Source organism: Klebsiella sp. 2-CIP_Kleb. (assembly GCF_050378715.1).
GTDB classification, from domain to species: domain Bacteria; phylum Pseudomonadota; class Gammaproteobacteria; order Enterobacterales; family Enterobacteriaceae; genus Klebsiella; species Klebsiella quasipneumoniae.
On record NZ_JBNRLG010000009.1, the window covers coordinates 56,874 to 98,441 of the forward strand.

General features: G+C 57.5%; 38 protein-coding genes and 1 riboswitch (1 of these 39 cut by a window edge). Of the genes, 17 read left to right on the forward strand and 21 right to left on the reverse strand.

The window, feature by feature from the left end; genetic code table 11:
- Positions 1-417, reverse strand: partial view of an envelope stress sensor histidine kinase CpxA gene (gene cpxA / locus ACQUTP_RS23150; RefSeq protein ID WP_004203670.1) — the 5' portion only. It extends 957 nt beyond the left edge of the window; 417 of the gene's 1,374 nt are visible here — the first part of the coding sequence; its start codon is at positions 415-417; the stop codon falls past the left edge of the window.
- Positions 414-1,112 (reverse strand): envelope stress response regulator transcription factor CpxR, encoded by a 699-nt coding sequence (gene cpxR / locus ACQUTP_RS23155; protein WP_004203671.1) that lies wholly within the window; start codon positions 1,110-1,112, stop codon positions 414-416. The genes cpxA and cpxR overlap by 4 nt, the downstream gene beginning before the upstream one ends.
- A 149-nt stretch (positions 1,113-1,261) precedes the next feature.
- Here cpxR and cpxP point away from each other — a divergent pair, with 149 nt between their 5' ends.
- The 3 genes from cpxP to pfkA all read left to right on the forward strand — a co-directional run bounded on the left by cpxP (position 1,262) and on the right by pfkA (position 3,986).
- On the forward strand, positions 1,262-1,765 hold the full coding sequence (gene cpxP / locus ACQUTP_RS23160; RefSeq protein WP_004203672.1) for a cell-envelope stress modulator CpxP: 504 nt from the start codon (positions 1,262-1,264) through the stop codon (positions 1,763-1,765).
- A gap of 159 nt (positions 1,766-1,924) precedes the next feature.
- Positions 1,925-2,827, forward strand: a complete 903-nt coding sequence (fieF, locus tag ACQUTP_RS23165; protein WP_002882907.1) for a CDF family cation-efflux transporter FieF — start codon at positions 1,925-1,927, stop codon at positions 2,825-2,827.
- Positions 2,828-3,023: 196 nt separating this feature from the next.
- Positions 3,024-3,986: a 6-phosphofructokinase gene (pfkA, locus tag ACQUTP_RS23170; protein WP_002882911.1), complete on the forward strand. Its 963-nt coding sequence runs from the start codon at positions 3,024-3,026 to the stop codon at positions 3,984-3,986.
- A gap of 61 nt (positions 3,987-4,047) precedes the next feature.
- Here the strand turns inward: pfkA and rraA are convergent, their stop codons facing one another.
- The 7 genes from rraA to priA all read right to left on the reverse strand — a co-directional run bounded on the left by rraA (position 4,048) and on the right by priA (position 12,015).
- Positions 4,048-4,533 (reverse strand): ribonuclease E activity regulator RraA, encoded by a 486-nt coding sequence (gene rraA, locus ACQUTP_RS23175; RefSeq protein ID WP_002882913.1) that lies wholly within the window; start codon positions 4,531-4,533, stop codon positions 4,048-4,050.
- Positions 4,534-4,625: 92 nt separating this feature from the next.
- A complete protein-coding gene (menA, locus tag ACQUTP_RS23180; RefSeq protein WP_064183868.1) occupies positions 4,626-5,546 on the reverse strand; it encodes a 1,4-dihydroxy-2-naphthoate polyprenyltransferase in 921 nt (306 codons plus the stop codon).
- 69 nt (positions 5,547-5,615) lie between these two features.
- Entirely contained in the window at positions 5,616-6,950 is a 1,335-nt protein-coding gene (gene hslU, locus ACQUTP_RS23185; protein WP_004203674.1) for an HslU--HslV peptidase ATPase subunit, read from the reverse strand.
- Between the two features lie 9 nt (positions 6,951-6,959).
- On the reverse strand, positions 6,960-7,490 hold the full coding sequence (gene hslV, locus ACQUTP_RS23190) for an ATP-dependent protease subunit HslV (RefSeq protein ID WP_002882918.1): 531 nt from the start codon (positions 7,488-7,490) through the stop codon (positions 6,960-6,962).
- Between the two features lie 91 nt (positions 7,491-7,581).
- On the reverse strand, positions 7,582-8,547 hold the full coding sequence (gene ftsN, locus ACQUTP_RS23195) for a cell division protein FtsN (RefSeq protein WP_004203675.1): 966 nt from the start codon (positions 8,545-8,547) through the stop codon (positions 7,582-7,584).
- A 93-nt stretch (positions 8,548-8,640) separates the two neighbouring features.
- Positions 8,641-9,669, reverse strand: coding sequence for a DNA-binding transcriptional regulator CytR (gene cytR, locus ACQUTP_RS23200; protein WP_004203676.1), 1,029 nt, complete (start codon positions 9,667-9,669; stop codon positions 8,641-8,643).
- A gap of 150 nt (positions 9,670-9,819) precedes the next feature.
- Entirely contained in the window at positions 9,820-12,015 is a 2,196-nt protein-coding gene (priA, locus tag ACQUTP_RS23205) for a primosomal protein N' (protein ID WP_032455464.1), read from the reverse strand.
- A gap of 252 nt (positions 12,016-12,267) precedes the next feature.
- On the opposite strand from priA, the gene rpmE reads away from it, so the two are divergent.
- Complete coding sequence (rpmE, locus tag ACQUTP_RS23210; protein ID WP_002882922.1) at positions 12,268-12,480, forward strand: 50S ribosomal protein L31; 213 nt, start codon at positions 12,268-12,270, stop codon at positions 12,478-12,480.
- Between the two features lie 101 nt (positions 12,481-12,581).
- Here the strand turns inward: rpmE and metJ are convergent, their stop codons facing one another.
- The gene (gene metJ, locus ACQUTP_RS23215; protein WP_002882924.1) at positions 12,582-12,899 is read right to left on the reverse strand and encodes a met regulon transcriptional regulator MetJ; all 318 of its coding nucleotides are present in this window, start codon (positions 12,897-12,899) and stop codon (positions 12,582-12,584) included.
- Between the two features lie 267 nt (positions 12,900-13,166).
- Between metJ and metB the strand changes: the two genes are divergently transcribed.
- Complete coding sequence (gene metB, locus ACQUTP_RS23220) at positions 13,167-14,327, forward strand: cystathionine gamma-synthase (protein ID WP_131077089.1); 1,161 nt, start codon at positions 13,167-13,169, stop codon at positions 14,325-14,327.
- Positions 14,328-14,329: 2 nt separating this feature from the next.
- The gene (locus tag ACQUTP_RS23225) at positions 14,330-16,762 is read left to right on the forward strand and encodes a bifunctional aspartate kinase/homoserine dehydrogenase II (protein ID WP_285755408.1); all 2,433 of its coding nucleotides are present in this window, start codon (positions 14,330-14,332) and stop codon (positions 16,760-16,762) included.
- Between the two features lie 38 nt (positions 16,763-16,800).
- Here the strand turns inward: ACQUTP_RS23225 and ACQUTP_RS23230 are convergent, their stop codons facing one another.
- On the reverse strand, positions 16,801-17,172 hold the full coding sequence (locus ACQUTP_RS23230; RefSeq protein ID WP_004203680.1) for a carboxymuconolactone decarboxylase family protein: 372 nt from the start codon (positions 17,170-17,172) through the stop codon (positions 16,801-16,803).
- Positions 17,173-17,263: 91 nt separating this feature from the next.
- On the opposite strand from ACQUTP_RS23230, the gene ACQUTP_RS23235 reads away from it, so the two are divergent.
- Positions 17,264-18,172 carry a LysR family transcriptional regulator gene (locus ACQUTP_RS23235; RefSeq protein WP_023319430.1) on the forward strand — a complete coding sequence of 303 codons (909 nt, stop codon included), beginning with the start codon at positions 17,264-17,266 and terminating at the stop codon, positions 18,170-18,172.
- A gap of 2 nt (positions 18,173-18,174) precedes the next feature.
- Here ACQUTP_RS23235 and ACQUTP_RS23240 read toward each other — a convergent pair whose 3' ends face one another.
- From ACQUTP_RS23240 to ACQUTP_RS23250, 3 genes are all read right to left on the reverse strand, one after another.
- Complete coding sequence (locus ACQUTP_RS23240; protein WP_023319431.1) at positions 18,175-19,191, reverse strand: substrate-binding domain-containing protein; 1,017 nt, start codon at positions 19,189-19,191, stop codon at positions 18,175-18,177.
- A 91-nt stretch (positions 19,192-19,282) separates the two neighbouring features.
- A complete protein-coding gene (locus ACQUTP_RS23245; RefSeq protein ID WP_023319432.1) occupies positions 19,283-20,782 on the reverse strand; it encodes a PTS transporter subunit EIIC in 1,500 nt (499 codons plus the stop codon).
- 108 nt (positions 20,783-20,890) lie between these two features.
- Complete coding sequence (locus tag ACQUTP_RS23250; RefSeq protein WP_017899816.1) at positions 20,891-21,064, reverse strand: hypothetical protein; 174 nt, start codon at positions 21,062-21,064, stop codon at positions 20,891-20,893.
- A gap of 74 nt (positions 21,065-21,138) precedes the next feature.
- Here ACQUTP_RS23250 and metF point away from each other — a divergent pair, with 74 nt between their 5' ends.
- Positions 21,139-22,026: a methylenetetrahydrofolate reductase gene (metF, locus tag ACQUTP_RS23255; protein WP_004203682.1), complete on the forward strand. Its 888-nt coding sequence runs from the start codon at positions 21,139-21,141 to the stop codon at positions 22,024-22,026.
- Between the two features lie 93 nt (positions 22,027-22,119).
- Here the strand turns inward: metF and gldA are convergent, their stop codons facing one another.
- The 3 genes from gldA to ACQUTP_RS23270 all read right to left on the reverse strand — a co-directional run bounded on the left by gldA (position 22,120) and on the right by ACQUTP_RS23270 (position 25,087).
- Positions 22,120-23,223, reverse strand: a complete 1,104-nt coding sequence (gene gldA / locus ACQUTP_RS23260) for a bifunctional L-1,2-propanediol dehydrogenase/glycerol dehydrogenase (RefSeq protein WP_428902458.1) — start codon at positions 23,221-23,223, stop codon at positions 22,120-22,122.
- 54 nt (positions 23,224-23,277) lie between these two features.
- Positions 23,278-23,940, reverse strand: coding sequence for a fructose-6-phosphate aldolase (gene fsa / locus ACQUTP_RS23265; protein ID WP_048293958.1), 663 nt, complete (start codon positions 23,938-23,940; stop codon positions 23,278-23,280).
- Positions 23,941-24,145: 205 nt separating this feature from the next.
- Entirely contained in the window at positions 24,146-25,087 is a 942-nt protein-coding gene (locus ACQUTP_RS23270) for an AraC family transcriptional regulator (protein ID WP_227667577.1), read from the reverse strand.
- 69 nt (positions 25,088-25,156) lie between these two features.
- Between ACQUTP_RS23270 and zinT the strand changes: the two genes are divergently transcribed.
- On the forward strand, positions 25,157-25,807 hold the full coding sequence (zinT, locus tag ACQUTP_RS23275) for a metal-binding protein ZinT (RefSeq protein ID WP_004203686.1): 651 nt from the start codon (positions 25,157-25,159) through the stop codon (positions 25,805-25,807).
- Between the two features lie 46 nt (positions 25,808-25,853).
- On the opposite strand, the gene ppc is transcribed toward zinT, so the two are convergent.
- Positions 25,854-28,505 carry a phosphoenolpyruvate carboxylase gene (gene ppc / locus ACQUTP_RS23280; RefSeq protein ID WP_017899812.1) on the reverse strand — a complete coding sequence of 884 codons (2,652 nt, stop codon included), beginning with the start codon at positions 28,503-28,505 and terminating at the stop codon, positions 25,854-25,856.
- Between the two features lie 258 nt (positions 28,506-28,763).
- Positions 28,764-29,915 carry an acetylornithine deacetylase gene (gene argE / locus ACQUTP_RS23285; protein ID WP_004203688.1) on the reverse strand — a complete coding sequence of 384 codons (1,152 nt, stop codon included), beginning with the start codon at positions 29,913-29,915 and terminating at the stop codon, positions 28,764-28,766.
- Positions 29,916-30,028: 113 nt separating this feature from the next.
- Between argE and argC the strand changes: the two genes are divergently transcribed.
- The 4 genes from argC to oxyR all read left to right on the forward strand — a co-directional run bounded on the left by argC (position 30,029) and on the right by oxyR (position 34,468).
- Positions 30,029-31,033 carry an N-acetyl-gamma-glutamyl-phosphate reductase gene (argC, locus tag ACQUTP_RS23290; protein ID WP_048293960.1) on the forward strand — a complete coding sequence of 335 codons (1,005 nt, stop codon included), beginning with the start codon at positions 30,029-30,031 and terminating at the stop codon, positions 31,031-31,033.
- A gap of 6 nt (positions 31,034-31,039) precedes the next feature.
- On the forward strand, positions 31,040-31,816 hold the full coding sequence (gene argB / locus ACQUTP_RS23295) for an acetylglutamate kinase (protein ID WP_087833757.1): 777 nt from the start codon (positions 31,040-31,042) through the stop codon (positions 31,814-31,816).
- 100 nt (positions 31,817-31,916) lie between these two features.
- Complete coding sequence (gene argH / locus ACQUTP_RS23300; protein ID WP_285755404.1) at positions 31,917-33,290, forward strand: argininosuccinate lyase; 1,374 nt, start codon at positions 31,917-31,919, stop codon at positions 33,288-33,290.
- Between the two features lie 260 nt (positions 33,291-33,550).
- On the forward strand, positions 33,551-34,468 hold the full coding sequence (oxyR, locus tag ACQUTP_RS23305) for a DNA-binding transcriptional regulator OxyR (protein ID WP_002883015.1): 918 nt from the start codon (positions 33,551-33,553) through the stop codon (positions 34,466-34,468).
- Here oxyR and sthA read toward each other — a convergent pair.
- Positions 34,451-35,851 (reverse strand): Si-specific NAD(P)(+) transhydrogenase, encoded by a 1,401-nt coding sequence (sthA, locus tag ACQUTP_RS23310; protein WP_285755402.1) that lies wholly within the window; start codon positions 35,849-35,851, stop codon positions 34,451-34,453. The genes oxyR and sthA overlap by 18 nt on opposite strands.
- A 196-nt stretch (positions 35,852-36,047) precedes the next feature.
- On the opposite strand from sthA, the gene fabR reads away from it, so the two are divergent.
- The gene (fabR, locus tag ACQUTP_RS23315; RefSeq protein ID WP_004151856.1) at positions 36,048-36,683 is read left to right on the forward strand and encodes an HTH-type transcriptional repressor FabR; all 636 of its coding nucleotides are present in this window, start codon (positions 36,048-36,050) and stop codon (positions 36,681-36,683) included.
- A 15-nt stretch (positions 36,684-36,698) separates the two neighbouring features.
- On the forward strand, positions 36,699-37,058 hold the full coding sequence (locus ACQUTP_RS23320) for a YijD family membrane protein (RefSeq protein ID WP_004203691.1): 360 nt from the start codon (positions 36,699-36,701) through the stop codon (positions 37,056-37,058).
- A 50-nt stretch (positions 37,059-37,108) separates the two neighbouring features.
- On the opposite strand, the gene trmA is transcribed toward ACQUTP_RS23320, so the two are convergent.
- On the reverse strand, positions 37,109-38,209 hold the full coding sequence (gene trmA / locus ACQUTP_RS23325; RefSeq protein WP_004203692.1) for a tRNA (uridine(54)-C5)-methyltransferase TrmA: 1,101 nt from the start codon (positions 38,207-38,209) through the stop codon (positions 37,109-37,111).
- Between the two features lie 114 nt (positions 38,210-38,323).
- Positions 38,324-38,510, forward strand: a riboswitch (cobalamin riboswitch).
- Between the two features lie 65 nt (positions 38,511-38,575).
- On the opposite strand from trmA, the gene btuB reads away from it, so the two are divergent.
- Both btuB and murI read left to right on the forward strand, forming a co-directional pair.
- A complete protein-coding gene (gene btuB, locus ACQUTP_RS23330; protein WP_285755400.1) occupies positions 38,576-40,414 on the forward strand; it encodes a TonB-dependent vitamin B12 receptor BtuB in 1,839 nt (612 codons plus the stop codon).
- Positions 40,359-41,210 carry a glutamate racemase gene (gene murI, locus ACQUTP_RS23335; RefSeq protein ID WP_023291541.1) on the forward strand — a complete coding sequence of 284 codons (852 nt, stop codon included), beginning with the start codon at positions 40,359-40,361 and terminating at the stop codon, positions 41,208-41,210. Before btuB ends, murI begins: the two co-directional genes overlap by 56 nt.
- The last annotated feature ends 358 nt before the right edge of the window (positions 41,211-41,568 follow it).

The window sequence follows — 41,568 nt, forward strand, 5'->3', positions numbered from 1 at the left end:
ATCCTCCCCATCCCTGACGGAGAACGGGCCCACCATTTCCAGGCGGCCATAGCGTTTTTTCTGCGGATGATCGGCGTTATCGGCCTGGCCGATAAAGTTGCGAATGATCTGCATCTCGTTGCGTTCTGCGCCGATCACGCGGCCTTCGCTGGTCACCAGCAGCAGGCGTTGCCCAGGAGGCGCCCATTTATCGATGGCGCGAAACAGACGACGCCACCACATCAGGTCGTTTGGCGGATCGTTGGCCAGCTCGGCCTCGACGTGCTGCTCGATCATGATGCCTTGACGCTGCTCGCTTTCCAGCAGCTCGGTCATCTGCCGGGAGTCCAGTTTGGGCAACATCAGCACCAGCATCAACACCAGCGCCAGCGTGAGCCAGAAGATGGCGAAGATGCGTGCAGTCAAACTTCCAATCATGAAGCGGAAACCATCAGATACCCGCGGCCACGCAGCGTTTTAAACCACGGATGGCCATCTTTGCGCTCCGGCAGCTTACGCCGCAGGTTGGAAATATGCATATCGATAGCGCGGTCGAACGGCGTCAGGCGCTTGCCTAACACTTCCTGGCTTAAATGTTCGCGTGACACCACCTGGCCGAGATGCTGCGCTAACAGATAGAGCAGGGTGAACTCGGTGCCGGTGAGCTCCAGCGTCTGGCCATCGAAATTGGCTTCCTGACGGCCCGGATTGAGGCTTAAGGCATCCACTTCCAGGGTCGGCGAACCGGCTTCGGTCGTCTGCTGCTGTTCGCTCCAGTGGGAACGGCGCAGAATCGCGCGTATACGCGCCACCAGTTCACGATCGTTGAACGGCTTAGGCAAATAGTCATCTGCGCCCAGCTCGAGGCCGAGAACGCGATCCAGCTCGCTCCCGCGCGCTGTTAGCATGATAACCGGTGTCTGGTGTGTCTGACGCAGCTCTTTCAGCGTATCGATACCGTTTTTCTTCGGCATCATTACGTCGAGCAGCAATAAATCAATGCTGTCGTCCAGAAGGGCCAGCGCCTGTTCCCCATCATGGGCCACCAGCACGTTAAAACCTTCCATATCGAGCAGCTCTTTTAACAGGGAGGTGAGCTCCCGGTCATCATCAACTAACAGGATTTTATTCATTGTTTAAATACCTCCGAGGCAGAAATTACGTCATCAAGGCCCGCTAATCCATGACTTTACGTTGTTTTACACCCCCTGACGCATGTTTGCAGCCTGAATCGTAGACTGTCTCTCGTTGAATCGCGACACAAACGTTTTGGGAGTATGTGATGCGCAATGTTATCGCTGCCGTCATGGCCTCAACGCTGGCGCTAAGTGCAATTAGCCAGGCCGCTGAAGTCGTTACCAGCGTTAACTGGCTCCCCGGAGACGAAGGGGGACAGCGCGGTAGCCAGAGCCATATGTTTGACGGCATAAGTTTAACCGAGCAGCAACGTCAGCAGTTACGGGATCTTATGCAACGGGCGCGCCACGACAGGCTCCCCGTTAATGTTAGCGAAATGGAGACAATGCATCGCCTTGTCACCGCAGAAAATTTTGATGAAAACGCTGTGCGCGCTCAGGCAGAAAAGATGGCGCAGGAACAGGTTGCTCGCCAGGTCGAGATGGCTAAGGTCCGCAACCAGATGTACCACCTGCTTACGCCAGAGCAGCAAGCGGTTTTAAATGCTAAGCACCAGCAACGTATGGATCAGTTGCGTGAGGTTGCAAGGATGCAGAAAGGCTCAGCGATGATGCTTTCGAGTAGTAGCAACACCCTGCAACCCCAGTAACAAACCCTGTTTTCCTTGCCATAGACACCATCCCTGTCTTCCCCCCTCATGATGAGGGGGTTTTTTTTGCCCTTTTTTCGGCAAATCAACTTCTTCGCCTGTCCCGTGAGCGTCACAAGTTCAGGTTATACTAAGCGCAGTGCAGGAGAAGGAGCCTATATGAATCAATCTTATGGCCGGTTGGTCAGCCGCGCCGCTATCGCTGCGACAGCGATGGCCTCTGCGTTACTTTTGATCAAAATTTTTGCGTGGTGGTATACCGGTTCAGTCAGTATTCTGGCTGCGCTGGTGGATTCGCTGGTGGATATTGCCGCCTCGCTGACCAACCTGCTGGTGGTTCGCTATTCGCTGCAACCAGCTGATGAAGAACACACCTTTGGCCACGGCAAAGCGGAGTCGCTGGCGGCGCTGGCGCAAAGCATGTTTATCTCCGGCTCGGCGCTGTTCCTGTTTCTCACCGGTATTCAGCACCTGGTGCGTCCGGAGCCGCTGCAGGCCGCCGGCGTCGGGGTCGTTGTGACGCTGATCGCTCTCGTCAGCACGCTGGCGCTGGTGACTTTCCAGCGCTGGGTGGTGCGAAAAACCCAGAGCCAGGCGGTGCGGGCGGATATGCTTCATTATCAGTCTGATGTTATGATGAACGGCGCCATTCTGGTGGCGCTGGGCCTATCCTGGTACGGCTGGCATCGCGCCGATGCGTTGTTTGCCTTAGGAATTGGCATCTATATTTTATATAGCGCGCTGCGGATGGGCTATGAGGCGGTTCAGTCGTTACTCGACCGCGCTTTGCCTGACGAGGAGCGTCAGGACATTATCACCATCGTGACCGCATGGCCCGGCATCCGCGGGGCGCACGATCTACGAACGCGGCAGTCAGGGCCGACCCGCTTTATTCAGATTCATTTGGAAATGGAAGATAACCTCCCGCTGGTGCAAGCCCACGTGATTGCAGACCAGGTGGAGCAGGCGATTCTGCGCCGTTTCCCGGGATCCGATGTCATTATCCATCAGGATCCCAGTTCTGTGGTGCCAGCGGCGCAGCAGGGCTTTTTTGAGCGTTAGGTTATAGTCTGTAAACTCGATGTAAAAATGTGGGTCAGCTCGGCATTTTTTGTATAAATTACCGCCGTTTGGTCTGACCTGAATCAATTCAGCTTGAGGCGTTTGATATACTATTGTCATTAGCGTCGTGCACTCCTGGTGAGGGAGCGCTTCAGGCAACAGAATTATTTTTTGCTTCCTAAGTTCAGAGGTAGTCATGATTAAGAAAATCGGTGTGTTGACAAGTGGCGGTGATGCGCCGGGCATGAACGCAGCAATTCGTGGCGTTGTGCGCGCGGCATTAACGGAAGGTCTGGAAGTTTTTGGAATCTATGACGGTTACCTCGGCTTGTACGAAGACCGTATGGTTCAGCTCGACCGTTACAGCGTTTCCGACATGATCAACCGCGGCGGCACCTTCCTGGGCTCCGCTCGCTTCCCGGAATTCCGCGAAGAACACATCCGCGCTGTGGCTATCGAAAACATGAAGAAGCGCGGCCTGGACGCGCTGGTGGTTATCGGTGGTGACGGGTCCTATATGGGGGCGATGCGCCTGACCGAGATGGGCTTCCCTTGCATCGGCCTGCCGGGCACCATCGACAACGATATCAAAGGCACTGACTACACCATCGGCTTCTTCACCGCTCTGAGCACCGTGGTGGAAGCGATTGACCGTCTGCGCGACACCTCCTCTTCGCACCAGCGTATCTCCGTGGTGGAAGTGATGGGCCGTTACTGCGGCGACCTGACTCTGGCGGCGGCGATTGCTGGCGGCTGTGAGTTCATCATGGTGCCGGAAGTGGAATATACCCGCGACGATCTGGTGGCTGAAATCAAAGCCGGCATCGCGAAAGGGAAAAAACACGCTATCGTGGCGATCACCGAGCACATGTGCGACGTTGACGAGCTGGCCAGCTACATCGAGAAAGAGACCGGCCGTGAAACCCGCGCCACCGTCCTCGGCCACATTCAGCGCGGTGGTTCCCCGGTTCCTTACGACCGTATCCTGGCTTCCCGCATGGGCGCCTATGCGATTGAGCTGCTGCTCCAGGGCCATGGCGGCCGTTGCGTCGGCATCCAGAACGAGAAGCTGGTGCACCACGACATCATCGATGCCATCGAGAACATGAAGCGTCCGTTCAAGAACGACTGGCTGGATTGCGCGAAGAAACTGTACTAAGTTACGCGCCGGATAAACAAAAGGCCTTCTCATGGAGAAGGCCTTTTTTATGGCGCAAGGCTTATTCGATATCCAGCGGGTCTTCCGACAGGATCATCCCGGTGTTATCGGCATACAGATGGTCGCCGCTGAAGAAGGTCACGCCGCCGAAATTGACGCGCACGTCGCTTTCGCCGATGCCTTCGCCAGCTGCGCCGACCGGAATGGCCGCCAGCGCCTGGATGCCGATATCCAGTTCCTCAAGGTCGTCAACCTGGCGCACCGCGCCATAGACCACCAACCCTTCCCATTCATTCTGTACGGCCAGACGCGCCAGGTCAGCGTCAATTAACGCGCGTCGTACTGAGCCGCCGCCGTCGATCAGGAGAATATGACCACGGCCATTCTGCTCGAGCAGATCGTAGAGCAACCCGTTATCCTCGAAACATTTTACCGTAATGATCTGTCCACCAAACGACGACCGTCCTCCAAAGTTAGAGAACAGCGGTTCCACGACGTTGACATCTTCCTGGTAGATGTCACAAAGCTCGGAAGTATCGTATTTCATAGGCTTAACGTTCAGTTGCTGCGAGAGTTTTTAGTATATCCCGCGAATCGCATTGTTGGCAAAATCATCAATTGTTAATTGATATTTGTCAGTTAAGCCGCCAGCTTACTGGCAATAATCCCGATAACAAACAGCAGGTTGGTCAGTAAAGCCCCTTTGACCGTCTTTTCGAGCATCGGCCGCATCGCCAGCGGATCGGATTCGCGCAGGACGTAACGCGCCTGTTTGACCAGCAGCGGCGTGGCGAGAATAAACAGCCAGCCCCAGGCTGAATGCAGCGCCAGCAGGTTAAACAGCGCCAGACACAGCAGGGCGCCGAGCAGCAGGCAGGCATGATAGCGGCGGGCATTCACCGGCCCCAGGCGCACGGCGAGGGTGTTCTTCCCGTTCTGCCGGTCGCTGTCGATATCACGCAGGTTATTGATGTTCAGCACGGCGGTCGCCAGCAGACCGCAGGCCGTTGCCGGCAGAAAGATGGCCGCTTCCACATTATGCGCTTGCAGATACCAGCTGCCGAGGACGCTCAGCCAGCCGAAGAAAACGAGTACCGAAATATCACCAAGGCCGATATAACCATACGGGCGGGTGCCCACCGTGTAGGTGATGGCGGCCACGATCGACAAGCCACCCAGCGCGAGGAAGCCGATGAAATCGCCGACGCTCTGCCAGGCGACGCACAGCAGCGCCAGACCAAACAGACAGATCAGCGCGACGGTGACAATCAGGGCGCGCTTCATCTGCTGGGGGGTAATCAGCCCTTTCTGCATCCCGCGCAGCGGCCCGATGCGGTCCGGTTTATCGCTCCCCTTGACCGCGTCGCCGTAGTCATTGGCGAGGTTGGAAAGAATTTGCAGCAAGCCAGCGGTGACCAGCGCCAGCAGGGCGACCCAGGGATCAAAATGCCCCTGCTCCCAGGCAAGGACGGTGCCAACAATAATCGCGGCAAATGCCAGCGGTAACGTTTTAGGACGCAGGCTTTCCAGCCACGCCTGAGAACGGCTGATATCAGTCATAGTTATTCTAGCCAATAAAAATGGGGGCGATAGCCCCCATCAACAGTGATGAAAATGCATTGCACCGGATTATAGGATAAAACGGCTCAGATCTTCATCTGCCACCAGAACATCCAGGTGCTTACTCACATATTCGGCATCGATAGTGACGGTCTGGCCGTTCATCTCGCTGGCATCATAGGAGATATCTTCCACCAGGCGCTCCAGCACGGTGTGCAGACGGCGCGCGCCGATGTTCTCGGTGGTTTCGTTTACCTGCCATGCGGCCTGAGCGATACGCTTGATACCGTCTTCGGTAAATTCGATATTCACCCCTTCGGTCGCCATCAGCGCCTTGTACTGCACGGTGATGGAGGCGTTCGGTTCAGTCAGGATGCGCTCAAAGTCGTGGGTGGTCAGCGCCTTCAACTCAACGCGGATCGGCAGACGCCCCTGCAGTTCCGGGATCAGATCGGACGGGCTGGCCACCTGGAACGCGCCCGAGGCGATGAACAGGATGTGGTCGGTCTTGACCATCCCGTGCTTAGTGGAGACGGTGCAGCCTTCCACCAGCGGCAGCAGGTCGCGCTGTACGCCTTCACGGGAGACGTCCGGGCCGGAGGTGTTGCCGCCGCGCTTACAGATTTTGTCGATTTCGTCGATAAAGACGATACCGTGCTGCTCTACAGCGTCGATGGCCTCCTGCTTCAGCTCTTCCGGATTGACCAGTTTGGCCGCTTCTTCTTCAATCAGCAGCTTCATTGCGTCTTTGATTTTCAGCTTACGCGGTTTCTGCTTCTGGCCGCCGAGGTTCTGGAACATGGACTGCAGCTGGCTGGTCATCTCTTCCATGCCCGGAGGGGACATGATTTCAACGCCCATCGGCGCCGCGGCGAGATCGATTTCAATCTCTTTATCGTCCAGCTGGCCTTCACGCAGTTTCTTACGGAACGCCTGGCGCGCCGCAGACGGTTCCTGCGACGGCTCAGTCTGGCCCCAGTTGTTCTTCGCCGGTGGGATCAGCACGTCAAGTACGCGCTCTTCAGCCAGCTCTTCCGCGCGGTAACGGTTCTTTTCAATGGACTGCATACGAACCATTTTGATCGCCGCATCGGTCAGATCGCGGATGATAGAATCCACTTCTTTACCGACATAGCCCACTTCGGTGAACTTCGTCGCTTCAACTTTAATAAACGGCGCGTTGGCCAGTTTCGCCAGACGACGAGCGATTTCGGTTTTACCGACGCCGGTTGGGCCGATCATCAGAATGTTTTTCGGCGTGACTTCATGACGCAGCTCTTCGTTAAGCTGCATCCGGCGCCAGCGGTTACGCAGGGCGATAGCAACAGAACGCTTGGCGGCGTCCTGGCCGATAATGTGTTTGTCCAGTTCGCTGACAATTTCGCGTGGGGTCATTTCAGACATGGGAGATCCTTACGCTTTAGAAGGTAATTCTTCGATGGTGTGGAAATGGTTGGTATAGATGCAGATATCACCTGCAATATCCAACGCTTTCTCGGCGATATCGCGCGCGCCCATATCGGTGTTTTCCAGCAGCGCGCGGGCCGCGGCCTGGGCGTAAGGACCGCCGGAGCCGATAGCAATCAAATCGTTTTCCGGCTGTACCACGTCACCGTTACCGGTGATGATAAGCGACGCGTTTTCGTCCGCGACGGCCAGCAGCGCTTCCAGCTTGCGCAACATCCGATCGGTTCGCCAGTCTTTAGCCAGCTCAACGGCGGCCTTCACCAGATGGCCCTGGTGCATTTCCAGTTTACGTTCAAACAGTTCGAACAGCGTGAAGGCGTCGGCGGTGCCGCCAGCGAAACCGGCAATCACTTTGTCGTTGTACAGACGACGCACTTTTTTCACGTTGCCCTTCATTACGGTGTTGCCCAGCGTGGCCTGGCCATCACCGGCAATAACAACATGGCCGTTACGGCGAACACTTACAATTGTAGTCACGAGCAGACCCCTTGGTTGCAAAAGCGGAACAGGGGCCCCGCGCTGTCCGCGGGGCCGAATGCAATTATAGATGGGGGGGTTTTTGAGGGTTTCAACCCCTGGCGGCGAGACGAATGCAGTTCGCGTGTCCAGCCATCTTCAGGCGGGTGATCATCTCGTTGGCGCTTTCTTTGCCTTTCAGCGGGCCAATGACCACGCGGTTCCAGCCGTTGTTGGTGGTGATGTGCGAAGCAAACCCTTCGAAAGCCAGCTGAGCGCGGACGGTTTCGGCCTGCTCGGCGCCTTTAAAGGAGCCGCACTGGATCATCCAGCTACGATCGTCTTTCTTCTCGGCGGTGGTTTTCGGCGCTTCTTCCACCCGAGTTACCGGCGCCGCGGCCTGGGTACGCGGCTGCGTGGTATTGGTATGCGCTGGCGTCTGCAGCAGATCCTGGTACGGCTGCTGGTTTGACGCGGTCTGCTTCGGCTGTTGCTGCTGGACCGGCTTCGGCTGCTGAACGCGCGGCGGCTGCTGCACGGTCTGCGGCTGAGTTTGCGCCCACTGTTGCTGTTGCGCCTGCTGCTGTTGCTGCGCTAAACGCTGGCGCTGTAGCGTCTGCTGGCGCTGGGCCGGCGTTTGTTCGTTCCACGGCACTTCGGTCAGCTGAGTCGGCTGTTGACGCATATCGGCCTGCATCTGGGCCAGCAGCTGGCGCTGTTCGTCAGTCAGCTGCTCCGGTTTCATCACTTCGCCGCCGGCGGTCGGTTCGGTCGGCGCGCGAACGCCCGGCTGTCGGCTTTCCAGCTCTTTAATATAGCGCCAACGCTCTTCCGGTTTTGGCGGCAAGCCGTTGCCGGCGGCCTGGCGATTTTGCATCGCTTCCGCTTCTTCTTTCTTATGGTGCGTAATGAAATAGAGTCCACCGATAAAGGCCACCAGCACAGCCGCCGCGATCGCCACCATAGCCGGTGAAATTGCCGGAAGGCTGCTTTGCTTATTCCTTGAGCTTCGGGTAGTGCTCTTTTTGCGCCGCGAAGAAGCCGGTTGGCTGCGGCGTACATAATCTCGTTGTGCCACTATCGTTTCGCTGTCTTATATTCGTTCGTCAGCCCGCCATGTTACTTAAGCGGCGGGCCTTTGACCAGAAGAGCAGGCCCGAAAGCCTGATGGTTATCGTCTGATTTTTTGCGTACTGCCGCGAACTATCAGTTCGCAATCGAGCAGGCGCGAGCCGCTGTTCACGTTATGACCCTGCATTTGCTCAAGTAATAGCAGCATTCCTTCACGGCCGATATCAAAACGCGGCTGTGACACGGTGGTCAATGGCGGATCGCAAAATTCAGACAACGCGATGTTATCGAAGCCGACAATCGACAGGTCGTCCGGCACTTTCAGACCGCGGCGTTTCGCCAGCGATAAGGCGCCCAGCGCCATCACATCGCTATGGCAAAAGACCGCCGTGGGCGGTACCGGCTGCGACAGCAGCTGCTCCAGCGCATTGGCGCCAGCTTCGAAGGTAAAGTTGCCGCGAGCGATATAGTGCGGATCAACGGTGATACCGCTGCGGCGCAGCGCCTGCACGTAACCCTGCAGGCGATAATGGCACAGCGGCATATCTTCCGGGCCGGCGATGCAGCCGATACGCTGGTGTCCCAGCTCGTGAAGGTAGTTTACCGCGTTAAAGGCCGCCGTCAGGTTATCGATGTGGACGGTGGGCAGCTCCAGCTCCGGCGCGAACTCGTTCGACATGACCATCGGTGGCAAATTGCGCTGCTCTTCCACGCTGGCGTCAAACGGCAGGCGCGAGCTGAGCAGCACCATGCCGTCAATCTGCTTGGTGATGATAAGGTCGATAAAGGTTTTTTCTTTCTGATTCTGGTGGGCGCAATCGCCGATTAACACCAGATATCCATGCTCGGCGGCAGTGACTTCAATACCGCGGATCACTTCGCTAAAAAAGGGATCGCAGATATCCGGAACGATCACGAGGATCGTCCGCGATTCGTTGCGCTTCATATTGCGTCCGAGCGACTGCGGTAAATAGCCGACTTCCAGCGCCGCCTGCTCGACCCGGTTACGGGTGGCTTGCGACACCTTATCAGGGTTCATCAACGCTCGGGACACGGTTGCCGTGGAAACGTTTGCCTTTAAGGCGACGTCTTTCATGGTGGCGGCAACCACTTGTTTTTTGGGCTTCACCTGGTTTCTCCTCGCTGAATGGCGCTGGCATTTCCCTTGCGCGCTAACTGCTGCATCTTTTTTATCAGATAGTCGCGGCAGTGAGTTACAGAATTTTCATGAAAAACGTGATGCTTGTTGAATTTTTCGATCCGGCTCGCAAGAGAAGGCTTACCCTTCAATAGGATCGACATCCAGCACCCACTTCACTTTTTTCGCCTCCGGCAGCGTATTGATCAGCGCCAGCGTACCGCTGACGATATGCTGCAGGCGCACCCGCGAAGGATGCTGCAGCAATATCTGCCACCGCCAGCGGCCGCCGCGCTTCGGCGCCAGCGCCGGAACCGGACCGAGCACCCATAGCTTGTCGTCGGCCAGCGGACTGGCCTGCAGCAGATTGCGCAGCTGCTGTAAAAACAGCGGCGCCTGCTGGTTGTTATGGTCTTCCGCACGAATCAGCACATGGCTGGTCCACGGCGGTAGCTGCATTGTCTGCCGCTCTGCCAGCGCCTGTTCGGCGAAAGCGTCGTAGCCTTTATACAGCAGGGTCTGCAGCAGAGGGTGTTCCGGATGGTGGGTTTGCAGGATCACTTCGCCCTGTTTTCCTGCCCGCCCCGCTCGCCCGGAGACCTGGGTATAGAGCTGAGCGAAACGCTCGGCGGAGCGGAAATCCGCGGAAAACAGCGCCCCGTCGACGTCCAGCAGGGAGACGAGGGTGACGTCCGGGAAGTGGTGGCCTTTGGCCAGCATCTGGGTGCCAATTAAAATACGCGCCCCACCGCGATGGACGGCGGCGAGATGCTCTTCCAGCGCCCCTTTGCGGCTGGTGGTATCGCGGTCGATACGCGAAATAGGCACGTCAGGAAACAGCGGCGCCAGGGCCTGCTCCAGCTGTTCGGTGCCGATACCCACCGGCACCAGGTGCGTGGAGCCGCAGGAGGGGCACTGGCGCGGGATAGGGCGCTGACTGTCGCAATGGTGGCAGCGCAGATGGTGCTGCGCCTGGTGCAACGTATAGTAGCTGTCGCAGCGCGGACATTCCGCTATCCAGCCGCAGTCGTGGCACAGCAGCGCTGGCGCAAAGCCGCGGCGGTTAAGAAACAGGATCACCTGGTTATCCGCCTGCAGATGCTGACGCATACGGCCAATCAGCGCGGGAGACAGACCCGCCTGCAGCGGTTGCCCTTTGAGATCGAGCACGTGCTGCTGGGCAGGGCGCGCATTGCCCGCGCGTTTGCTTAAGGTTAACTGGCGGTATTTGCCCTGGCGGACGTTATGCAGGGTCTCCAGCGCCGGCGTCGCCGAGCCGAGAATTATCGGGATCTGTTCGCTGTGGGCGCGCCATACCGCCAGGTCGCGGGCATGGTAGCGCCAGCCCTCCTGCTGCTTGTAGGAGCTGTCATGCTCTTCGTCGATGACGATGACGCCGAGGTCTTTAAACGGGGTAAACAGCGAGGAGCGGGTGCCGATCACAATGGCCGCTTCGCCGTTTTTCGCCTTCAGCCAGGCCGAGAGACGTTCGCTGTCATTGAGCCCGGAGTGCAGGACTTCCACCGGCGCGTTAAAGCGCTGGCGAAAACGGGCGATGGTTTGCGGCGTCAGGCCGATCTCTGGCACCATCACCAGCGCCTGGCGCCCCTGCGCCAGCACATTCTCCAGCACGCTCAAATACACTTCCGTTTTCCCGGAGCCGGTAATACCCGCCAGCAGCCAGGCGGAGAAGCGATCGGCGGCGCTGTGGATCGCGCCGACGGCGGTGGCCTGCTCGGTATTAAGACGCAGGCGTTCGCCAGCCACCGAATACGCGCTGCGCCAGTCGGTGAGGGTGGGCGCTTCGCAGGCCAGCTCCGCCAGCCCTTTGCCGCGCAGCGCCTGCAGCGCCGCTTCATTAAATTCCAGTTCGCCGACCTGATGACGCCAGATTTTGCCCTGGCGCAGCGCCGCCAGCGCCTGCTGCTGCTTCGGCGAGCGTTTCAGACCGTTAAGATCGACGGCCTGCCCCTGCTCGGTGGCGAACCAGTACCACAGCGGCGTAGCGCTGGCGGGTTTACCCTGGCGCAGCAGAATGGGCAACGCATGGAACAGCACATCGCCGATCGGGTGATGGTAGTACTCAGCCGCCCACATCAGCAACCGCCAGACGGTACCGGAGAAGACCGGTTCGTCGTCCAGCGCTTCCGCGACCGGTTTTAGCTCGTCCAGCGGCAGCTCGCTGCGCTCGCTGACCGCCGCGACAATGCCGATCCGCTCCTGTTTGCCGAACGGCACCCGCACCCGACAGCCCGCTTTGACCGCCATGCCGTCAGGCAGCAGATAGTCAAAGGTGCGCGGTAGCGGAACGGGTAGGGCAACGTGGGCGACGGGCATGTCATCTTCCTGACTTGAAATCTGGCGGGATAGTATACACATTACGATAAGGCGGCGCGGATCAGTTTGCATATGCTGGTCAAATTCTGTATGATTCGCCGCCTTTGATGCGCTTTATATCGCATTGAAGATTGACCATTACCGTGTGCTTCACGCTGTCAGCAGCGTAGAGGGCGACGGGAAATTACTAATATCGCGTGGTGTCTGGCGTTAGGGCTGGAAGAGCGACGCGGCCTTAACTGAGGTTCTCCCATGAAAAAAGGTATTCACCCAAATTACGACGAAATTACTGCTACCTGTTCTTGCGGTAATGTCATGAAAATCCGCTCCACTGTAGGTCATGACCTGAACCTCGACGTGTGCGGCAAATGCCACCCGTTCTTCACCGGCAAACAGCGTGATGTTGCTACCGGTGGCCGTGTTGACCGCTTCAACAAGCGCTTCAGCATCCCGGGCAGCAAGTAAGTTGCCAGAAGAAGCCGCCTCAGGGCGGCTTTTTTGTGTCTCTCGCCTGCCTGGGCGAGAAAGAAAAAGGGCGGAAGAGTGCTTCCGCCCTTTTTATTGTCTCAGTATTCCCACGTATCCGGGTCGATACCCAGTTCACGCATAATCGCTTTCGCTGCTTCCGGGATCTCATCGCTGCGCTCTTTACGCAGGTCTTCATCGTTAGGCAACGGTTGTCCGGTAAAGGCATGCAGGAACGCTTCGCACAGCAGCTCGCTGTTGGTCGCGTGACGCAGGTTATTCACCTGACGACGCGTACGTTCATCGGTGAGGATTTTTAACACCTTCAGAGGAATGGAAACCGTAATTTTCTTTACTTGCTCACTCTTCTTACCGTGCTCAGCGTATGGGCTGATATATTCGCCGCTCCATTCAGCCATGAGATACCTTAATCCTCTGTTTATTAGTGAAGGGCCAGAATATTCCGCCCGGGCTATAATTGCGCGTAGTTTACCGTAAGCGCAGGCTTTCTGACATGAGATAAGCCGCCGCCGACGTGCGCTAATGCATATAATTTTAACGGCTATTTGCACTTTGCTCAATCTATACGCAAAGAAGTTTAGATGTCCAGATGTATTGACGTCTATTGTGACAATGATTACTCTGGAGCCTGACTTTTCACCGATTCAGCCCAGGAACTTCCCAACATGACGCGTAAACAGGCCACCATCGCAGTGCGTAGCGGTTTAAATGACGACGAGCAGTACGGTTGCGTTGTCCCGCCGATCCACCTCTCCAGTACCTATAACTTCACCGACTTTAATGAACCTCGCGCTCACGACTACTCCCGCCGCGGCAACCCGACGCGTGATGTGGTGCAGCGTGCCTTAGCGGAGCTGGAGGGCGGCGCTGGCGCGGTGCTGACCAATACCGGTATGTCGGCGATCCTGCTGGTGACGACGGTGTTCCTTAAGCCTGGCGATCTGCTGGTGGCGCCGCACGACTGCTACGGCGGCAGTTACCGTCTGTTCGATAGCCTGGCGAAGCGCGGCTGCTATCGCGTTCAGTTCGTCGATCAAAACGATGAGCAGGCGCTGCGGGCGGCGCTGGCGGAAAAACCGAAGCTGGTGCTGGTCGAAAGCCCAAGTAATCCATTGCTGCGGGTAGTGGATATTGCGAAAATCTGTGGTCTGGCGCGCGAAGCAGGGGCGATCAGCGTGGTCGATAACACCTTCCTGAGTCCGGCGCTGCAAAACCCGCTGGCGCTGGGCGCCGATCTGGTGTTGCACTCCTGTACTAAATACCTTAATGGTCACTCTGATGTAGTGGCCGGGGTGGTGATTGCCAGCGATCCGGCGACTGTCACTGAACTGGCATGGTGGGCGAATAATATTGGCGTCACCGGCAGCGCCTTCGACAGCTATCTGCTGTTGCGCGGGCTGCGGACGCTTTCTCCACGCATGGAAGTGGCGCAGCGTAATGCCCTGGCGATTGTCGAGTATCTGAAAACCCAGCCACTGGTGAAAAAGCTGTATCATCCGTCGCTGCCGGAAAACCAGGGGCATGAAATTGCGGCGCGTCAGCAAAAAGGTTTTGGCGCAATGTTAAGCTTCGAGCTGGACGGTGACGAGCAGACGCTGCGCCGTTTCCTGAGCGGGCTGTCGCTGTTTACACTGGCGGAATCGCTGGGGGGCGTTGAAAGCCTGATTTCCCATGCGGCAACGATGACGCATGCCGGCATGGCGCCTGAAGCGCGTGTCGCCGCCGGAATTTCAGAAACGCTCCTGCGTATTTCGACCGGTATTGAAGATGGTGAAGATTTAATTGCCGACCTGGAAAATGGCTTCCGGGCAGCAAACGAGGAATAAAGATGAGTGTGATTGCGCAGGCAGGGGCGAAGGGTCGTCAGCTGCACAAATTTGGTGGGAGTAGTTTAGCGGATGCGAAATGTTACCTGCGCGTCGCGGGGATCATGAAGGAGTATTCGCAGGCGGGGGACATGATGGTCGTCTCCGCCGCTGGCAGCACCACCAACCAGCTGATCAGCTGGCTTAAGCTTAGCCAGAGCGATCGCCTTGCTGCGCATCAGGTTCAGCAGTCGCTTCGCCGCTATCACACCGAACTGATTGGTGGTCTGGTGGAGCCTGCGGCGGCGGATACGCTGATAGCCGCCTTTATCCACGACCTTGAGCGTCTGGCTGGTCTGCTGGACGGCGGGGTTTCCGAAGCGGTCTATGCGGAAGTGGTCGGCCATGGGGAAGTGTGGTCCGCGCGCCTGATGGCGGTGGTTCTCAACCAGCTGGGAATGGAAGCCGCCTGGCTTGACGCGCGCGCGTTCCTGCGCGCGGAACGTGCCGCGCAGCCGCAGGTGGATGAAGGATTATCCTATCCACTGCTGCAGCAGCTGATGGCGCAGCATCCTAACAAACGTCTGGTGGTGACCGGCTTTATCTCCCGCAACCAGGCCGGTGAAACCGTCCTGCTGGGCCGTAACGGGTCTGACTACTCCGCCACCCAGATCGGTGCGCTGGCGGGCGCTTCCCGCGTCACTATCTGGAGCGACGTCGCCGGGGTGTACAGCGCGGATCCGCGCAAGGTGAAAGACGCCTGTCTGCTGCCGCTGCTGCGTCTGGACGAAGCCAGCGAGTTGGCGCGTCTGGCCGCGCCGGTGCTCCATGCCCGCACGCTACAGCCGGTTTCCGCCAGCGATATCGATCTGCAGTTACGCTGCAGCTATACGCCGGAACAGGGTTCCACGCGCATTGAGCGCGTACTGGCCTCCGGTACTGGCGCCCGGATTGTCACCAGCCATGACGACGTCTGCCTGGTGGAGTTCCAGGTGCCGGCCGGTCACGATTTCAAACTGGCGCATAAAGAGCTGGACGCCCTGCTCAAACGCGCCCAGCTGCGCCCGTTAGCCGTTGGCGTCCATGCCGACCGCAAGCTGCTGCAGTTTTGCTATACCTCCGAGGTGGCCGACAGCGCGCTGAAGCTGCTCGATGAAGCAGGTCTGCCGGGCGAGCTGCGTCTGCGTCAGAAGCTGGCGCTGGTGGCGATGGTGGGCGCTGGCGTCACCCGTAACCCCCTGCACTGCCACCGTTTCTGGCAGCAGCTGAAAGGGCAGCCAGTGGAGTTCACCTGGCAGTCGGAAGAAGGAATCAGCCTGGTGGCCGTACTGCGCGCCGGGCCGACGGAAAGCCTGATCCAGGGGCTGCACCAGTCCTTGTTTCGTGCCGAAAAGCGTATTGGCCTGATGCTGTTCGGCAAAGGAAACATCGGTTCCCGCTGGCTGGAGCTGTTCGCCCGTGAACAAACCACGCTCTCGGCGCGCACCGGCTTTGAGTTTGTTCTCGCCGGCGTGGTCGACAGTAAACGCAGTCTGCTGAACTATGACGGGCTGGACGCCAGCCGGGCGCTGGCTTTCTTCAACGATGAAGCGGTGGAGCAGGATGAAGAGTCGCTGTTCCTGTGGATGCGCGCGCACCCGTACGATGATTTAGTGGTGCTGGACGTCACCGCCAGCGAACAGCTGGCCGACCAGTATCTTGATTTCGCCAGCCATGGCTTCCACGTGATCAGCGCCAACAAGCTGGCGGGGGCCAGCAGCAGCGATAAGTATCGCCAGATCCACGACGCGTTTGAGAAGACGGGGCGCCACTGGCTGTATAACGCCACCGTGGGCGCCGGCTTGCCGGTGAACCATACGGTGCGCGACCTGATCGACAGCGGCGATACCATCCTCGGCCTGAGCGGTATCTTCTCGGGAACGCTCTCCTGGCTGTTCCTGCAGTTCGATGGCACCGTGCCGTTCACCGACCTGGTGGATCAGGCGTGGCAGCAGGGGCTGACCGAGCCGGATCCGCGCGTCGATCTGTCCGGTAAAGATGTGATGCGCAAGCTGGTGATCCTCGCGCGGGAAGCGGGCTATGACATCGAACCGGATCAGGTGCGCGTGGAATCACTGGTCCCGGCGCACTGTGAAGAGGGTTCGGTTGATCACTTCTTTGAGAATGGCGAAGAGCTGAACGAGCAGATGCTGCAGCGCCTGGAGGCGGCCCGCGAGATGGGGCTGGTGCTCCGCTACGTGGCGCGCTTTGATGCCAACGGCAAAGCTCGCGTCGGCGTGGAAGCGGTACGCGAAGAGCACCCGCTGGCGGCGCTGCTGCCGTGCGATAACGTGTTTGCTATCGAAAGCCGCTGGTATCGTGATAATCCGTTGGTGATCCGCGGGCCCGGCGCCGGGCGTGACGTGACCGCCGGGGCGATCCAGTCGGATATTAACCGTCTGGCGCAGCTACTGTAATCCCGAGAAAAGGACCAGGCCAGGCCTGGTCTTTTTTGTTAGTGCGCCGCAAAAACCGCTTTAGCGGCAAACAGGCCGTTTAGCGCCGCCGGGAATCCGGCGTAGACCGCCATCTGCATGATCACTTCCGTAATTTCCTCTTGCGTCAGACCAACATTTAATCCCGCGGCAATATGCACTTTCAGCTGCGGCTCGGCGTTACCCAGCGCGGTGAGTGCGGCGATGGTGGCGATTTCCCGGCTGCGCAAATCAAGCCCTGGCCGGGCGTAAATATCGCCGAAGGGGAACTCAATCAGATAGCGGGCGAAGTCGGGGGCGATATCCCGCAGGCTGTCGACGACGGCTTCCCCGCCGTGACCGTCCACGCGCTGAAGCATTTCCTGACCGGTGATATAACGTTCGCTGGACATCGTTTTTTCCTCTCTGTGATGAAGCGTTGAGAGGAAGGGTAGGGAAGTTTGCCGGACTTGAGTAATACCCTTTTCGTGATACCTTTTCAGTATGACAACTTCGCGATTGCATTCTCTCGATATCCGCCTGCTGCGCGCCTTTGCGGTGGTGGCGGAGGAAAATAACATCAGCCGGGCGGCGCAGCGGTTATTTATCTCGCAGCCGCCGCTGAGTCGCCATATGCGCCATCTGGAAGCGCAGCTGGGGGTGACGCTGTTTCAGCGCCATAGCAAAGGCCTGATCCTTACCGACGCGGGCAGAGAGGTGCTGGCAATGATTCGGCCCATGCTGGCGCTCCAGGAACGCACGCTGGCGGCATTGAGTGAGCTCTCCGTTCACTCACCGCCGTCTCTGCGTCTGGGCGTGACGACCGCCTTCGAACAAGGCATTTTCGCCGCTGTTGAATCTGCGCTGAGCGAACATACCCGCGCGTTGCATATCACCCGCCACGCTTCACCGGCGCTGGCTCAGCAGGTGCGCAAAGGCAAACTCGATGCAGCGCTGGTTGCGCTGCCGCTCAATACTGAAGGGCTGCACCTGCACCCATTGCCGTATCAGGAGCCGCTTATCGCGGCAGTGCCAACCTCCTGGCCGGAAGCCGCCACATCAGCGTTAACGCTAAGCGCGCTCAATCACCGGCCGCTGTTCTGGTTTAAACGTGAGCGTAACCCCGATTTCTTTGACTATACGCGACGCATTTTCGACCGGGCTGGCTATACCCCCGCTTATGTGGAAGAGCCTGCCGAACATGATGTGCTGCTGGCGCGAATTGCGCGTGGGGAAGGCATGATCCTCCTGCCGGCGTCCTTTTCCGCAATCCAGCGTCAGGGGGTGGTGTTCTGTCCTGTCGCTGAAGGCGACAGCATGCCGTTAAGCCTTGGGGTGATCTATGCGCCTCACCGGGCAGAATCCGTGCAGCAATGGCTCTCACTGCTGGATGAGCACCTGACGACTGGCTAGCCTCAGGCTGACTCTCGAGCCACCAGCTGTCCGGAAAGGGTAATGCGCTGGGTCGGCAGGGCAGGTTCTTTGATTTTGCGGATAATGAGCGAGGCTACCTGACGTCCTGTCTCTTCGCTGGCGGAAGAGACATAAGTGAAGGATGGCGAGGTCAAATTCACGTGCATCATGTCTTCAAAACCCACCAGCGCCACCTGCTGAGTGAGAAAGACATCTTTTCCCACCGTGCGTCCAACCTGATGAATGCCGCTGAGGCAGCCAATCATTGCATCCGGTGAGTGGCACAGCAGGGCGGTAATGGCATTATTTTTTTCCAGCAACTGGCGGGTAGCGATACTGGCAGCCTGCGTATTGTCGCTGCAGGCAGGAGCAAATTCCTCCCGTACGGTCATGCCGTTTTTCTCCAGCGTACTGTATAAGCCAAGCAGCCGCTGCTGACGAATCAGGTCATTATCCTGTCCGCCAATATAGGCGATGTAGCGATGGCCGCGTTCAATCAAATAGCGGGCGGCGATACTGGCGGCCTGGCGATTATCGCGGACCACCTGGTCATGATGGCCGGAGAGCGGCGTTTGCGAGACGGCGACCAGCGGCAGAGGACATGCTTGTAACGCCGCAGGCAGCGCATTGCTGGTGGTATCGGCATCCAGATATATCACGCCGGCGACGCCCTGCTGTTTAAACGACAGCAGGCAGCGGGCCAGATAGTCATGATCGTCGCGCGGCTGGCCGAGGATCACCATATAGCCTTGCTTCTCCAGCTCCTGGACGATATTCGCCATCACTTTAATGGAAAAACTGTCGTTGAAGTCGCGCAGGATCAGGCCGATCAAATTGGTGGTATTGGCGCGAAGGTTAGCGGCGGCGACGTTATGTACATAGCCAAGTTCCTGGATGGCCGCGTTGACTTTTTCGATGGTGGCGTCGGAGATCTTCCCTTTCTGGCGTAATACCAGCGACACCGTCGAAACGGAGACGCCGGCCAGTTTCGCCACATCTATAATGCTGACTTTCTTCAAAATCGCTCCATGACAACGCGTGTATTACCGTCAGATCGCAGACATAGGCTTACCCACGGTAAGCCTACTTCCACACCATAACACCTTCTTGTTATTTGCCAATCATCCCCGACATGGTTTGCGCGATAAATTGCGCCCTGGCGCCAAAAATAATCTGGATGCCGTTATCGCCGACGAAGACCACCCCGCGTGCGCCGATGCCGTTGAGGCCATCTTTATCAACCGCATCGCGCTCAGCCACTTCCAGGCGCAAGCGGGTGATACAAGCCCCGACGGAATCGATATTTTGTGAACCACCGAGAAGATTGACGATCTCCGTTGCCAGCTCCGCGTCGGTTTTATCATCGGCGGTGACAGTGATATCGGTACGGCCTGGTGTTTTCACATCAAAGCGACGGATAACGAACCGGAAGGTGAAATAATAAATCAGCCCCATCGGCACGCCAACGATAACCGCATTGAGGAAGTGGGTTTGATAGCCGTTCAGCGACGGCAGAATACCGAAGGAGATATAGTCAATTAGCCCCGCCGAGAAGGATTTAGCGATATGCGCATGCAGCAGATACATTGTCATGTACGAGAGCCCCGCCATGATGGCGTTGAAGACGTACAGGATCGGCGCCACGAAGATAAAGGTAAATTCTACGGGTTCGGTAATGCCGGTCAGGAAGCAGGTCAGCGCGGCAGAGAAGAGAATACCGGCCGCGATTTTTTTATTCTTAGTATGCGCTTCGTGATACATCGCCAGACAGGCAGCTGGAAGCGCGAACAGCATAAGCGGGAATTCCCCCTGCATAAACTTCCCAGCGTTTTGGTAGCTATCAGAGCTAAAAGATTTCACTCCTTCTTCCAGCATTTTAAACCAGATGGTCTGGTCGCCGTGGATCACCTGGCCTGCCTGAGTGGTGTAATCGCCGAAAGAGTACCAGAAAGAGGGATACCATATGTGGTGCAGTCCCAGTGGGATCAGCGCCCGTTCAACAAGGCCGAAAATAAAGGTCGATGCAGCCTGGTTGTCGCCGTTTACCACCATCGACAGTGAGTCAATACCAGCCTGGATATGTTGCCAGACATAAGGCAACAGCAGGCCGAGGATAAATGAGAGAAATGCTGTGGCGATCGCCACGAAACGCTTACCCGAGAAGAAGCCAAGGAACTCAGGCAACTGCATCGCATGGAAGCGGTTATAGCACCACGCCGCGAGAATACCGCAGATGAGACCGCCAAAAACCCCCATCTGCAGCGTCGGGATGCCGACGACCATGGCATATTTTCCGCCCTGAGAGGCCATCTCCGGCGTAATGCCGAGCACAGTGCTAATGGTGATATTAGTGATGAAGACGGAGACGGCTGCCGACAGCGCAGCGATACCCGATTCTGATGCCAGCCCCACGGCTGAACCAATTGCGAACAGCATTGGCAGGTTATCAAAAATGATACCGCCGGCGTTCATCATCAAGGGCATATGGAATTTATCCCCGAAGGCCAACAGTAAGCCGGCGGCCGGGAGGAGCGAAATCGGCAGCATCAAGGCGCGGCCGATCATCGACAGTTTTGATAATGATTTTATGAACCCTGACCACAGACTCATGGTGATATCCCAGAATAGATTTTATAAGCATTATTGCGTAAGTAGAACGTTCTAGTAGAACGTTCTACTTACTCTGAACCAAGCGATAAGCGGCTGCAATAACAATCGCTATGGCCAACATGGGGAGATGCTGGTTTTTTGAACTGCTTCAAATTTCATCGGATCGAATTCTTCCTGCGCGGCATCCATTCTGGCCGGAAGATGAATTTTTTTCATATTGGCCGCCTTTTCCTCACTCTTTACGCAGATTTTTCTATTGACGCCCGCGCGCTTTTCCGTCATTTTTACATCTGGACGTCTAAACGTATAGAAGTTCGCAATACAACAGCCATTACATGCGATTGATGAGGTAAGGTATGAGCTTTTTTCACGCCAATCAGCGGGAAGCCCTGAATCAGAGCCTGGCGGAAGTCCAGGGCCAGATTAATGTGTCCTTTGAATTCTTTCCGCCGCGCACCAGTGAAATGGAGCAAACCCTGTGGAAATCCATCGATCGCCTGAGCAGTCTGAAACCGAAGTTTGTCTCGGTGACCTATGGCGCGAACTCCGGCGAGCGCGATCGCACCCACAGCATCATCAAGGGCATTAAAGAGCGAACCGGTCTGGAAGCGGCGCCGCACCTGACCTGTATCGATGCGACTCGCGATGAGCTGCGCACTATCGCCCAGGATTACTGGAACAACGGCATCCGCCATATCGTCGCGCTGCGCGGCGACCTGCCGCCGGGCAGCGGTAAACCGGAGATGTATGCCGCCGATCTGGTCAGCCTGCTGAAAGAGGTGGGGGATTTCGATATCTCTGTTGCCGCGTATCCGGAAGTGCATCCGGAAGCGAAAAGCGCGCAGGCGGATTTACTCAACCTGAAACGCAAAGTCGAGGCAGGCGCCAACCGCGCGATCACCCAGTTCTTCTTCGATGTGGAAAGCTACCTGCGTTTTCGCGATCGCTGCGTCTCAGCGGGCATCGACGTGGAAATTATTCCGGGTATCCTGCCGGTATCCAACTTTAAACAGGCGAAAAAGTTTGCGGATATGACCAACGTTCGTATCCCGGTGTGGATGTCGAAAATGTTCGAAGGTCTCGATAACGATGCCGAAACCCGTCAGCTGGTGGGGGCTAACATCGCTATGGACATGGTGAAGATTTTAAGTCGGGAAGGGGTAAAAGATTTCCACTTCTACACCCTGAACCGCGCCGAAATGAGCTACGCCATCTGCCATACGCTGGGCGTGCGTCCGGCCTGAGTGCTTGCCGTTTCCGCCGCCAGTGGGCGACACGTCCGGCAGATAAACATAAAAAACACCCGGCTGACGCCGGGTGTTTTGTTTTGCTCTGGATTATTCCCATTCCTGCAGGAAGCGCTGGCCATATTGGTCGGCGACCAGCAGCGCGGCGTAGACCTGGTCGGAGTTAACCCCGCCCGGCATATTGTGAATGGTTTCGCCTTCAGCGCAGGCGGCTTCCGCCACCAGGCGCATTTTGGTCGGGATGTCGCCTTTGATATCCAGCTGCGCCAGGGTGATCGGCAGCCCAACGCTGTGACATAGCGCGGCGACGGTCTCGATCTCTTCCACCGGCGCGTTTTCCAGCACCAGCTGCGTCAGGGTGCCGAACGCCACTTTTTCACCGTGATAATAGTGGTGAGCGTCAGGGATGGCCGTCATGCCGTTATGAATTGCGTGGGCTGCCGCCAGGCCACCGCTTTCAAAACCGACGCCGCTCAGATAGGTGTTGGCTTCCACCACCCGCTCCAGCGCCGGAGTGACCACGTGCTGTTCGGCGGCCAGCATCGCTTTTTCACCCTCTTCGAGTAAGGTGTTGTAGCACAGCTCGGCCAGCGCCAGCGCCGCCTGGGTGCATTTCCCGCCCGCCATGGTGGGGGCGCCGCTGCGTGAGCAGGCGCGGGCTTCGAACCAGGTGGCCAGCGCATCGCCAATTCCGGCTGCCAGCAGGCGAGCCGGCGCGCCGGCAACGATCTGCGTATCGACAATGACCATGTTAGGGTTATGCGGCAGCATCAGATAGCTGTCGAACTCCCCTTCGTCGCTGTAAATCACCGACAGCGCGCTGCACGGCGCATCGGTGGAGGCGATGGTAGGGGCGATCGCCACCGGCACCTTCATAAAATGGGCCAGCGCTTTCGCGGTATCCAGGGTTTTACCACCGCCGATCCCCAGCACGGCGGTGCATTTCGCACTGCCGGCGATATCGCGCAGGCGATTGATTTCATTATGCGAACATTCACCGCCAAACGGCGCGATTTCCGCCGCCAGGCCGGCATCGGCCAGGCTTTTGCGTAGCATCTCTTCCGCGAATCCCAGCACGAATTTATCGCCAACGACCAGCCAGCGTTCGGCCAGCGGTTTCAGGTAGTCGCCAAGGCGCTTGATGGCGCCTGCGCCCTGAATGTATTTGCCTGGTGATTGAATAATGCGATCCATTACGATTCCTCCTCGATGACCGTGATGCCGCCCGCAGGCGGCGCGCGGGTCCGGTTACAGGTTCAGCGTGCCAAAGGCGTTATTCCAGTCCTGTTCAAACTTCTCTATGGCTGACTCTACCGCAGGGGTGCCGAGCATTTGTTGCGCTACATCTAGTGGAAGGGTGATGGCTTCGCAGCCAGCCAGCAGGCAATCCAGCGCCTGACGGGGCGTTTTGAAGCTCGCCGCCAGCACTTTGCTTTCGGGCGCATGCATTTCCAGCAGGGATTGCAGCTCCTGCACCATGCGGATGCCGTCCCCGCCCTGAGCGTCGACGCGGTTAACGTAAGGCGCGACGTACTTTGCGCCGGCCAGCGCGGCCAGCAGACCCTGTGAGGCGCTGTAGACGGCGGTGCCAAGGGTTGGGATGCCTTCCTTCTTCAGCAGCTTGATAGCGGCGAGGCCTTCGGCGGTGACCGGGATTTTGACCACGATGCGCGGTACGGCGTTGCTCAGGCGTTTGGCTTCTGCCACCATGCCCTGCGCATCGCGGCTCATGGTCTGCGCAAACAGAATCCCTTCCGGGCCAACGGCTTTTTGCAAGCGCGGCAGTACATCCCAGACCGGTGTTTTTCCGGCGGCGATAATGCTCGGGTTGGTGGTCACCCCGGCCAGCGGGTAGATGCGGGCCAGGCGTTCCACTTCGGCGACGTTGGCGGTATCCAGATAGAGTTCCATAGTGTTTTCCTCAATGCTTAATTCGGTGCTGTCGTTGAGGTAAGCATACGGCTTTCGTTTGAAGGATCGCCAGATGACAAATTTGCCAAAAACTGGATAAATGTACGCATCGCGATTAAGGATGATTTAGATCACATTTATCGACGCAGCCTGGGATGAGAGGAAACTATAGCGCGCACAAAAGTCAGGTTTAACACACAAAAATCTAGTTTTTTGCCGGGGATGATTTTTCCGTCAGCTGGCTATGGTACTGGCGGCGGTATTCAGACGGCGAGCGTTCCGTGGTTTTGCGGAACAGGCGGCAGAAGTAGTTACTGTCGGCGAAGCCGCAGGCGTGGGCGATGTCTTTCACTTTCATATCGTGGCCCTTCAGCAGCATACGGGCCTGTTCGAGACGAATGTGGTTCAGATATTCATTGAAGCCCATTGGCCCACATTTCTGGAACAGATGAGAAAGATAGTTAGGAGAGAGATAGAACGCCTGGGCGACCGATTCCCGGCTCAGCGGCTCCGGGTAATGGACCTCGATGTACTGACGGATTGCCTCGAACAGCGCCTGGCTGCGCGAGGAGGTTTGCGCCTGGCTGCCGAGAAGATCATGGCAGTGGCTGAGCAGGCTGATGACGATGCTGCGGGCGGTTTGCTGCTCCTGCGGCTGCATCCGGATCTCGTTGAGCGCCTGCAGCAGAAAGGAACCGACGCGCGGCCCGCGACGCAGCGCCTGTAGTTTTTCAACAACGGCGATCGTCTTGCCATTCCAGTGCTGCAGCGAGCACTCCAGCTGCTGCTTAGCGAACAGGATGCTTAACAGCAGGCAGGGCGCCTGCCACTGTGGGCAGTTCCAGCTATCGCCAGGAATATAGAGCACGTCATGGGTCTCCAGGGGCGGGGCGTTATCGCCGAGCGCCTGGTCGCGCAATTGCCCATCGAGGAGGATATTCAGACGGGGAAAATCAACCTGCACCACCGGTTCAGCAGGCGAGCGCGTCTCGCCGGCGAAATAAACCCGGCCGAGGCTGGTCTGCTTTTTTAGCAATGCATCAATAAGTTGATTGATATCGTTGTCCATCATTGTTCCGCCCCGCGCATCAACCTTTTCATCATACCGGACATTATTCCAGCGGTAAAAGCGCCAGCCTGTCGCTATTGCTTCTCACTTAAGATATGTTATATCGTAACAATTTGTCGCCATTGATAACAAACTCAGGAGAGAGTAATGACCAGAAAGATCCCCCTGCTGGCCTTGGGACTCGGCATGGCGCTAGCCAGCGCCCAGGCGTTCGCCCACGGCAACCATAGCCATGGGCCGGCGCTAACCGAAGTGGAGCGTCAGGCCAGCGAAGGCATTTTTGCGGATAAAGATGTGCAGGACCGCGCGCTGAGCGACTGGGAGGGCGTCTGGCAGTCGGTGAACCCATATCTGCTCAACGGCGATCTCGATCCGGTGCTGGAGCAGAAGGCGAAAAAGCCCGGCGGCAAGAGCGTGGAGGAGTATCGCGCCTATTATAAGAAGGGCTACGCCACCGATGTGGAACAGATTGGCATTGAAGATGACGTGATTGAGTTCCACGTCGGCGAGACCGTCAACAGCTGCAAATACCGCTATTCAGGCTACAAAATTCTGCATTACGCCTCCGGTAAGAAGGGCGTACGTTATCTGTTCGAGTGCCAGCAGGGCGATGCCAACGCGCCAAAATATGTCCAGTTCAGCGACCATATCATTGGTCCGCGTAAATCGCAGCATTTCCATATTTTCATGGGCAATGAATCACAGGAAGCGTTGTTGAAAGAGATGGATAACTGGCCGACCTATTATCCGTATGCGCTGCATAAAGAACAGATCGTTGATGAGATGTTGCACCACTAGAACGGGTGAGAAATCCCCCGGCCGGGTGGCCGGGGGAAGACATCGATTAGCCGGTGTTACGCATACCGGCGGCGACGCCGGCGATGGTGACCATCAGCGCTTGTTCAACGCGCGGATCCGGGTCTTTGCCCTCTTCTTCAGCCTGGCGTGAACGGTGCAGCAGTTCCGCCTGCAGGACGTTCAGCGGGTCGGTATAGATATTACGCAGCTGGATAGACTCGGCGATCCACGGCAGGTCAGCCATCAGATGGGAGTCGTTGGCGATGGCCAGCACGACGTTGATATCGGCAGCCAGCAGCTTGCGCAGCTCGGTACCCAGCGCCCACAGCTCCGGTTTCACCAGGCGCTGATCGTAATACTCCGCCAGCCACAGGTCGGCCTTCGAGTAAACCATCTCCAGCATGCCGAGGCGGGTGGAGAAGAACGGCCAGTCGCGACACATCGCTTCCAGTTCACTCTGTTTTCCGCCTTCGACTACCTTCTGCAGCGCAGCGCCAGCGCCCAGCCAGGCCGGAAGCATCAGGCGGTTCTGGGTCCAGGCAAAGATCCACGGAATGGCGCGCAGCGACTCGACGCCGCCGGTCGGGCGACGTTTTGCCGGGCGCGAACCCAGCGGCAGTTTGCCCAGCTCCTGCTCCGGAGTGGCGGAGCGGAAGTAAGGTACGAAATCTTTGTTTTCACGCACATAGCCGCGATACATCTTGCACGACACGTCGGACAGCTCGGCCATGATGTCGCGCCACTGCGGTTTGGGTTCCGGCGGCGGCAGCAGGTTGGCTTCGAGGATCGCGCTGGTATAGAGCGACAGGCTGCTGATGGTGACTTCCGGCAGGCCGTACTTAAAGCGGATCATCTCACCCTGCTCGGTAACGCGCAGGCCGCCTTTCAGGCTTCCCGGCGGCTGCGAGAGGAGCGCGGCGTGGGCCGGCGCGCCGCCGCGGCCAATGGAGCCACCGCGACCGTGGAACAGCGTCAGTTCGATCCCGGCTTTCTCACAGGTTTTGATCAACGCATCCTGCGCCTGGTACTGCGCCCAGGAGGCGGCCATCACCCCTGCGTCTTTCGCGGAATCAGAGTAGCCGATCATGACCATCTGTTTGCCCTGGATAAAGCCGCGGTACCAGTCGATATTCAGCAACTGGGTCATGACGTCGTTGGCGTTGTTCAGGTCGTCCAGCGTTTCGAACAGCGGAGCCACCGGCAGGGCGAAGCCAATCCCGGCCTCTTTCAGCAGCAGGTGAACCGCCAGCACGTCGGACGGCGTTTTGGCCATCGAGATCACGTAGGCGGCGATCGATCCGCGCGGCGCCTCGGCGATCACTCTGCAGGTGTCGAGAACTTCGCGGGTCTCTTCGCTCGGCTCCCACTGGCGCGGCAGCAGCGGACGTTTGGAATTCAGTTCGCGGATCAGGAAAGCCTGTTTGTCGGCTTCTGACCAGCTTTCGTAATCGCCGATCCCGAGGTAACGGGTCATTTCGCCCAGCGCTTCGGTATGGCGAGTGCTTTCCTGACGGATATCAATACGCACCAGCGGTACGCCGAAAGACTTCACGCGGCGCAGGGTGTCGAGCAGTTCGCCGTTGGCGATAATGCCCATGCCGCAGGCCTGCAGCGATTTATAGCAGGCGTACAGCGGCTCCCACAGCTGCTCGTTCTGCGTGATCAGTCCCGCCGGTTTCGGCAGCTTCTGACCTTTCAGGCGCGCTTCCAGCCAGGCCTGGGTCTCCATCAGCTGAGTGCGCAGTTTCTTCATCAGATAACGGTACGGTTCCTGAGCGCCCTCGGCGCCGGCCAGGGCGCGCAATTCGTCGGTACACTCCACCATCGACAGCTCGGAGATCAGCACCTGCACATCTTTAAGGAACAGATCGGTCGCTTTCCAGCGGCTGAGCAGCAGCACGTGGCGGGTGATATCGGCGGTCACGTTCGGGTTGCCGTCGCGGTCGCCGCCCATCCACGAAGTGAAACGCACCGGGACAAAGTCCACCGGCAGCTGATAGCCGAGGTTGGCTTCCAGCTGTTCGTTCAGCTCGCGCAGGTAGTTAGGCACCCCTTCCCACAGGCTGTTTTCCACCACCGCGAAGCCCCATTTGGCTTCATCGACCGGGGAAGGGCGGTGCTTACGAATTTCATCGGTATGCCAGGACTGGGCGATCAGCTGGCGCAGACGGCGCATCAGCTGGTGGTGCTCGTAGTCCGCGATATCTTTGTTATCCAGCTGCTTGAGGCAGTTGTTCACTTCCACCATTTTATGGATCAGCGTCCGGCGGGTGATCTCGGTCGGGTGGGCGGTTAACACCAGCTCCAGGGACAGAGATTCCACCGCTTTTTTGATGGTCTCTTCGTTGAGATTGGGTTGGTCTTTGAGCTTTCTCAGGGTACGCGCAATGACTTCCGGATTGCTGGCCGCTTCGCCATTCGGCGAAATGCTGTGGTACTGCTCAGCGGTGTTAGCCAGATTCAGGAACTGGCTGAAGGCACGGGCTACCGGCAGCAGTTCGTCGTTAGACAAATTCTGCAGCGTGGTCAGCAGCTCCTGGCGGTTAGCTTCGTTGCCGGCGCGTGAAGATTTGGACAACTTACGGATAGTTTCGACACGATCAAGAATATTTTCTCCCAATGCATCCTTGATGGTATCGCCCAGCACCTTGCCGAGCATACTGACATTACTACGCAATGCGGAATATTGTTCGTTCATGTTACCCCAGACACCCCATCTCATTTTATTTTGTTATATCCGCTGCGCTGGAACGTGAGCAACGGATAAGCAACCCGTCTTTTATAAAGCCACGTAAATACCCCCACGTCAATTACTGCGAAATCGCTTCAGCAAACGAGTAAATACCCGTAATTTGCGAAATTTAACTCAGGGGGCGCTTGATAAGCATCGCTTATGGAAATGTGACGATCGTCACCGTTCCGCCCCGGGAGAACGGGGCGGAAAAAGAGGGCGATTTTAGTGCCAGCAGAAGTGGTGGACCACCTGGCTAATCAGCTCCCGCGTCGGCTTGATAAAGCGCGTCTCCAGAAACTCGTCAGGCTGATGGGCCTGGTTGATCGAGCCCGGGCCGAGAACCAGCGTTGGGCACAGCGTCTGGATAAACGGCGCTTCGGTACAGTAGTTCACCACGTCGGTCTGGGCGCCAAGCAGTTTCTCAACCACCTGCACCAGCTTATGGTCCGGTGGGCACTCATAGCCGGGGATCGGCGGATGCAGCTCCGAGACCGTCAGGCGGCCTGGCCAGCGTTCGCTGACCGGGGCCAGCGCCTCGCCCAGCAGACCATTAAGGTCGTTGAGGGTCATCCCCGGCAGCGGGCGGATGTCCATATGCAGTTCACAGCAGGCGCAGATACGGTTTGAGGCATCGCCGCCATGGATGGCGCCGAGGTTGAGGGTCGGGTAAGGGACCGTGAACGCCTCGAAGTGGTAGCGCTCTTTTAGCAGATCGCGCAGCTGCATAATCCGGCCGATGGCGTCGTGCATCAGCTCGATCGCGTTGACCCCGCGCGCCGGATCGCTGGAGTGGCCGGACTGGCCCTGAATACGGATCGCGTTGGACATATGTCCTTTATGGGCGCGGATTGGCTGCAGGGAGGTGGGCTCGCCGATGATGGCGCAGTCCGGGCGCAGCTGGGTGGTTTCGGCAAAATAGCGCGCGCCAGCCATGCTGGTCTCTTCGTCGGCGGTGGCCAGAATATACAGCGGTTTTTTCAGCGTGGTGACGTCGACATCGCGCAGGGCGTCGAGAATAAAGGCGAAAAAGCCTTTCATATCGGCCGTGCCGAGGCCGTAGAGCTTGTTATCGTGTTCGGTGAGGGTGAACGGGTCGCGCGTCCAGCGGCCATCATCGAACGGCACGGTATCGGTATGCCCTGCGAGCAGCAGGCCGCCGGCGCCGTGTCCGGTGCTGGCCAGCAGATTGAATTTATGGCGCGTATCCGGCACTGGCTGTACCTCGACGTTGAAGCCGAGATCGCGGAACCAGCCGGCCAGCAAATTGATTAAAGACTCATTGCTTTGATCGAGAGCCTCTTCGGTCGCGCTGATGGACGGTGTGGCGATCAACGCGCGGTAGATCTCGATAAAGGGCGGTAAATTGTTTTTCATTGTTGACACACCTTGGGTCGTGATAGTATCAATATTCATGCATTTATTGTGAATAAAAATACAATATCGTTGAGCGTAAGAAAACCCATCGAATGTAAGGAGATGCGCTTCCAATGTTAAATACGCTGATTGTGGGTGCCAGTGGTTATGCCGGCGCAGAGCTGGTGACCTATATCAATCGTCATCCGCATATGAACATAACCGCTTTGACGGTCTCCGCGCAAAGCAATGATGCGGGAAAATTAATTTCCGACCTGCATCCGCAGCTCAAAGGCATTGTCGATATGCCGCTGCAGCCGATGTCCGATATCAGCGAATTCAGCGCTGGCGTGGACGTGGTGTTTCTCGCCACCGCGCACGAAGTGAGTCACGATCTGGCGCCGCAGTTCCTTGCCGCCGGCTGCGTGGTGTTCGATCTCTCCGGTGCCTTCCGCGTTAACGATGGGGCGTTCTACGAAAAATATTATGGTTTCACTCATCAGCATCCCGACCTGCTCAAACAGGCGGTGTATGGTCTGGCGGAGTGGAGCGCGGATGCGCTTAAAGAAGCGCAGTTAATCGCGGTGCCTGGCTGCTACCCAACGGCGGCGCAGCTGTCGCTGAAGCCGCTGATCGATGCCGGTCTGCTGGATCTCAACCAGTGGCCAGTGATCAACGCCACCAGCGGGGTGAGCGGCGCGGGTCGTAAGGCCGCGATCGGCAACAGCTTCTGTGAAGTTAGCCTGCAGCCGTACGGCATATTTAACCATCGCCATCAGCCGGAGATTGCCAGCCACCTCGGGGCAAAGGTAATTTTTACCCCGCACCTGGGTAATTTTAAGCGCGGCATTCTGGAAACCATTACCTGCCGTCTGAAGCCGGGCGTCGGCCATGCGCAGATCGCGGCGGTTTACCAGCAGGCTTACGCCGATAAACCACTGGTACGTTTATATGATAAAGGCGTGCCCGCTTTGAAAAGCGTCGAAGGCCTGCCATTCTGTGATATCGGTTTTGCCGTGCAGGACGATCATCTCATCGTCGTCGCGGCAGAGGATAACCTGCTGAAAGGCGCCGCAGCGCAGGCGGTGCAGTGCGCGAATATTCGTTTCGGCTTCGCTGAGACGCAGTCTCTTATTTAAGGTGTGATGATGAACCCATTAATTATCAAACTTGGCGGCGTATTACTCGATAGCGAAGAAGCGCTGGAGCGCCTGTTTACCGCGCTGGTTAACTACCGTGAAGCGCACCAGCGTCCGCTGATTATCGTCCACGGCGGCGGCTGCGTGGTGGATGAGCTGATGAAGCAGCTCAACCTGCCGGTGCAGAAGAAAAATGGCCTGCGCGTTACGCCGGCTGAGCAAATCGACATCATCACCGGCGCGCTGGCGGGTACCGCCAACAAGACGCTGCTGGCGTGGGCGAAAAAGCACGGTCTGGCCTCTGTCGGCCTGTTCCTCGGCGATGGCGATAGCGTGAAGGTGACGCAGCTGGATGCTGAGCTGGGCCATGTCGGGCTGGCGCAGCCGGGCTCCCCGGCACTGATCAACACCCTGTTGGCCGGCGGTTACCTGCCGGTGGTGAGCTCTATCGGGGTGACCGATGAAGGCCAGCTGATGAACGTCAACGCTGACCAGGCGGCGACGGCGCTGGCGGCCACCCTGGGGGCGGATCTGATCCTGCTGTCTGACGTCAGCGGTATCCTCGACGGTAAAGGGCAGCGCATTGCCGAGATGACCGCCGAGAAAGCGGAACAGCTGATCGAGCAGGGGATTATCACCGACGGCATGATTGTTAAAGTGAATGCGGCCCTTGACGCCGCACGCGCTCTGGGCCGTCCGGTGGACATCGCCTCCTGGCGTCACGCCGAGCAGCTGCCGGCGTTGTTTAACGGCACGCCAATCGGCACACGTATTCTGGCTTAAGATTTCATGCCCGGCGGCGCGTTGTCTGCCGGGCTTACAAGACCGTAGGCCGGGGAGGCACAACGCCACCGGCGGAACTAATGAATAAAGGAAGCATGTTATGGCACTTTGGGGCGGGCGTTTTACACAGGCAGCAGATCAACGGTTTAAACAGTTCAATGACTCGTTGCGCTTCGACTATCGTCTGGCGGAGCAGGATATCGTTGGCTCTGTCGCCTGGTCGAAAGCGCTGGTAACGGTCGGCGTTCTGAGTGCCGCTGAACAGCAGCAGCTGGAAGAAGCGCTGAATGTGCTACTGGAAGAGGTGCGCGCCAATCCGCAGCAAATCCTCGCCAGCGATGCCGAAGATATTCACAGCTGGGTGGAAGGCAAACTGATCGACAAAGTGGGCCAGTTGGGCAAGAAACTGCATACCGGCCGCAGCCGTAACGACCAGGTCGCTACCGATCTTAAACTGTGGTGCAAAGATACCGTTGTCGAATTGCTGTCGGCGAACCGCCAGCTGCAGAGCGCGCTGGTGGAGACGGCCCAGCAGAACCAGGGCGCGGTGATGCCGGGGTACACCCACCTGCAGCGCGCCCAACCGGTGACGTTCGCGCACTGGTGTCTGGCCTATGTCGAAATGCTGGCGCGCGACGAAAGCCGCCTGCAGGACGCACTGAAGCGCCTCGACGTTAGCCCGCTGGGCTGCGGCGCGCTGGCGGGAACGGCGTATGAGATCGACCGCGAGCAGCTGGCCGGGTGGCTGGGCTTTGCCTCCGCCACCCGCAACAGCCTCGACAGCGTGTCCGACCGTGACCATGTTCTGGAGCTGCTTTCCGATGCCTCTATCGGCATGGTGCATCTGTCGCGCTTTGCGGAAGATCTGATTTTCTTCAACTCCGGCGAGGCGAATTTCGTCGAGCTTTCCGACCGCGTAACCTCAGGCTCCTCGCTGATGCCGCAAAAGAAAAACCCGGACGCCCTGGAGCTTATCCGTGGCAAATGCGGTCGCGTGCAGGGCGCGCTGACCGGCATGATGATGACCCTGAAAGGGCTGCCGCTGGCCTACAACAAAGATATGCAGGAAGATAAAGAGGGGCTTTTCGACGCCCTGGATACCTGGCTCGACTGCCTGCATATGGCGACCCTGGTGCTGGATGGCATCCAGGTAAAACGTCCGCGCTGTGCGGAAGCGGCGCAGCAGGGCTATGCCAACGCCACGGAGCTGGCGGATTATCTGGTGGCGAAAGGCGTACCGTTCCGCGAGGCGCACCATATTGTCGGTGAAGCGGTGGTGGAAGCCATTGCGCAAGGGAAACCGCTGGAAGCGCTGGCCCTGGCCGATCTGCAGAAATTCAGCCCGGTGATTGTGGACGATGTTTATCCGATCCTGTCGCTGCAGTCCTGCCTGGATAAACGCGCGGCAAAAGGCGGCGTCTCGCCGCAGCAGGTGGCGCAGGCTATCGGCGAGGCGAAGGCCCGTCTGAGCTAATCCTTAGATATCTGCCTCCCCTGACCCGGCCGAGCCCAGCGACGCCGGGTTTTTTATGCAAAAAAAAAAGCGGACGCAAGGTCCGCAAAAGTTCACGTTGGCTTTAGTTGTTCGGGTAGAGAAACAGTGTGACGGGCCAGTGGTTTTCAGAGGTTCACCGTCTTTATGGGTGTATTATTGAACAGAAAACTTGATAGGGATAATCGTTCGTTGCTATGCTATCTATCGCCATGGACTATCGTGGCGATGGAGGATGAATAATGAATATTCGCGATCTTGAATACCTGGTAGCGCTCGCCGAACACCGCCACTTCCGGCGGGCGGCTGACTCATGCCATGTGAGCCAACCGACGCTCAGCGGACAGATCCGCAAGCTGGAGGATGAGCTTGGCGTCATGCTGCTGGAGCGCACCAGCCGTAAGGTTCTGTTTACCCAGGCGGGGCTGTTGCTGGTGGATCAGGCGCGTACCGTGTTACGCGAAGTAAAAGTGCTCAAGGAGATGGCAAGCCAACAAGGGGAAACCATGTCCGGGCCGCTGCATATCGGCCTGATCCCGACAATTGGCCCGTACCTGCTGCCGCACATCATTCCGATGCTGCATCAGACCTTCCCGAAGCTGGAAATGTATCTGCACGAAGCGCAGACCCATCAGCTGCTGGCTCAGCTCGACAGCGGTAAGCTCGACTGCGCCATCCTGGCGCTGGTCAAAGAGAGCGAGGCCTTTATCGAGGTGCCGCTGTTCGATGAGCCGATGATGCTGGCTATCTATGAGGATCATCCGTGGGCAAACCGCGATCGGGTGCCGATGTCGGATCTGGCCGGTGAAAAGCTGCTGATGCTGGAGGATGGGCACTGCCTGCGCGATCAGGCGATGGGCTTCTGCTTTGAAGCGGGGGCGGATGAGGATACCCACTTCCGCGCGACCAGCCTGGAAACGCTGCGCAATATGGTAGCGGCAGGCAGCGGTATTACCCTGCTGCCTGCGCTGGCGGTGCCGCAGGAAAGAAAACGCGATGGCGTGGTCTACCTGCCGTGCATTAAGCCAGAGCCAAGACGCACCATCGGTCTGGTTTACCGTCCGGGCTCACCGCTGCGCAGCCGCTACGAACATCTGGCGGAGGCCATCCGCGGCACGATGGATGGCCATTTCGACAAGGCGTTAAAACAGGCGGTTTAAGCCGTTCAGCGCGGCAACCCGGTACGCTTCCGCCATGGTCGGGTAGTTAAAGGTGGTGTTGACGAAGTACTCAATGGTGTTACCACCACCTTTCTGCTCCATGATTGCCTGGCCGATGTGAATGATTTCGGCTGCGCGTTCGCCAAAGCAGTGAATGCCGAGGATCTCCTTGGTCTCCCGATGGAACAGGATCTTCAGGGTTCCCACGCTCATGCCAACGATTTGCGCCCGCGCCAGGTGTTTAAACTGAGCGCGACCCACCTCATACGGCACTTTCATCGCCGTCAGCTGCTGCTCGGTTTTCCCGACGGAGCTGATTTCCGGAATGGTGTAGATCCCGGTCGGGATATCTTCAATCAGATGCGCTGAGGCTTCGCCTTTCACCAGCGCCTGGGCGGCAATGCGTCCCTGATCGTACGCCGCGGAGGCGAGGCTCGGATAGCCGATGACATCCCCAACCGCATAGATGTGCGGAAGGGCGGTCTGATACATGCTGTTGACCTTCAGCTGACCGCGGCTATCGGTCTGCAGACCGATATTTTCCAGCGCCAGAGTGTCGGTATTGCCGGTGCGGCCGTTGGCGTACAGCAGGCAATCGGCTTTCAGTTTTTTACCGGACTTCAGGTGCATGATCACCCCGTCATCCACCCCCTCAATTTTCTCATACTCCTCGTTGTGGCGAATGACCACGCCGCTGTTCCAGAAGTGATAAGAGAGCGAATCTGACATCTCCTGATCGAGGAAGGCCAGCAGACGATCGCGGGTGTTGATCAGATCGACCTTCACCTCCATGCCGCGGAAGATCGACGCATATTCACAACCGATTACCCCGGCGCCGTAAATGATCACATGGCGCGGCTCATGCTGCAGGCTGAGAATCGAATCGCTGTCATAGATGCGCGGGTGGTGGAAATCGACATCCGCCGGATGGTAGGGGCGAGAGCCGCAGGCGATAACGAATTTCTCCGCGGTCACCGTCTCAACCGTGCCGTCATGACACTCCAGCGCCAGAGTATGCTCATCAACGAAGTGGGCATTGCCCTGCAGAATTTCACAGTGGTTGCGCTCATAGAATCCCTGGCGCATATGAGTCTGCTGGTTGATGACGCTGTCGGCATGGTTAAGGATGTCGGCGAAAGAAGAGCGAAGAAGGCGGGAGTGGTCGCTGTAGAGGGGGTTTTGGTTAAACTCGATAATACGGCTGACGGCATGGCGGAGGGCTTTCGACGGGATGGTGCCCCAGTGGGTGCAACCGCCGCCGACATTATGGTAGCGCTCGATGACGGCAACGCGTGCTCCCTGTTTCACCAGTCCCATGGTGGCGCCTTCGCCGCCAGGACCGGAACCAATCACTATTGCATCATAATCCCAAGAGTGTGACATGGCATTACTCACCTGTTTTATACATAAAATAAACACGATGATAACATTCGCTGCGCTTTAACCCAATTATCGTTGTGCTTTTTTGCGGCATAAAAGCAGAAACGGCTCGTAAACAATCATTCACAATCCAGGGCAAACCGATTAGTTTTAATCTCTGGTATAGTGCCAGCAGGGCTATTGGAAGGATTCATACATCGTGATGGGCGTAAGAGCACAACAAAAAGAAAAAACCCGCCGTTCGCTGGTGGAAGCTGCATTCAGCCAACTTAGCGCTGAGCGGAGTTTCGCCAGCCTGAGTTTGCGTGAAGTGGCGCGGGAAGCAGGGATCGCGCCGACGTCCTTTTATCGTCATTTTCGCGATGTCGATGAGTTAGGCCTGACGATGGTCGATGAGAGCGGACTGATGCTGCGCCAGCTGATGCGCCAGGCGCGCCAGCGGATTGCCAAAGGCGGCAGCGTGATCCGCACCTCGGTCTCGACCTTTATGGAGTTTATCGGTAACAACCCGAACGCCTTCCGCCTGCTGCTGCGCGAGCGCTCGGGAACTTCTGCGGCGTTTCGCGCCGCCGTCGCACGCGAGATCCAGCACTTTATTGCGGAACTCGCCGACTATTTAGAACTCGAAAACCATATGCCGCGCGCCTTTACCGAAGCGCAGGCTGAAGCTATGGTCACCATCGTTTTTAGCGCTGGCGCGGAAGCGCTGGATGTCGGCCCTGAACAGCGCCGACAGCTGGAAGAACGGTTGGTACTGCAGCTCAGAATGATCTCTAAAGGCGCGTATTACTGGTATCGCCGTGAACAAGAAAAAATGTCACATCATTCCGAATAACGTGAAGGACGAGCAATGAAACACTCAGTTCAAGATAAAGGTACGCTGCTGCTGGCGCTGATTGCCGGGTTATCTATTAATGGCGCCTTTGCGGCGCTGTTCAGTTCGATAGTTCCGTTTTCCGTCTTCCCCATCTTATCCCTGCTGCTGACGGTCTACTGTCTGCACCAGCGCTATCAGAATCGCAGTATGCCCGTCGGGCTACCGGGCCTCGCCGCTGCCTTTTTTATTCTCGGGGTGCTGTTGTACAGCACCGTCGTGCGTGCGGAGTACCCTGATATCGGCTCTAACTTCTTCCCGGCCGTTCTGTCCGTCGCGATGGTCTTCTGGATCGGCTACAAGATGCGTAACCGCAAAAATACGGCAGCCGAATAAGCCGCCAGTGATAAAAAACCGGCAATATGACGTTGCCGGTTTTTTTTGGCCTATTTCCGGGTCAACAGCACGCCGCATTCCATGTGATGGGTATACGGGAACTGGTCGAACAGCGCCAGCCGGGTAACATTATGCGTCTGGCTTAGCGTTTCCAGATTGCGGCACAGCGTTTCCGGGTTGCACGAAATGTACAGAATGCGCGGATAGGCCTGCACCATTTTTTCCGTTTCACTGTCCAGCCCGCTACGCGGCGGATCGACGAAAATGGTCTCGCACTGATAGCTTTGCAGATCGATACCCTGCAGCCGGTTAAACTCACGCACGCCGTTCATCGCCTGAGTAAACTCTTCAGCCGCCATGCGGATAATCTGCACGTTGTCGATATGGTTGGCGGCGATGTTGTACTGCGCCGCCGCCACCGACGGTTTGGCGATTTCGGTGGCCAGGACGCGATCGAAATTACGCGCCAGCGCCAGCGAGAAGTTACCGTTGCCGCAGTACAATTCCAGCAGGTCGCCGGTCGCTCCTTTGGTGACATCCAGCGCCCACTCCAGCATTTGAATGTTCATTGCCGCGTTCGGTTGGGTAAAGCTGTTTTCCACCTGACGGTAGATCATCTCCCGACCGCCAACCGGCAGACGTTCATCTATATAATCCTGATCGAGCTCGATTTTAGTTTTGGTCGCCCGACCAATCAGATGCACATTGAGCCCCTGGGCTCGCAGGGCGTCACGCAGCGCCTCCGCTTGCTCACGCCAGGCATCATCGAGTTTTTTATGATACAGCAGCGAGACGACCGCCTGATTGCTGAGGGTGGTCAGATAGTCAATCTGGAACAGCTTATGGCGCAGCACGGGATTGTTGCGTACGCCCTCCAGCATGGCGGTCATCAGCTGATTGATGAGCGCGCTGGCGGCCGGGAAGCTGTCAACGCGAATCCGCGACCGGGTCTGCTGATCGAAAATTATATGGTACAGGTCGTCGCCATCGTGCCACAGACGGAACTCGGCGCGCATACGGTAGTGGCTGACCGGCGAACGAAACACTTCCGGAACCGGCGCGGCAAAAGGCGCCATCATGGTTTGCAAACGGACGACTTTTTCTGCCAGTTGCGCTTCGTATTGTTCGGTAGGAAGGTGTTCGGGGGTCATGATGTATCCTGAATAAAATAAGTACGCGGGGATTGTAGGGAAAGCGCCGGGGATGTCCAGCCTCGAATGCCGCGGGAAATATAATTAGCAGTCTGGACATCTATATGATTCTGATTGTAGCATTCGCCTACCGGTCCTGTGAGTTAAAAGGGAACCCAGTGGAAATCTGGGGCTGACGCGCAGCGGTAAGGAAGGTGAGAAATGAGCGCACTCGGTGCAGACACTGCGGTTAGCCGTGGGAAGTCATTATTTCTTGAAACAGCCTCCAAGCCCGAAGACCTGCCGGAATACGTCGCACTGGGTTTTATCGTCGCGAGCAACTGATAAAACCTGCGGCATCCTTTTTCTGTTTCGGATGCTTTTACAATGATTAAAAAAGCTTCGCTGATGACGGCCTTATCCGTCACGGCATTTTCCGGCTGGGCGCAGGATAGCAATTCAGATACGTTGGTGGTGACAGCAAACCGTTTTCAACAGCCGGTCAATACCGTGCTGGCGCCGACCGATATAGTGACGCGCGATGACATCGACCGCTGGCAGTCCAAAGATTTAAACGATGTCATGCGTCGTCTTCCCGGGGTCGATATTGCCCGCAACGGCGGCATGGGGCAGAGCGCTTCGCTGTATGTTCGGGGGACGGAGGCTCGCCACGTGCTGGTGCTGATCGACGGTGTGCCGATGGCGCGTCCGGGGATCTCCAACGGCGTGGATATCAGTCAGATCCCTATCTCTCTGGTCCAGCGGGTGGAATATATCCGCGGCCCGCGCTCCGCGGTGTATGGCTCCGGAGCGATCGGCGGGGTGGTGAACATTATCACCATGACCGACGCTGAGCGTTCGCAGATCAACGCCGGCGCGGGAACGAACGGCTATCAGTCCTATGATGGCGCCTTCAACAAGCGGTTTGGCGATACGCTGGTTACCGCTGCCGGCGCCTATCAGACCACCAAAGGGTTTAACGTCCAGCCGAACTCCTCTTATAGCGGCGACAGCGATCGCGACGGCTACCGCAATAAAATGCTGTGGGGCGGGGTACAGCATCAGTTCGATGATAACTTCTCGGGATTCTTCCGCGGCTATGGTTATTCCGCCAATGCTGACTATGACCAGGGTAACTGGGGCTACGCAGGTGGAAACGATGAAGATCAGTCCTATACCCAATCCTGGGATACCGGTCTGCACTACCACTCCGGAATTTACTCCTCCCAGCTGATTGCGAACTATCAGCGTATTAAAGATTACAACTACAGCAGCGACGCTGGCCGCTATGCCGCGGGCACCACCCTGGATGATATGGAACAGCGCTATATCCAGTGGGGAAATAATGTTGTGGTGGGCCATGGCGCGGTGAGCGGCGGCGTAGACTGGAAACAGGAGAAGCTGAAATCCAGCGGAACGACCAGTACCGACGTGTATAAGCGCGATACCACCGGTCTTTATCTGACGGGCCAGCAGCAGATTGACAGCGTGACGCTGGAAGCTTCCGGCCGTGAGGATCATGACGAGCAGTTTGGCTGGCACGGTACCTGGCAGACGGCGGCTGGCTGGGAATTTATCGACGGTTATCGGACAACGCTCTCGTACGGCACAGGATTCCTCGCCCCCTCCCTCGGGCAGCAGTACGGCGCAGAACGCTTTGGCATCGCCTCTAACCCGAACCTGAAGCCAGAGGAGTCGAAGCAATGGGAAGCGGGCCTTGAAGGGTTAACGGGGCCGGTCGACTGGCGTCTCTCCGCGTATCGCTATGAGATTCAAAACCTCATCGATTACGACAACAACGCCTATTACAACGTCAAGTCGGCGACGATCAAGGGGCTGGAGTGGACGGGAAATGTCACCACAGGGCCGGTAGAGCACCATCTGACGCTGCAGTATGTTGACCCTCGCGATGATGAAACTAACAAGATCCTCTATCGCCGGGCGAAGCAGCAGATGAAATACGAGCTGAACGGCCAGGTCTACGATCTGGGTTGGGATGTGACGTATCACTACATCGGCAAGCGCTACGATTATGATTACGACAATTCGCGTACCGTCAATATGGGTGGGTTGAGCCTCTGGGATGTCGGTTTATCGTATCCCGTCACCTCACACCTGACAGTTCGTGGTAAAATAGCCAACCTGTTCGATAAAGATTACGAGACAGTTTATGGCTACCAATCTGCAGGACGGGAATACACCTTGTCTGGCAGCTACACCTTCTGATCCACGTCCCACCGTGCTGGTGTTTGATTCCGGCGTCGGTGGGTTGTCGGTTTATAATGAGATTCGGCAGCTGCTGCCGAATCTGCATTACATCTATGCTTTCGATAATGTTGCCTTCCCCTATGGCGAGAAGAGCGAGGAGTTTATCGTTGAGCGCGTTGTGGAAATCGTCACTGCTGTCCAGCAGCGTTATCCCCTGGCGCTGGCGGTGATCGCCTGCAATACCGCCAGTACCGTCTCCCTGCCTGCCCTGCGTGAAAAGTTCGCCTTCCCCGTTGTTGGCGTGGTGCCGGCGATCAAGCCCGCCGCCCGCTTAACGGCGAACGGCATTGTTGGTCTGCTGGCGACGCGCGGTACCGTAAAGCGTCCTTATACCCGTGAGCTGATCGACCGCTTTGCCAATGAATGTCGGATTGAGATGCTGGGGTCGGCGGAGCTGGTGGAGCTGGCGGAAGCGAAGCTGCACGGCGAGCCTGTGCCGTTAGAAGAGCTGCGCCGTATCCTGCGCCCGTGGCTGCGGATGCAGGAGCCGCCGGATACGGTGGTGCTGGGCTGCACCCATTTTCCTCTTTTACAGGAGGAGCTGCAGCGCGTTCTGCCGGAAGGCACGCGGCTGATTGATTCCGGCGCGGCGATTGCCCGTCGCACCGCCTGGCTGTTAGAGCATGAAGCGCCGGATGCGAAGTCCAGCGACGAGAATAAAGCATTCTGCATGGCGTTGACGGCAGAAACGGAACAACTTTTACCCGTTTTGCATCGCTATGGCTTCTCGACGCTGGAAAAATTACCGCTTTAACGGCGTTTTGCACAAAAAAGAGACGGTTGAATAATTTTTTGAAAACAGGGCTTGTCAACGTCTCAGAACTCCCTATAATGCGCCTCCACTGACACGGAACAACGGCAAGCGAGCCGCCGGGTCAGCAGGGTTTCGGCGATGAAGTTCAGCGCTGAAAACCGACAGAGAAAAGCAAAATAAAGGCTTGACTCTGAATGAGGAAAACGTATTATACGGGACCTCGCAACGGTGAGCTGAAAGCCGCGTTGCAACTGCTCTTTAACAATTTATCAGACAATCTGTGTGGGCACTCAAAGTGACATGGATTCTTAACGTCCTCGGACGAAAAATGAATACCAAGTCTCAAGAGTGAACACGT

Bases quoted from the DNA above. Each gene is read 5' to 3' on its own strand.
- cpxR (WP_004203671.1), bottom strand. From the start codon at position 1,112: ATGAATAAAATCCTGTTAGTTGATGATGACCGGGAGCTCACCTCCCTG.
- cpxP (WP_004203672.1), top strand. From the start codon at position 1,262: ATGCGCAATGTTATCGCTGCCGTCATGGCCTCAACGCTGGCGCTAAGT.
- fieF (WP_002882907.1), top strand. From the start codon at position 1,925: ATGAATCAATCTTATGGCCGGTTGGTCAGCCGCGCCGCTATCGCTGCG.
- pfkA (WP_002882911.1), top strand. From the start codon at position 3,024: ATGATTAAGAAAATCGGTGTGTTGACAAGTGGCGGTGATGCGCCGGGC.
- rraA (WP_002882913.1), bottom strand. From the start codon at position 4,533: ATGAAATACGATACTTCCGAGCTTTGTGACATCTACCAGGAAGATGTC.
- menA (WP_064183868.1), bottom strand. From the start codon at position 5,546: ATGACTGATATCAGCCGTTCTCAGGCGTGGCTGGAAAGCCTGCGTCCT.
- hslU (WP_004203674.1), bottom strand. From the start codon at position 6,950: ATGTCTGAAATGACCCCACGCGAAATTGTCAGCGAACTGGACAAACAC.
- priA (WP_032455464.1), bottom strand. From the start codon at position 12,015: ATGCCCGTCGCCCACGTTGCCCTACCCGTTCCGCTACCGCGCACCTTT.
- rpmE (WP_002882922.1), top strand. From the start codon at position 12,268: ATGAAAAAAGGTATTCACCCAAATTACGACGAAATTACTGCTACCTGT.
- metJ (WP_002882924.1), bottom strand. From the start codon at position 12,899: ATGGCTGAATGGAGCGGCGAATATATCAGCCCATACGCTGAGCACGGT.
- metB (WP_131077089.1), top strand. From the start codon at position 13,167: ATGACGCGTAAACAGGCCACCATCGCAGTGCGTAGCGGTTTAAATGAC.
- ACQUTP_RS23225 (WP_285755408.1), top strand. From the start codon at position 14,330: ATGAGTGTGATTGCGCAGGCAGGGGCGAAGGGTCGTCAGCTGCACAAA.
- ACQUTP_RS23230 (WP_004203680.1), bottom strand. From the start codon at position 17,172: ATGTCCAGCGAACGTTATATCACCGGTCAGGAAATGCTTCAGCGCGTG.
- ACQUTP_RS23235 (WP_023319430.1), top strand. From the start codon at position 17,264: ATGACAACTTCGCGATTGCATTCTCTCGATATCCGCCTGCTGCGCGCC.
- ACQUTP_RS23245 (WP_023319432.1), bottom strand. From the start codon at position 20,782: ATGAGTCTGTGGTCAGGGTTCATAAAATCATTATCAAAACTGTCGATG.
- ACQUTP_RS23250 (WP_017899816.1), bottom strand. From the start codon at position 21,064: ATGACGGAAAAGCGCGCGGGCGTCAATAGAAAAATCTGCGTAAAGAGT.
- metF (WP_004203682.1), top strand. From the start codon at position 21,139: ATGAGCTTTTTTCACGCCAATCAGCGGGAAGCCCTGAATCAGAGCCTG.
- gldA (WP_428902458.1), bottom strand. From the start codon at position 23,223: ATGGATCGCATTATTCAATCACCAGGCAAATACATTCAGGGCGCAGGC.
- fsa (WP_048293958.1), bottom strand. From the start codon at position 23,940: ATGGAACTCTATCTGGATACCGCCAACGTCGCCGAAGTGGAACGCCTG.
- zinT (WP_004203686.1), top strand. From the start codon at position 25,157: ATGACCAGAAAGATCCCCCTGCTGGCCTTGGGACTCGGCATGGCGCTA.
- ppc (WP_017899812.1), bottom strand. From the start codon at position 28,505: ATGAACGAACAATATTCCGCATTGCGTAGTAATGTCAGTATGCTCGGC.
- argE (WP_004203688.1), bottom strand. From the start codon at position 29,915: ATGAAAAACAATTTACCGCCCTTTATCGAGATCTACCGCGCGTTGATC.
- argC (WP_048293960.1), top strand. From the start codon at position 30,029: ATGTTAAATACGCTGATTGTGGGTGCCAGTGGTTATGCCGGCGCAGAG.
- argB (WP_087833757.1), top strand. From the start codon at position 31,040: ATGATGAACCCATTAATTATCAAACTTGGCGGCGTATTACTCGATAGC.
- argH (WP_285755404.1), top strand. From the start codon at position 31,917: ATGGCACTTTGGGGCGGGCGTTTTACACAGGCAGCAGATCAACGGTTT.
- oxyR (WP_002883015.1), top strand. From the start codon at position 33,551: ATGAATATTCGCGATCTTGAATACCTGGTAGCGCTCGCCGAACACCGC.
- sthA (WP_285755402.1), bottom strand. From the start codon at position 35,851: ATGTCACACTCTTGGGATTATGATGCAATAGTGATTGGTTCCGGTCCT.
- ACQUTP_RS23320 (WP_004203691.1), top strand. From the start codon at position 36,699: ATGAAACACTCAGTTCAAGATAAAGGTACGCTGCTGCTGGCGCTGATT.
- trmA (WP_004203692.1), bottom strand. From the start codon at position 38,209: ATGACCCCCGAACACCTTCCTACCGAACAATACGAAGCGCAACTGGCA.
- btuB (WP_285755400.1), top strand. From the start codon at position 38,576: ATGATTAAAAAAGCTTCGCTGATGACGGCCTTATCCGTCACGGCATTT.
- murI (WP_023291541.1), top strand. From the start codon at position 40,359: ATGGCTACCAATCTGCAGGACGGGAATACACCTTGTCTGGCAGCTACA.